Annotated in this window: 52 protein-coding genes and 2 tRNA genes (1 of these 54 running past the window's edge); 18 read left to right on the forward strand and 36 right to left on the reverse strand. The window is 41.8% G+C overall.

The features are described 5' to 3' along the window. Window positions 1-158: 158 nt before the first annotated feature. From DMB45_RS08705 to sufB, 8 genes are all read right to left on the reverse strand, one after another. Window positions 159-362, reverse strand: coding sequence for a hypothetical protein (locus DMB45_RS08705; protein WP_146216431.1), 204 nt, complete (start codon window positions 360-362; stop codon window positions 159-161). A 262-nt stretch (window positions 363-624) separates the two neighbouring features. Beyond that, on the reverse strand, window positions 625-1551 hold the full coding sequence (gene queG / locus DMB45_RS08710) for a tRNA epoxyqueuosine(34) reductase QueG (protein ID WP_041502235.1): 927 nt from the start codon (window positions 1549-1551) through the stop codon (window positions 625-627). A 62-nt stretch (window positions 1552-1613) separates the two neighbouring features. Then, window positions 1614-1928, reverse strand: coding sequence for a metal-sulfur cluster assembly factor (locus tag DMB45_RS08715; protein ID WP_041502236.1), 315 nt, complete (start codon window positions 1926-1928; stop codon window positions 1614-1616). A gap of 12 nt (window positions 1929-1940) precedes the next feature. After that, complete coding sequence (locus tag DMB45_RS08720) at window positions 1941-2357, reverse strand: SufE family protein (protein WP_041502237.1); 417 nt, start codon at window positions 2355-2357, stop codon at window positions 1941-1943. Window positions 2358-2420: 63 nt separating this feature from the next. Beyond that, window positions 2421-3641: an aminotransferase class V-fold PLP-dependent enzyme gene (locus DMB45_RS08725; protein WP_041502238.1), complete on the reverse strand. Its 1221-nt coding sequence runs from the start codon at window positions 3639-3641 to the stop codon at window positions 2421-2423. A gap of 7 nt (window positions 3642-3648) precedes the next feature. Further along, entirely contained in the window at window positions 3649-5010 is a 1362-nt protein-coding gene (gene sufD, locus DMB45_RS08730; protein WP_041502239.1) for a Fe-S cluster assembly protein SufD, read from the reverse strand. 56 nt (window positions 5011-5066) lie between these two features. Continuing rightward, a complete protein-coding gene (gene sufC, locus DMB45_RS08735) occupies window positions 5067-5834 on the reverse strand; it encodes a Fe-S cluster assembly ATPase SufC (RefSeq protein ID WP_041502240.1) in 768 nt (255 codons plus the stop codon). 92 nt (window positions 5835-5926) lie between these two features. Further along, a complete protein-coding gene (gene sufB, locus DMB45_RS08740) occupies window positions 5927-7372 on the reverse strand; it encodes a Fe-S cluster assembly protein SufB (RefSeq protein WP_041502241.1) in 1446 nt (481 codons plus the stop codon). 215 nt (window positions 7373-7587) lie between these two features. On the opposite strand from sufB, the gene thiL reads away from it, so the two are divergent. Both thiL and DMB45_RS08750 read left to right on the forward strand, forming a co-directional pair. Then, entirely contained in the window at window positions 7588-8637 is a 1050-nt protein-coding gene (gene thiL, locus DMB45_RS08745; RefSeq protein WP_041502242.1) for a thiamine-phosphate kinase, read from the forward strand. Between the two features lie 10 nt (window positions 8638-8647). Beyond that, window positions 8648-9256: a hypothetical protein gene (locus DMB45_RS08750; RefSeq protein WP_041504834.1), complete on the forward strand. Its 609-nt coding sequence runs from the start codon at window positions 8648-8650 to the stop codon at window positions 9254-9256. A 36-nt stretch (window positions 9257-9292) separates the two neighbouring features. Here the strand turns inward: DMB45_RS08750 and DMB45_RS08755 are convergent, their stop codons facing one another. Beyond that, a complete protein-coding gene (locus DMB45_RS08755) occupies window positions 9293-9589 on the reverse strand; it encodes an RNA recognition motif domain-containing protein (protein ID WP_110688678.1) in 297 nt (98 codons plus the stop codon). A 236-nt stretch (window positions 9590-9825) separates the two neighbouring features. Here DMB45_RS08755 and DMB45_RS08765 point away from each other — a divergent pair. The 5 genes from DMB45_RS08765 to DMB45_RS08790 all read left to right on the forward strand — a co-directional run bounded on the left by DMB45_RS08765 (window position 9826) and on the right by DMB45_RS08790 (window position 13827). After that, window positions 9826-9898, forward strand: a tRNA-Phe gene (locus DMB45_RS08765). 1030 nt (window positions 9899-10928) lie between these two features. Then, on the forward strand, window positions 10929-11312 hold the full coding sequence (locus DMB45_RS08775) for a helix-turn-helix transcriptional regulator (protein WP_160289613.1): 384 nt from the start codon (window positions 10929-10931) through the stop codon (window positions 11310-11312). After that, a complete protein-coding gene (locus DMB45_RS08780; protein WP_041504832.1) occupies window positions 11309-12343 on the forward strand; it encodes an AAA family ATPase in 1035 nt (344 codons plus the stop codon). Before DMB45_RS08775 ends, DMB45_RS08780 begins: the two co-directional genes overlap by 4 nt. Window positions 12344-12757: 414 nt before the next feature. Beyond that, the gene (locus DMB45_RS08785) at window positions 12758-13153 is read left to right on the forward strand and encodes a plasmid mobilization protein (protein WP_041504831.1); all 396 of its coding nucleotides are present in this window, start codon (window positions 12758-12760) and stop codon (window positions 13151-13153) included. Then, a complete protein-coding gene (locus DMB45_RS08790) occupies window positions 13150-13827 on the forward strand; it encodes a relaxase/mobilization nuclease domain-containing protein (RefSeq protein WP_110688681.1) in 678 nt (225 codons plus the stop codon). Before DMB45_RS08785 ends, DMB45_RS08790 begins: the two co-directional genes overlap by 4 nt. Window positions 13828-14095: 268 nt before the next feature. On the opposite strand, the gene DMB45_RS14645 is transcribed toward DMB45_RS08790, so the two are convergent. From DMB45_RS14645 to DMB45_RS08830, 6 genes are all read right to left on the reverse strand, one after another. Next, window positions 14096-14275: a hypothetical protein gene (locus tag DMB45_RS14645; protein ID WP_146216432.1), complete on the reverse strand. Its 180-nt coding sequence runs from the start codon at window positions 14273-14275 to the stop codon at window positions 14096-14098. Window positions 14276-14744: 469 nt separating this feature from the next. Then, window positions 14745-15386 (reverse strand): hypothetical protein, encoded by a 642-nt coding sequence (locus DMB45_RS08805; RefSeq protein WP_041504829.1) that lies wholly within the window; start codon window positions 15384-15386, stop codon window positions 14745-14747. Between the two features lie 489 nt (window positions 15387-15875). Next, window positions 15876-16229, reverse strand: a complete 354-nt coding sequence (locus DMB45_RS08815) for an STM3941 family protein (protein WP_146216433.1) — start codon at window positions 16227-16229, stop codon at window positions 15876-15878. A 230-nt stretch (window positions 16230-16459) separates the two neighbouring features. After that, entirely contained in the window at window positions 16460-17494 is a 1035-nt protein-coding gene (locus DMB45_RS08820; protein ID WP_160289612.1) for a DUF2971 domain-containing protein, read from the reverse strand. 10 nt (window positions 17495-17504) lie between these two features. Next, on the reverse strand, window positions 17505-18515 hold the full coding sequence (locus DMB45_RS08825) for a nucleotidyl transferase AbiEii/AbiGii toxin family protein (RefSeq protein ID WP_041504825.1): 1011 nt from the start codon (window positions 18513-18515) through the stop codon (window positions 17505-17507). Then, the gene (locus DMB45_RS08830; protein WP_041504824.1) at window positions 18508-19113 is read right to left on the reverse strand and encodes a DUF6088 family protein; all 606 of its coding nucleotides are present in this window, start codon (window positions 19111-19113) and stop codon (window positions 18508-18510) included. Before DMB45_RS08830 ends, DMB45_RS08825 begins: the two co-directional genes overlap by 8 nt. A 205-nt stretch (window positions 19114-19318) precedes the next feature. On the opposite strand from DMB45_RS08830, the gene DMB45_RS08835 reads away from it, so the two are divergent. After that, window positions 19319-19507, forward strand: coding sequence for a helix-turn-helix domain-containing protein (locus DMB45_RS08835; protein ID WP_082027454.1), 189 nt, complete (start codon window positions 19319-19321; stop codon window positions 19505-19507). On the opposite strand, the gene DMB45_RS08840 is transcribed toward DMB45_RS08835, so the two are convergent. Together DMB45_RS08840 and DMB45_RS08845 are read right to left on the reverse strand one after the other, a co-directional pair. Then, window positions 19477-21693, reverse strand: coding sequence for a tetratricopeptide repeat protein (locus tag DMB45_RS08840; RefSeq protein ID WP_041504823.1), 2217 nt, complete (start codon window positions 21691-21693; stop codon window positions 19477-19479). The two genes, DMB45_RS08835 and DMB45_RS08840, sit on opposite strands and share 31 nt — an antisense overlap. 205 nt (window positions 21694-21898) lie before the next feature. Then, window positions 21899-22447 (reverse strand): DJ-1 family glyoxalase III, encoded by a 549-nt coding sequence (locus tag DMB45_RS08845; protein WP_041502253.1) that lies wholly within the window; start codon window positions 22445-22447, stop codon window positions 21899-21901. Window positions 22448-22737: 290 nt separating this feature from the next. On the opposite strand from DMB45_RS08845, the gene DMB45_RS08850 reads away from it, so the two are divergent. From DMB45_RS08850 to DMB45_RS08870, 5 genes are all read left to right on the forward strand, one after another. Further along, the gene (locus tag DMB45_RS08850) at window positions 22738-23613 is read left to right on the forward strand and encodes a Cbp1 family collagen-binding glycoprotein adhesin (protein ID WP_041502254.1); all 876 of its coding nucleotides are present in this window, start codon (window positions 22738-22740) and stop codon (window positions 23611-23613) included. 229 nt (window positions 23614-23842) lie between these two features. Next, window positions 23843-24667 (forward strand): type I methionyl aminopeptidase, encoded by an 825-nt coding sequence (map, locus tag DMB45_RS08855; protein WP_041502481.1) that lies wholly within the window; start codon window positions 23843-23845, stop codon window positions 24665-24667. 244 nt (window positions 24668-24911) lie between these two features. Next, the gene (locus DMB45_RS08860; RefSeq protein ID WP_041502255.1) at window positions 24912-25784 is read left to right on the forward strand and encodes a helix-turn-helix domain-containing protein; all 873 of its coding nucleotides are present in this window, start codon (window positions 24912-24914) and stop codon (window positions 25782-25784) included. Between the two features lie 246 nt (window positions 25785-26030). Next, window positions 26031-27950 (forward strand): AAA domain-containing protein, encoded by a 1920-nt coding sequence (locus tag DMB45_RS08865; RefSeq protein WP_041502256.1) that lies wholly within the window; start codon window positions 26031-26033, stop codon window positions 27948-27950. A gap of 372 nt (window positions 27951-28322) precedes the next feature. After that, a complete protein-coding gene (locus DMB45_RS08870; protein ID WP_041502257.1) occupies window positions 28323-28832 on the forward strand; it encodes a bacterioferritin in 510 nt (169 codons plus the stop codon). 55 nt (window positions 28833-28887) lie between these two features. Here DMB45_RS08870 and DMB45_RS08875 read toward each other — a convergent pair whose 3' ends face one another. Together DMB45_RS08875 and DMB45_RS08880 are read right to left on the reverse strand one after the other, a co-directional pair. Further along, the gene (locus tag DMB45_RS08875) at window positions 28888-30186 is read right to left on the reverse strand and encodes an NAD(P)/FAD-dependent oxidoreductase (RefSeq protein ID WP_059025502.1); all 1299 of its coding nucleotides are present in this window, start codon (window positions 30184-30186) and stop codon (window positions 28888-28890) included. 287 nt (window positions 30187-30473) lie between these two features. After that, window positions 30474-31859 (reverse strand): OmpP1/FadL family transporter, encoded by a 1386-nt coding sequence (locus tag DMB45_RS08880; RefSeq protein WP_110688684.1) that lies wholly within the window; start codon window positions 31857-31859, stop codon window positions 30474-30476. Window positions 31860-32044: 185 nt separating this feature from the next. Between DMB45_RS08880 and DMB45_RS08885 the strand changes: the two genes are divergently transcribed. Further along, a complete protein-coding gene (locus DMB45_RS08885) occupies window positions 32045-32251 on the forward strand; it encodes an RNA-binding S4 domain-containing protein (RefSeq protein ID WP_041502260.1) in 207 nt (68 codons plus the stop codon). Window positions 32252-32683: 432 nt separating this feature from the next. Here the strand turns inward: DMB45_RS08885 and DMB45_RS08890 are convergent, their stop codons facing one another. From DMB45_RS08890 to DMB45_RS08915, 6 genes are all read right to left on the reverse strand, one after another. Continuing rightward, a complete protein-coding gene (locus DMB45_RS08890) occupies window positions 32684-33118 on the reverse strand; it encodes an OsmC family protein (protein ID WP_041502261.1) in 435 nt (144 codons plus the stop codon). A gap of 448 nt (window positions 33119-33566) precedes the next feature. Then, window positions 33567-33642: transfer RNA gene (locus DMB45_RS08895), tRNA-Lys, on the reverse strand. A gap of 117 nt (window positions 33643-33759) precedes the next feature. Further along, entirely contained in the window at window positions 33760-34365 is a 606-nt protein-coding gene (locus tag DMB45_RS08900; RefSeq protein ID WP_041502262.1) for an IMPACT family protein, read from the reverse strand. Between the two features lie 28 nt (window positions 34366-34393). Then, on the reverse strand, window positions 34394-35821 hold the full coding sequence (gene dnaA, locus DMB45_RS08905; RefSeq protein WP_041502263.1) for a chromosomal replication initiator protein DnaA: 1428 nt from the start codon (window positions 35819-35821) through the stop codon (window positions 34394-34396). A 368-nt stretch (window positions 35822-36189) separates the two neighbouring features. Continuing rightward, window positions 36190-37377, reverse strand: a complete 1188-nt coding sequence (locus DMB45_RS08910) for an MlaD family protein (protein WP_110688754.1) — start codon at window positions 37375-37377, stop codon at window positions 36190-36192. Window positions 37378-37387: 10 nt separating this feature from the next. Continuing rightward, window positions 37388-38476: an N-acetylmuramoyl-L-alanine amidase gene (locus tag DMB45_RS08915; RefSeq protein WP_041502264.1), complete on the reverse strand. Its 1089-nt coding sequence runs from the start codon at window positions 38474-38476 to the stop codon at window positions 37388-37390. 166 nt (window positions 38477-38642) lie between these two features. Here DMB45_RS08915 and DMB45_RS08920 point away from each other — a divergent pair, with 166 nt between their 5' ends. Next, a complete protein-coding gene (locus DMB45_RS08920) occupies window positions 38643-41207 on the forward strand; it encodes a putative LPS assembly protein LptD (protein WP_041502265.1) in 2565 nt (854 codons plus the stop codon). Between the two features lie 33 nt (window positions 41208-41240). Here DMB45_RS08920 and rlmB read toward each other — a convergent pair whose 3' ends face one another. Together rlmB and DMB45_RS08930 are read right to left on the reverse strand one after the other, a co-directional pair. Further along, on the reverse strand, window positions 41241-41984 hold the full coding sequence (rlmB, locus tag DMB45_RS08925; protein WP_041502266.1) for a 23S rRNA (guanosine(2251)-2'-O)-methyltransferase RlmB: 744 nt from the start codon (window positions 41982-41984) through the stop codon (window positions 41241-41243). A gap of 10 nt (window positions 41985-41994) precedes the next feature. Continuing rightward, window positions 41995-43953, reverse strand: a complete 1959-nt coding sequence (locus DMB45_RS08930) for an ABC-F family ATP-binding cassette domain-containing protein (protein WP_041502267.1) — start codon at window positions 43951-43953, stop codon at window positions 41995-41997. 294 nt (window positions 43954-44247) lie between these two features. On the opposite strand from DMB45_RS08930, the gene pruA reads away from it, so the two are divergent. Beyond that, entirely contained in the window at window positions 44248-45879 is a 1632-nt protein-coding gene (gene pruA, locus DMB45_RS08935) for an L-glutamate gamma-semialdehyde dehydrogenase (RefSeq protein WP_041502268.1), read from the forward strand. Between the two features lie 150 nt (window positions 45880-46029). Here the strand turns inward: pruA and DMB45_RS08940 are convergent, their stop codons facing one another. After that, complete coding sequence (locus DMB45_RS08940) at window positions 46030-46638, reverse strand: recombinase family protein (RefSeq protein ID WP_041504819.1); 609 nt, start codon at window positions 46636-46638, stop codon at window positions 46030-46032. A gap of 341 nt (window positions 46639-46979) precedes the next feature. On the opposite strand from DMB45_RS08940, the gene DMB45_RS08945 reads away from it, so the two are divergent. Beyond that, window positions 46980-47273 carry an HU family DNA-binding protein gene (locus tag DMB45_RS08945; RefSeq protein ID WP_041502270.1) on the forward strand — a complete coding sequence of 98 codons (294 nt, stop codon included), beginning with the start codon at window positions 46980-46982 and terminating at the stop codon, window positions 47271-47273. A gap of 103 nt (window positions 47274-47376) precedes the next feature. On the opposite strand, the gene pyrI is transcribed toward DMB45_RS08945, so the two are convergent. The 5 genes from pyrI to DMB45_RS08970 form a co-directional block, all read right to left on the reverse strand. Further along, entirely contained in the window at window positions 47377-47835 is a 459-nt protein-coding gene (pyrI, locus tag DMB45_RS08950; protein WP_041502483.1) for an aspartate carbamoyltransferase regulatory subunit, read from the reverse strand. 14 nt (window positions 47836-47849) lie between these two features. Further along, window positions 47850-48761, reverse strand: a complete 912-nt coding sequence (gene pyrB, locus DMB45_RS08955; protein ID WP_041502271.1) for an aspartate carbamoyltransferase — start codon at window positions 48759-48761, stop codon at window positions 47850-47852. 228 nt (window positions 48762-48989) lie between these two features. Continuing rightward, a complete protein-coding gene (coaBC, locus tag DMB45_RS08960; protein ID WP_041504848.1) occupies window positions 48990-50186 on the reverse strand; it encodes a bifunctional phosphopantothenoylcysteine decarboxylase/phosphopantothenate--cysteine ligase CoaBC in 1197 nt (398 codons plus the stop codon). A gap of 99 nt (window positions 50187-50285) precedes the next feature. After that, window positions 50286-50642, reverse strand: coding sequence for a DNA-directed RNA polymerase subunit omega (locus tag DMB45_RS08965; RefSeq protein WP_041502272.1), 357 nt, complete (start codon window positions 50640-50642; stop codon window positions 50286-50288). Window positions 50643-50659: 17 nt separating this feature from the next. Then, complete coding sequence (locus tag DMB45_RS08970; RefSeq protein ID WP_052634406.1) at window positions 50660-51535, reverse strand: outer membrane protein assembly factor BamD; 876 nt, start codon at window positions 51533-51535, stop codon at window positions 50660-50662. Between the two features lie 195 nt (window positions 51536-51730). Here DMB45_RS08970 and DMB45_RS08975 point away from each other — a divergent pair, with 195 nt between their 5' ends. Beyond that, entirely contained in the window at window positions 51731-52981 is a 1251-nt protein-coding gene (locus DMB45_RS08975) for an aminotransferase class I/II-fold pyridoxal phosphate-dependent enzyme (RefSeq protein ID WP_041502273.1), read from the forward strand. Window positions 52982-53016: 35 nt separating this feature from the next. On the opposite strand, the gene DMB45_RS08980 is transcribed toward DMB45_RS08975, so the two are convergent. The 3 genes from DMB45_RS08980 to DMB45_RS08990 all read right to left on the reverse strand — a co-directional run. Then, entirely contained in the window at window positions 53017-54411 is a 1395-nt protein-coding gene (locus tag DMB45_RS08980) for a DUF5723 family protein (RefSeq protein WP_041502274.1), read from the reverse strand. An 18-nt stretch (window positions 54412-54429) separates the two neighbouring features. Then, the gene (locus DMB45_RS08985) at window positions 54430-56010 is read right to left on the reverse strand and encodes a hypothetical protein (protein ID WP_041504817.1); all 1581 of its coding nucleotides are present in this window, start codon (window positions 56008-56010) and stop codon (window positions 54430-54432) included. An 85-nt stretch (window positions 56011-56095) separates the two neighbouring features. Next, a protein-coding gene (locus DMB45_RS08990) for a WD40 repeat domain-containing protein (protein ID WP_146216434.1) crosses the window boundary here: on the reverse strand, window positions 56096-57671 show its 3' portion. Its footprint extends 1154 nt past the window's final position; the window shows 1576 of its 2730 coding nt (coding positions 1155-2730); the start codon falls outside the window, past its right edge; it ends in the stop codon at window positions 56096-56098.

A 57671-nucleotide genomic window follows, 5' to 3' on the forward strand; every position in this document is an offset into this window, starting at 1 on the left:
TTCATCCTGAGCCAGGATCAAACTCTTCATGATAAAAAATCTTTACTTTTTTTGTTCTTCCTGTCCCGGTTTAATTCTCGCGCTAATGACAACGCGTGTCATCAAAAGCGCCGCTCGCTTTTTGTCACTTCAATATCTTTAAGAACTCGTCTGTCTATCTATCGGCTCCCGCCTTTTTTAGTGGCGAAAGCGGATGCAAAGATAACACCTTTTACCCATTCCCTCCAAATCTTTTTCCACTTTTTTTCAAACTTTTTTCCGGCTTTCCCGTTATATCTCTCTTCACCCGGTGTCAATCCATTTTCCTCTGAAAACGGCGACAAAGATATAATTTCATCCTCTTTTTTTCCAAATTTTTTCACCCCAATTTTTAATAAAAATTCACCTCCCAACGCATCGACCTGCTTTTCAATCGTTTGGAAATAAAAAATGGCCTTCCCCCACCTGACACGGGATATGGCAATGGTATCGCCCTGTTCTCCCTCCCCGGAAACATCTGAAATTTCAGACTGTAAATTAGAAGTATTCTATGATTTAGTGATTTATTGATTACGTGATTAAGAGATTGGGGAAAATTTACAATTCGGACTCTATACTTACGATTTAAAGGGACAAGCTCAAAACTCAGTCGTAAAATGACGTATCCACAAGGTTATCCCGCAACTTATTTAATCCCGCACGAGCTAAAGGCGAATCTTTAAATCGCGTTTCGAATGTTTTCTCATCCAATTGAAGCCATTGCTCCTTTGTCCATTCCATGATCTCTTTTCCGGGTTGAAACTCAGAAACCTCATTAAATATCCCTTTCCGGTTCCAAGGACAAACCTCCTGGCAAATGTCACACCCGAACACCCGCATCCCCATTCTTTGCCGAACGACATCCGGAATATTCCCTTTATTCTCTATGGTATTATAAGAAATACATCGTCGCGCATCCAAGGAATAGGCCGTTAATGCTCCCGTAGGACAAGCCTCCACGCAACGATTGCAATTCCCACAAAAACGACTTTCGAAAGAGGAAGAATAGGTATCAAACTCCAGATTCGAAATAATTACGCCGATAAAACAAAAAGAGCCCCACTTCCGGTGAATAAGCAAGGTATTCTTACCGATCCAACCTAACCCGGCCCTCCTGGCCCATTCATGTTCGAATACCGGAGCGGAATCGACAAACACGCGTCCATTCACGGACCTATTCGCCTCTTCTTTTAATAAAGCAAACAACCGATGCAATCGTTCCTTCAAAACAAAATGATAGTCTTTACCATAGGCATAACGGGCAAAGACCGGAGTCCCTTCAGCCTGTCGACGGCACGGATAATAATTGGTCAGCGTGACAATTACCGAACGGGCTCCTTCAACCAACAACCGCGGATCACCTCTCTTTTCAATATTATTTGCCATGTAGGACATCCCGCCATGCTTTCCTTCTCCAAGCCATTCAAGTAAACGTTCCTTTTCCCGCGGCAAGGCCCCTGCCAGAGCTACACCGCAAGCATCGAAACCGGTCTCTTTCGCGTATTTCTCCAATGTCGAAGAAGATAAAACCATATTACTACTTATTAAAACAAAGAGAGTGTTTAACCACCCTCTTTCCATATCTTTCGAATAAATCAGATTCCGAATCCCAACTCCAATTTAGCCACCTCACTCATTTTCTCCGGTCCCCAAGGCGGGTCGAATACCAAATTAACGGTAACCTCTTCTATACCGTCTATCGTCATAACGACATCATGTACCTCCTGAACGATTTGATCGGCAATAGGGCATCCCGGGGCCGTTAAAGTCATAGTTACGATCACTTCATCTTTTTTCGGAAATTCAATACCGTATACTAACCCTAACTCCCAAATATTTACCGGGACTTCCGGATCATATACGGTCATCAACTTCTCTATCACCAAATCTTCCATTAAACTTTTTCCCATAATCCCCCGATTTTACGCCTTCGAATAAGCTAAAGCATAATACTTAATCTGTTTGATCATAGACAACAATCCATTCGAACGGGTCGGTGAAAGATGCTGTGTCAAACCGATTTGATCGATAAAACTCAAGTCCGCATCCACAATATCCTTCGGACGCTGCCCGGAAAAAACCCGCACCAACAAACCTGCAATCCCCTTGGTTATGATCGCATCGCTATCGGCCACAAAGTAAAGCTTGTCCTCCTTCATTTCCGCGTGAAACCATACCCTCGATTGGCATCCCTTAATCAGGTTATCATCTGTTTTACAAGCCTCATTCATAGACTCCATTCCCGTGCCGATCTCAATCAGATAAGCATACTTATCCATCCAATCATCGTACATGGAAAACTCTTCTACGATCTGATGCTCTATCTCTTCTATTGTCATTTGATCCTCTTATTTACCTATTCTCTGTTTACATTACAAATGTATTAAAAAACGGAAAATATACTACATCCGGAAAAGTTTTTCCACCTTTTTCACTCCCTCGCACAGCCTATCGATCTCTTCCCTCGTATTATACATTCCGATAGAAGCCCTTACCATCCCGGTAACATCATAATGCTGCATCACCGGCTCGGCACATAGCTGTCCCGTCCGCACAGCAATTCCCATCTTATCTAACAAGGTTCCCATATCAAAATGATGAATCCCCTCGATTCCAAAAGAAATGACAGAAGATTTTTCAGGTGCTTCCCCGTATAATCTGATATTCGGAATTTCCCGCATACGCTCCATGGCATATCGCAATAATTCATGTTCATAAGGGGCAATCTGGGCCAAACCCACGGAATCCACATATTTAATAGCCTCTCCCAATCCTATTATTCCTATAAAATCAGGAGTTCCCGCCTCAAATTTAAAAGGAAGATCATTGTAGGTCGTTTTTTCAAAACGCACCTCCTTGATCATCTCTCCTCCCCCTTGCCAAGGTGGTAGTACTTCCAACAGATTCTTTTTCCCGTACAAAACACCGACTCCGGTCGGCCCGTATATCTTATGACCGGAAAATACAAAGAAATCGCAATCCAAGTCCTGCACATCAACCGGAATATGTTGTACGGCCTGTGCTCCGTCGATCAGCACGTAAGCACCGAAACCGCGAGCCGCTTCTATTATCCGCCGTACCGGATTTACCGTACCCAATACGTTTGAAACATAGGCTACCGCTACCAACTTCACCCGTTCACTCAACAGGGCCGAAAAAGCCTGCATATCCAGCTCTCCGTTATCCTTGAAAGGAACGACCTTCAACACGGCCTTTTTCCGGTCACACAACATCTGCCAAGGTACGATATTGGCATGATGCTCCATTTCCGTAACCAGTATCTCGTCACCTTCATGAATAAAAGCTTCTCCGAAAGAGTGAGCCACCAGATTAATACTCTCCGTTGTTCCCCGGGTAAAAATCACCTCTTCCACAAAAGCCGCATGGATAAACTCCCGAACGATCTCCCGCGCTTCCTCATTCGCATCCGTACATTTATTACTTAAAAAATGTACTCCCCGATGCACGTTCGAATTATAACGGAGATAGTACTCGGTCATCTTTTCCACGACACTACGAGGTCGCTGCGAAGTCGCACCGTTGTCTAAGTAGACCAGAGGTTTACCGTAAACTTTCTCTTCGAGTATCGGAAAGTCTTCTCTTATTTTACAGACATCCAACATAATCCCCCTATTTTTTACAATGCATCACGCAATTGTGACATTTTGTTAACTCTCCTCTTAATCTCTTTTCAACCAATTCATCTATCTTTTCTCTCAAAGGCTCCAGCTTCACTCGTCTTACAATCTCGTGAGCAAAACCGAACATCATCATCATGCGTGCCTCAGCCGCACCGATTCCCCGCGAGCGTAAATAAAACATAGCCTCTTCATCAATCTGCCCCACCGTAGCACCATGACTGCATTTCACATCGTCGGCATCAATTACCAACTGAGGTTTCGTATTTACTTGTGCCGTATCCGTCAACAACAGATTGTTATTAGCCTGGTAAGCTTCTGTTTGCTGCGCGTCGGGACGAACCGTAATTCTTCCCGCGAAATTAGCCACGGCAGCATCATCCAATACTCCTTTAAAATGCTCATTACTCGTACAACGAGGAGCCATATGATCAATCGACGTGAAATTATCCACATGCTGCTTTTTATCCGAAAGATACATCCCGTACAGATTACATTCACATCCCTCTTCGGTTAAAGCTGCAAACAAATTATTCCGGATAAAACCTCCGTATAAAGAAATAACATTTGCATCATAGCGGGAATTACGTTTTTGCGAAACAAAAACGCTATTGATCTGAGATGCTTCTATATGCTGATTCTGAACATGATAATACTCGAAAGCGGCGTTTTCCCCCACAACGACCTCGGTCGTATTATTGGAAAGAAAAGAATCATCCGACAAAGTATGATCGCAAACCAAAACCGTTGCCTTAGCCTCCTTACCGATGATCACCAAATTACGCTGGAACGACATCAGATCCGCATTAGCCCGCATCAGATTAACCACCTGCAAAGGCTTATCCATTATTACCCGATCCGGAACATAAACAAAGATTCCGTCCTGCGCGAAAGCCGTGTTCAACGAAATCAAACTATCGTTTTCGCCCGGTTTCGCGTATTGATTATAATGGGTTTCAAACAACTCTTTATACTTCCGACTCGCTTCCGCCAGACTGCAAACAACAACTCCTTCCGGTAGCTCCAGCTTACCGTTACCATCGAAGAACCAACCATTTATAGTCAAGACCAGATTCGTATTCAAGTCTGGAACATTACATTGAAAAATCTCTCCGAGATCCACTCCCTGCTTTATATTTTTCAACACGACTTTATAATCCCGGTCAAAAACAGGAAGCAAGTTCGAATAAAGGTAATCTTCTGTCTTATACGGAATCCCTCCGATGGTTTCGAAACGACGAAAAGCCTCTTCCCGGTACCGATTTATAATCTCTCCGCACCCTTCCCTCAACAAATTCCGTCCCTCCTGAAAAAGAGCCTTAAAATCATTATTTATTTTCTCTATTTTTTCCATTCCCAGTAATTTGCATTTATTTTAGTCCCCATTCCGGAAGACGTCGTGTCCCACGTCTATTTAGACTCTTCAATCTCTTTCTTTATCCAATCGTAACCGTGTTTTTCCAATTCCGCAACCAATTCCTTTCCGGCCGTTTTTACAATACGGCCGTCATACAACACGTGTACTACATCCGGTATGATATAATCCAATAAACGTTGATAATGTGTAATCACAATAGTCGAATTATCCGGTCGTTTCAATTTATTCACTCCGTTGGCTACAATTCTCAAGGCATCGATATCCAACCCGGAATCCGTCTCATCCAAAATCGCCAATTTGGGTTCTAAAACCGCCATTTGAAAAATCTCGTTTTTTTTCTTTTCGCCTCCCGAAAAACCTTCATTCAAAGAACGATTCAATAACTTACTATCAATTCCCACCAACGCCATCTTCTCTCGAATCATCTTTAAAAAATCCCCGGCAGGGTAAGGCGGAAGCCCTTCGTACTTGCGATGCTCGTTCACAGCTGTCTTCAAGAAATTCACCGTACTCACTCCAGGGATTTCCACCGGGTATTGAAAACTTAAAAATATACCTTCACGAGCCCGGTCCTCCGCCGGCAACTCCAACAAATTTTTCCCGTTGAACCAAACCTCTCCCTTGGTAACCTCGAAACACTCCCGTCCGGTCAACACGGCCGACAAGGTACTCTTTCCCGCCCCGTTAGGTCCCATGATAGCATGCACCTCTCCCTTCTTAACGTCCAAGTTGATTCCCTTCAATATCTCTTTTCCGTCTATAACGGCATGTAAATCTCTTATCTTTAATAATTCTTCCATAATCTTAGCTTTTTATCGATCCCGTAATTCCCGTTTTTAAATCTCTCAATCACTTAATCTCTCAATCACTTAATCTCTCAATTATTATATTCTTATCCGACGCTACCGGCTAAACTGATCTGCAACAACTTTTGTGCTTCCACCGCAAATTCCATGGGCATCTTGTTGATAACATCCCCCGCGTACCCCTTAATAATCAACCCGATCGCATCCTCGGTAGATATGCCGCGCTGATTACAGTAAAATATCTGATCTTCACCTATCTTGGATGTCGTCGCTTCATGTTCCACTTGCGCTGTCGGATTAGCGACCTCCAGGTACGGGAATGTATGTGCCCCGCACTTATCGCCCAACAACAAGGAATCGCATTGAGAAAAATTCCGGGCATTCTGACAACTCTTTACCACCTTCACCTTTCCCCGGTATGAATTAGAACTATACCCCGCGGATATACCTTTCGACACGATACGACTACGGGTATTATTTCCGATATGAATCATTTTAGTTCCGGTGTCTGCCTGTTGGTAATTATTGGTTACGGCCACGGAATAGAATTCACTCACGGAACCGTCCCCTTTCAGTATGGTACTCGGATATTTCCAGGTAATAGCCGATCCGGTTTCCACCTGCGCCCAAATCAACTTGGAATTATCACCCTTACAAATCCCCCGTTTCGTCACGAAATTATAAATTCCCCCTTTGCCGTTCTTGTCACCCGGATACCAGTTCTGCACCGTACTGTACTTTACCTCGGCATTCTTCTCCACAACAATCTCGACGATAGCGGCATGCAACTGATTCTCATCTCGTTGTGGCGCCGTACATCCCTCCAAATAACTCACGTAACTCTCTTCCTCCGCCACAATCAACGTACGTTCGAACTGTCCGGTTTTTGCCGCGTTGATCCGGAAGTAGGTAGATAACTCCATCGGACAACGTACCCCCTTGGGAATATAAACAAACGAACCGTCGCTAAAAACCGCCGAATTCAAAGCCGCAAAAAAATTGTCATTGTAAGGCACAACCGACCCCAAATAACGTTTGATCAGATCCGGATGATCTTTCACCGCTTCAGAAAACGAACTAAAGATCACCCCCCGTTCGGCCAACGCTTCCTTAAACGTCGTTTTGACGGAAACACTGTCCATAACGGCATCCACCGCTACTCCCGAAAGCGTTTTTTGTTCGTCCAACGGAATACCCAACTTGTCAAAAGTGGCTTTCAACTCCGGATCCACATCATCCCATGATTTCTTCTCCTCTTTCTTAGGAGCCGCGTAATAAACAATATCCTGATAATTTATAGAAGGTATATCCAATTTTGCCCAGGTCGGCATCTTCATTGTCAACCAATGGCGATAAGCTTTCAATCGGAATTCAAGTAACCAGTCCGGCTCCCCCTTCTTTTCCGATATCAACCGAATGACCTCCTCATTCAACCCTTTCCCGATCATTTCGGTTTCCACATCAGAAACAAAACCATATTTATATTCACCCTCGGTTACCTCATTCAATATCTCGTCTTGTTCTTTAGCCATAACTTTACATAATATGAAAAAATAAAAATGGAGAATTGAAAATCATCCACTTCACCAATCCGTGCAAAAGTACAAAAAAATCTCACCCGCCCAACCGGATCGGAGTAGATAATATCTATTACGTGATAAATGTATATTATGGTTCAAAATCGACTCTTTTGTTTATTGCGTCATTCATCATTTTAAACTACTTTTGTTGAAACAAAATTTATAACATGAGCGAGAAAAAGCCACTGACTCAGCTCTCCACTTTAGGGGAATTCGGGTTGATCCGACACTTGACAAAAGATATAAAATTAAACAATCCGTCTACTATAAAGGGAGTAGGAGACGATGCCGCTGTCTTAGATTACAAAGACAAAAAAGTTTTAGTGAGTACCGATATGCTGATCGAAGGTGTACACTTCGACCTCACCTATACCCCGCTCAAGCATCTGGGGTACAAATCAGTAGCAACGAACGCCAGCGACATATTCGCCATGAACGGTACTCCCCGACAAATCACGGTCTCACTGGCCCTTTCCAATCGTTTTTCTTTGGAAGCGGTCGAAGAGTTATACGCCGGTATATATTTAGCCTGTGAACATTACGGGATAGATTTGGTAGGTGGAGATACGACCTCCTCCAAGACAGGCATGTGCATCAGCATCACCGTCATCGGAGAGGCTGAAGAGAACGATATCGTTTACCGGAACACGGCCAAAGAAAACGATCTGATTTGCGTCAGCGGTGATTTAGGAGCAGCTTACATGGGACTCCAGTTATTGGAACGGGAAAAAACCGTATACAACGGGAATCCGGAAGCACAGCCCGATTTTACCGGTTACGAATACATACTGGAAAGACAGCTGAAGCCGGAAGCCAGAGGAGATATCATTCGCCTGCTAAAAGAAAAGAATATCAGACCTACCGCCATGATGGATATTTCCGACGGGCTCTCGTCGGAGATATTACATATCTGTCATGACTCAGGTGTCGGCTGCCGGATATACGAAGAGAAAATTCCCATCGACTACCAAACTTATAAAATGGCGGAAGAGTTAAATATGAATGCCACGGTCTGCGCCCTTTCCGGAGGAGAAGACTACGAACTCCTATTTACCGTACCGCTGAAATACCTGGACACATTAACCACGCTCGAAGACATCAGTATTATCGGGCACACTTGTAAAACCGAAGAGGGATATACCCTTGTCACCCGGGACAGGAACGAATTCGAGTTAAAGGCGCAAGGATGGACCAATTTCAATACAACAGAAAAATAATTGAATCGACATGTCCGAATTAAAAGATATTTTAAGCGAAATAGAGCAACACAGTAGAAACGGAAACCGGAAAGAGTTATCCGCTTTATTGAAAAGAAGCATTCCGGACAGACTGAATTACTACCATGAAAGCCAGAAGATCGCCCGTCAGGAAGCATTTGCGGACATGCTGTACAAAACGCTTCTGCTCGAACTGGACGAGGAAGAAGACGAGAGCATTGAGATGGCCGAATTGGCCTATTTAGGGATGAGCGAAGGCATCAGCGGTTTGCCGGAGTGTACTTACGAAAGCGTCAAAAAACGTATTATCCTTTTACACTATTTCGCCGACTATTTTACCGATAGCCTGATCGAACTTTTTTTAAAAAAATACAGAAAAGATAATCTTTTGATGGCCAGGAATCTGGCATTAGAGTCCATCGCCCGCATGCAACTCTCCGATCTGTTCTACATAGAACAACATTTCGGGGAGCGAATTGACAGAGATGAACAGTTAAACGATGTTTTCAATGCCATTGAAATCGCACCGAATCTTTCCGAAGAAGAATTAAAGGAAGCTGATCTGATGCACAAGGTCCTGTATGCCTATTTGAAAGTAAAATATAAAAAACAGAGTTAAAAAAAGCGCCGTTCGGGTTGAACAGCGCTTCATTCATCAATCTAATCTTCTTTCCCTGTGATATCTCTGGCCTCTTGAATCGCCTCCCTCTTCTTTGGGTCTGGCTTTTTTTACAACAATTTTTCTTCCTTTAAATTCTGTTTCATTGAGGGCATTGATAGCGTTGAAACCTTCCGTCTCATCCTCCATTTCAACAAATCCAAAACATTTAGAATTTCCAGTTTCTCGATCCGTAATTACTTTGGCTGAAGAAACAGTTCCGTGCTCTGAAAAAAGAGCTTGCAAGTCCTCTCCGGTGGTAGTGGAACTTAGCTTTGCAACAAAAATATTCACAATAAAAAAATTAAAATTAATAATACATGTAGAAGGTTACGTAGAGATATATCTTTGGTTTCAACGATACAAAACTATTTTCTTCTATCGGGACAAATATAACTAATTTATTAATAATCAAAAAGAATATTATATTTTGTTGCCTTATAAAAAAATATTTTTCCCGCTTTTTCCTTTTTTTCCACAAAACACTTGCAGATTCACGAATTTCCATTACTTTTGCACCCGTTAATGATGGTGCCATAGCTCAGTCGGTAGAGCAAAGGACTGAAAATCCTTGTGTCCCCGGTTCGATTCCTGGTGGCACCACTTTCAAAATCGCTAATAATCTAATTTACAGATTGTTAGCGTTTTTTTATTTAACCGAATTTCGCCGAGTTTCCTATAAAGTTACCTATGACCGCATTATTTTATGCGTACTGAATGACGCTGAACCCAACTCAATAAATCGAAATTAAATCTTTTAACATTCTTTAGTCAAATTACATCTTGCACCATCACATATTGCTTTCAAACGAAAGTGGAAAGGTAAGGAACACCACTACCACTCCCTCAATAAACTCCCCAATAAAGGCATTTATTTTGTGTATGATTAAATAAATCCCTATTTTTGCATTAGCTTCTAAAAGGCTGCAATCTATCTTTGTTCTTTTAGTGGGTTTTGATCTGCTACCTCCCTGGGCGAAATTAGTATCACTGCTGATTTCGATTAAAGACGTTATTTTAAACGTGGGTAAACAATTTATTAACTTCAAAAATAACAGGATGCATATGAAAACAAAAATAAGTCAATCTAAGGCTAACGCTAGAGGGGTGTGGAACACGGTGGGGTAATGGATTAAAACGGACACACCTTATAGAACAAGAGAACCTGAAATATGGAGCAGTTGTGTTCCACACCCCCACCACCAAATATATTTACATCTATATATAAGCCGAGTATTTAGCTCGGCTTTTTTCTTTAACGCAAATCTAATCTGAAAGTAACGCATAGTAGCGCAATCGTTACGCAGGGTAACGCAATCTTCAGTAAGTCAAAATCTATCGACCAATTAACGATGTTTCAATTACGAATTTTGTTCAACAAGAAAAATATTGTCGGGCAATCTTGGGAAACATTTCGGCAATGTTGGGAAACCGCTGACAATGTGTAATCTTGACATTGAGAATTATTGTTTTTCAATTGAATCAAACCTACGGATGGTATATTCCGACAATGTAAGCCTGACGGCTGAACCAACTCACTATAGGCAACCGCACCAATGCTTGAGGCGAATGGGAACCGCCATAGAGCCACCGGAGCCAGATGCGCAATGTGCGCCCAATCCCATCGGAAATATTGAAAGAAGTTGTCTCTGTGCAAAAGTTGCCAGCACAGGATAATATCAACAATCCGGCAACACCCCTGATTATTATGGTAGATATACTATCATTGATTAAAAGCGGTGCTACTGGTCTCACATTGAACCTCAGCATCGAAGACCTCTTGACATTTGCGAAAGGGCTTATTGAAGACACAAAAGCGCAGCTCCTCCCCCTTATGGTAAGCGCTGCGCAGGAAACGCTCCTCTCCAAGAAGGAGGTGATGGCGAAATTCGACGTGTGCGACACCACCCTCTGGAACTGGCAACGCAAGAAGTATCTCATTCCGGTGAAAATCGGACGCAAGGTACACTACCGCCAGAACGACATCGAGCGTCTTGTCATTGAACGGGGCAAATGATGGAGGCGACCGAACTTAACAGACTGTGGAAAACACACCAGCTCAAAATCACTGACGAGATTGCGAAAGCCCCGGAAGTTCTCTTCTGCAACGGTTCGGTAATAGGCACACTCGACAATTTCTCGGCATCGACCGGAAAGGCAAAGAGCAAAAAGACTTTCAACGTGAGTGCTATACTTGCCGCTGCACTTACCAACGGCGAGGTGCTCCGCTACATAGCCGAGTTTCCGGATGACAAACGCAACATCCTCTATTTCGACACCGAGCAAAGCCCACACCATTGCCAGCATGTGATGAAACGTACCTCGCAACTTGCCGGACTGTTTCTTGACAGCCACCCCGACAACCTCTTCTTTGCCCAGCTCCGGGCATTGACACCGGATGTGAGGCTTGAACTTATCGACAACGCCATTGCCACGACCCCGAATGTCGGGTTGGTAATCATTGACGGAATCAGAGACCTGATGTTCGACATCAACAACGCCATAGAATCATCAAGGCTCATCAACAAGCTGATGGAATGGACTGACAGATACCAAATCCATATCCACACGGTTCTCCATCTGAACAAGAGTGACGACAATGTGTGCGGTCATGTCAGTACGGAGCTTAACAACAAGGCTGAGACGGTGCTTCAGGTCAGCAAAAGTACGACAGACAGCGAGGTTTCCGAAGTATCGGCATCCTGCATACGCTCTATGGACTTCCCGCCATTTGCTTTCAGCGTCGATGAGTACGGTTTGCCGGAGGTAGCCGCCGACTACACCTTTGCCCGACAGCAGAAGATTCAGACATTCTCCTATACGGAGCTTACACCGGAACAGCACCGTCAGGCTCTTGAGATAGCGTTTGCCGACGGTGATATAAAAGGCTGTCAGAACTGCGAGGACAAAATCAAGGAGGCGTATGCCGCCTGTGGCTTTCCATACGGCGACGGCAAGGTGACTAAACTCAAGTCATTTCTAATGAACAAGCGCATGGTAGTGAGATCAAACGGTGCATATTCCTACAACCCCGATTTCTACTTCTGATTCCGGTTCGGTTCAGTCCGGGGTGTATATATGTGAGTTGAACCCGAACTGAAAAATCCGACATCAAAAAATTGGTGTTGCCTTCTCTCTGTCGGACGCTAAGTCTGGCGCAAACTCCGATTGCTTGATTGCAACTGCATACATTCACATATTCATTCATGTGTGTATTCACAAGTTAATTCAAATGTTTATACAAATATTCATTCAAATGACAAAACACATCGTCATACATATGAATCCTGCATGGATGATATCATTTTTAGCTGTTAAGGTTCTGTAGTTTTGCGCATCTCGAAACTATCTAAAGGATTCGGAATTGTAGGGAGCGAGTTTATGTTTTCGTATTACAAGTAATCCTCAAACGACTCGCTCCCCCTCCGCTCCCGATGGTCACAAATCTCAAACACACAAATCATGAAGAAAATCAACTCAAGACCCTCGAAGGGTCGCCCCAAACTTCCGGCTGATGAACGCAAGTCCATCATGGTGCCGGTAAAATTTGACATAGACCAATATCAGATTTTGGTGGATAAGGCATTTGTCGCAGGCCTTAACCGTTCGGAATATATACGTCAGTCAGCCTTGCACTGCAAGATTGTGGAAAGGCTTAAGCCCAATGATGTAAAAGTAATCCGCAATCTTCAGGGCATAGCCGAAAACCTCAACCGTAACGCTAAATTTGTAGCTGCTCTTATCCAGAGAGGCTCAACGGAAGAACAGTTTGTCCGTGCCTACCAAGAGTTGATCCTGTACAAGGATTTCGTTCTTTCGCTGATAAAAATCTACCGGAATACTCCCGACAGCGTATGATGGGCAAGATTACAAAAGGCAGCAGTTTCGGTGGATGTATTGATTATGTTACCCGTAAAAAGAAGGATAGACCGGACGGCTCTCCCTGTGACGAATGGCGTCTTATTGATTGTAAAGATGTTTCTATTATTGAGGGGCGTGAAGGAATTATCGAATCTTTCGAGGACAATCTCGAGCTTAATCCGGTTCTGAAAAATCCGGTCGGACACATTTCCCTGAACTTTCATGCCAACGACAAAGATAAAGTAGATGACAATACTATGATTGAGATTGCCTGGAAATATATGGAAAAAATGGGTATAGTAGATACGCCTTACATCGTAGTTCGCCATCTTGACAAAGATTATCCTCACTGCCATATTGTGTTCAGTCGCATAGACAATCACGCCGAAACCATCTCCGACAATAATGATTTTGACCGTAACAGGTCTGTATGCCTTGACCTGACGAAAGAATATGGACTTCATATTTCCGAGGGCAAGCGACAGACCAATGTCAACAAATTGCGAGGAACCGAGAAGATACGTTATGAGATTTTCAATGCCGTTGACGCAGTATGGAACGACAAATCAGTTTATACTTTCGAGCAGTATGTGGCTCAGTTAAAAGCTGCGGGCGTTGGCATCGAATACAAATATCGGCATGGCAGCAACGAGGTGCAGGGGCTTTGGTAAACAAGAAAAGGAAAACGATTTGCGGCATCGAAGATTGACCGTCGGTTCAGTTTTGGTAATATCAAGAATCATCTTGCCCAAAGCAAAACGCTGCATCCGCAGTCCCGATGGCTCTTTGCCGACGGCACGATTGTACCCTTCTACACATATCAAGGTGTGAAATTGTCTGCGTCGCAAATCCGAGATTACACTTCCGGCAAAACAATCCGTATTGACGGGTGTAAGGGTGAATATCCGACAATATTCGTCAAGTTCAATCTCCAAGAACTCAAACCGGAGTCGTTTTCTTCAAATCCCGACGCTCCAGCACAGTCGCACGAATACAACAATTTTGGACTTTATGGTGGAATATCCCAAGCTCCAACAGAAGAAGGTCCATGCACAGTATCGGGAGGCGACAGCGAAACGTGGCCGGAATTCCGTCGCCGGCATCCTGAAATGTCACCATCAGAAGCTCTCGCCGCTTTCAAAGCCAAGAAACGAGGCAAGAACCTTAACGGTGGCTTTTCAATGGGCGGATTACACTAATTTGTTGAAATCCCTGTGTCTATTTCTCAGACATGGGGATTTCGCTTTTACATCTAATTTTGGATTTATATCTAATGAAAATCACAACGAAATATATCAATAATCCGATTGAGTGGATACCGTTCAATATAAGGAGATAGAGCCACCATGTAAATCCGGCTCCGCCGTGACTATTGAAAATAAGGTTATACCCAAAGATGGCATTGTATACGAGCATCACCAAAAGATTGTCAAACGCTGTCTTTAGCCTGATTCGATGGCAAAGCCATGTTGATAGCAGCGACAACGCATAGGCAATGGCAAGAATTACCGTATCTTCATTCCAACTGCAACAAGCTATGACAATCACCATCAGCATCGACAATACTGCCCATGCTATCCAAAATCGTTTATCTGTCAGCTTCATCGTTGTTGAGGAGTTTACGGGTTGATGTTATGATAAGTTTTAATGAATCAATTTCTTGTCTGTGTTCATCAAATACCTTTTCATCAAGTGGGAGTATGTCGATTAAATATTCTGAATCATTGTCTTCTATTTTGAACGATTCTCCATATAATACCATCGCTCCCAAATCGGACAAGACTTTGCAGGAATCAACCGTGAAAAAACTGTCAAACTTAAAATCGTATCGCTCCAGTGTGCCATCTTTAATCCATAGCGCACAGTTCGGATAGTCAATCCACCCATAATAGCCCTGCCGAATTATATAATTGTCATCCTCATAATATTTTTTGTGCGGGATATAGATTTCTTCCAATAGCCCAGTCCATACACCTAAAGTCACCGGAATAGGTAAAACGATGGCAGCGAGCCAACCGAGGCTATATATCTTGGCTAAAATATTGAGCCATTTCTTACCGGTGCAGACAAAAAATATCGCAAACGCACTCAAGGTCGTAAACCAGACAATCAGATACCCCAATCCCCACCTCAAATGGTCATAATATCTGAAGCCGACAAGCAACCCGATGCAAAGAATCAACCCAATGCAATGCGCAATAACCAATATTTTCTGCCATTTTAAGTTCATCGCAATTCAACAAATCTTTTTATAAAATATATTCCCAAGAGTAATGGCAAGATGCTGAGAACCCACGATATACATGAAATCATGAAGTAATAAAGTCCTGTAAAGCCGTCATGTATCCTGATTCCAGCCCAGATGAAAGACAAAATGACAAGAAACGGACATGTTAACCCCCAACATATAAAGACACTGCGAGTCCAGCTATTATTCTGCGATTTACGATATGAAAGGAATCCTCCTAATAGGTAGGTTATTTCCCATATCAAAAATATTTCCAAATTTTTGTAATAAAATAATTCATACACAGGATCTACGCCAATTAGAAGCAATGCAGCGAAAACGCTCATCATAACCGGCATAAGTGCGACAATAACGCACCATATCCAAAATCGTTTATCTTTCAGCCGCATATTCATCCAATCTTTGATTTAACATATCGCACACTTCGCTCTTGTTTGCAATAAGACTGCTATTTAGCGATTTATCGGGATTCTACGCATTATCCAAGAAATGCACTTGAATAATTTTTACTCCGCCTACTTTTGCTTCCGTGAAAATTTCTACATCGCAAAAATATATGGCTTGCCACCCTTTGCTTAATGTGTAATTTTCTACTCGGTCTTTGTGGATTCTTATTATCGGTTTTCTCATCAAGGCTAAGCCTAAGACATATATACCCACGCCGACACCGATAATAAATGCCAATCCGCATATTCCTCCAAACATCATCCTATAGCTGTCCGCATTTATAAGCAAGACACATCCCGTAAGGACAAATGCAGAACAACCCAACGCCAACAACAGACTTTTGGGAATATTGGGATAAATATTTATTTGGCTGTCCATATGCAAAATTACAACAAAATCTCGTAACTTGGTGATAATCGGAAAAGAAAAATCCGTATCTTCATGGAATACCACGAAAATGCGGATGATATGGCTCAATCATATATTTTCCTCAGCTCTCATAGTTAGGTTTAGTTTGTCGGGCATATATATTGCCCGACAAACTAAACCTAACTATATATAGGGCAACGAAAAGATAAAAACGACCTATATTCCCCAAATACTGATATTTATTGAAAAACTGCTGGTTTTACTATCATCTGGTAATGATCCGAAGCATTGTCAATGCTCATATCAAATTCTGCGAGATTTCTATCAACAGCTATGCTATGAAGGAGCGCTTTATTTTCCTTAGAAATCCGAGTGCCATAATAAATCTCACTTGGGTGAATTGTTATTGGCGTTACTTTAGGTGATGAGCGTTCTTGTTGGGGAGCTGTGCAAATCAACCTCCATTCATTTTCATAACTCCAATCGGTAGATTTGTTGAGTCCGACTTTAATAGTCGCAAGCTTATCTGGTTCAATTATTTGCCATCCGAAAACATTGTATATCGCCCATGCAAACAAAGAACTTCCGTTGTACCGAGATTCAGAATAAATTACGGGAAATAATCCACATTTGAGCATATTCATCTGCTTAAAAGACAGTTCATCTTTAGAATACCCTAAAGCATAACCTTCATGGTAATTGGTATAATGGCTCCACATCGTAATTGAATCCACTCTCTCACTGAAACAAGCATATGTTACGGCATTCCTTATTTGCGTTTCTACCAATGGTGCAATGGCATTTATTAAAGCTATAATTCCAAAAGCCATATTTCCCAAACGATTATTTATTTCTTTTGAATTTGATAAATCTGTCTTACATAAGTTTTCTTTTACAACATTGAATTCACCATTGGGAAAATAGCGATTGATCTCAGAAATAAAACTATCTGTCTTTTGGAACATATCCTGCATTATACGCACAAATTCTACATTTGCCGTATTCCTTATTAAGCTTTCAATTTGATTAATATCATATTGGAATAATGAATCGTATGGATCATTAAACATATCGGCCGTGACGGTATATACATCGTCAGATTTTAACGAATTAATGTTGTTCTCATTTACAGTCCTGTATCTGAATAGTTTGTCAGGCTTAAGCTCTGTTATAGCCTTATTGATTGGAGCTAACAAGACTGGCAATGAAGCAATAGACGTATCGCCTGGAATAATGATTGAACTTAGGATATTTGAAAATTCAGCTCTATTCATAGTCATCAAGTCAATGTTCTCTGAAATTGCTTTCTATTTTTGCTACGCCTTCGAGGATGTCGGTAAAGGAAGGAATCCTATCCTCGTAAATCATATGAGAAACCATCGTTTCATAGTCGTTCTTCCATTCTTCGAGGACTTCTTCCGGTGGTACAAGACAAATGCGTTTACGAATGTCAGGGGTATAATCCACATCGCGCACTAATGTGAAAATCTCACGATGATGACGTATGGTTTCCCAAAGCTCATCATTGGCAACCGCTTTATCTGATATTCCAGCCTCTATCAACTTGCACAAGTCATACAAATGACGTGACTTACGGTTTGCATTGCGGCATCCATCGGTAGTGAAGAGTTCATGTAAAAGAAAAGCTTTTTCAAGGAATGTCTTTTCAGCGATAGCCGCTACCATTTGAACCTCGGCATCTCTTGATGTCAAGTGAGGAAATTCGGTTGCGACGAATGAATCAACCGAAGCTTTTGCCGTAGGCTCGAATAGGGAACGAGCGCCTACCTCCAGCAAAACTTCATCGCGCAAATATGTTTTAACCTCCGGTGGCAAAACAGAAGTATAGAAGATGTGGATCTGCCGAGGTTCGGGGTATGTCGCATCTCCTTCACCATCGCGGTCTGCTACCACTGTAACAAATTTGTTCAATCCGGCATTTTCTACCGCTGTCACCAAATCAGATGCAAGTGTGTCTCTCACAAACACTGAAGACGCTTTACGCAACTTCTTCAATTGTTTCTTGGTGACATCTCCCTCTATCCCGAACATACTTCGGTCTATTGCGATGTCTATATCTTCGGAAAAACGCTGTATTACACCCCATACCTTACTGAGCGATGTGCCGCCCTTGAACACCATTTTATCAGCGTAAGGCAACGAGAAAAGAATATTGAGTATCTCTGTCACCCAAAAATCTTTCTCGATGGCGGCTGCCGGCAAGTGAATCCTTGTCGCAGTTTCCATAAATACAGTCCGGTGCTGTGCTTCGCTAAGAGACAAAAATTTATTCATAGGCGGTGAGTATTATTTTCCGGATCCATGCGGGGATAAGCGGGAAATCCCTTTTAATGGATTCAAACGGTACGTTTTTTAATAGTTTTCGTATATGTGCAAGTTGGTTTTCCGTCAGCCTGTCCTCCCCGATTTCACGCAGGGCAAAGGTCAAGAGCATGGCAAAATCATTCTGAAATGCCAGATTCTTTTTTGCCGTGTGCTTGAATTGTATCCCCCTCTCCCCATGCAGCTTCACCTTACGGGGAGAACCATCGGTAAGATATACTACATTCATCGGCACTTGGGTTGACAGTCCCAGTTTATTCAATGCATATATTCCGGTGGGGACAATCCTTGCTTTATCCCTTCGGGCAATGGCAGCGGCGATTTCCTCAAAAGTCGGATGCAGTACCCCCAGCCCTAAAACTTTCTCAATCTTCGGATAGCAGTAGATCCCACGCGCGACCCTTATGAGTTTTTCAGCAATAGTCAACCGCTCAAAGGCTTTTTGGACTGCCTTTGAGTTTCCATAACTAGCATAGTCAAGGGGTGAAATTATTGCCCCCCTTCCGCGTTTGGCGATACTCGTAAGTATCCTATCTTCAATTGAATGCATCTGATTTATAAAGTTCTTTTGTCGCAAATTTACGATATTTTTGCGACAAAACCAAATTGATTTATCACATCAATAGGTGAATTTCATCATGTGGTTGCCTCCCCACCACCACAGCAAAGAGAGTCACAAAAGTGATTCTCTTTTTTTATTAACGATTGTAGATCAGGAATGAAAGTTTTTAATTTGCAATTTAACTTTATAATGATTGGAATTCGGTAAATGGGATGTTTTATGGCTGCTTGATAGCACTTTAACCCCGTCCCCAAGTGTTACCCAAAATTTATTTCTGCAGAAAGGCTACCTGAAAACCTCTACGCAGGAAATTGCAAAAAGGGCCGATGCCGGTTTGGGTGATATATACAACTATTTTTCCAATACCTTGCCTGCCCGGTAAAGATTCATGACATAAACAATCAAAGGATTATCCGAGTATTGCTGAGCTTCACGCAAAGCAAGGGACAAAAGAGCTTTCCCTTCCCGTTCCTCACCCGTCTTGATTTGATAGACACCATAATAAATATCCGAAACGATCCGATAAGGGACATAAATGGAAGAACGGATAACGCTATATTCCGAAGCCAGACGACGAGCTTCTTGCAGGTAAAAGAGAGACTCCGTCAAACGGCTCTCCGAGAAAACGAGCGAACTCAGATTCATTAAAACGGTGATTTTATAAGATGCATAACCAACGGAATCCACCAGAAACAATCGCTCGTAAATTTGTAACGCTTCTTTATAACACCTTTCAGCATCCTTCTTATCATTCATCTCTAAATTAACCGTTGCCAAATTTGCCCATATTTCGGCATGAACGGATTCATCCTCCGAACCATATTTTCTTTCTAAAATCTTTCCATTCAAAGCCGTTTCTAAATAATCCTTTGCCGTTTTCCACTCTTTCTTATACATATATATCCCTCCCAGCCGGGAAAGAATCCGCATATAATCTTCCGTTTTTAACGAAACATCCTCTCCTTGAAGCAAACACAGGTCTCCGGCCTCTTTATAATAAACAAGAGCATTCTCCGCATCTCCCATGACCAATGCCACCTCTGCTCCTAAAAAACAGACATCGGACAGAAGCGAAGTATAGCTCAACATATCAGACCCATACAATAATTTTCCATGCTGCAACAACTCCGGTATAATCTCTTGAACACCCTCCACATCCTTTTCTTTATATAAAAAAGACGCAAGATCCCGCTCACACGCAACAAGCACCCCGAAATAGCTTTCTTTACCGCATACCAACAACTTTTTCAAAACCTCTCCGATTTTCCGGTAATACTCGTCCGATTTGAGCCAATCGTTTTTCCCCGCGTACAACCTACCCATAAAACAAAGACTCTCCACGTAAAAGGCGGAATAACCGGAAGGATTTTTTTCATAAAGATTCCGGGCCACAATCTCCCATTGTTGAAATAAGGGTAAAGCTTTATCCCATTGACGGGATAAAGTGAACCACCGGATAGTATAGTCCATCGCTTTCCGTAAAGGTTCGTATCCGGATTCATCTTCTTCAGCCATCTTTCCCCGGATATTAATCAACTTATACACGTAGGAATTCATCTCCTCGTATGCTTTTTCCCGGATCAAGAGAGACATCAACATTTCATACAAATTTGACAATCCGGTTCGATAACATCCGGAAGTAAATTCCGGCAACTCCTCACCTATTCTGATCTCTTCCCGATACATTTGTACTCTTTCATCGTTCCCCCTCCCTTTTAAAAACATCTGGATATCAACAAGATCAGCCAATGCAGACGATTTCTCCGCATCATCCCGGATACGATACAAATCCCGTATCAACTTTTTCCGCAAAACAGCAGCTCTCTTTTTTTTCCCTACACTCTCATTCAAAAACATCTGTAATGCATATAATTTAACCGTTTCAACAGGTGTCCGAGCTAATTTCGATGCACGCTTAGCTTCCGCAAAAGCCTCTTCCATATTTTTTTGTTCAGCCAGGGCATAGGCATATTGAAAAGCATTCTCGTAACTTTTCTTATCGGAAAAAGCCAATATTCGGTAAATTGCTAAAGCCTTATCCCTATACTTTTTTTCTCCCGTAAAAAGACAGAGCATTGCATAACGATGTAATATTTTCACGTCCGAAAGTGCAAATTTTCCTTTTACCTCCTCGATTTTTTTTATAACCGGTTCTTTTTCATAAACACGAAGAGCATTCGGTATATCCCCTTTTATGAAAAGATCGTAGGCCTCCCGTTCTGTATCACTTAACTCTTTTATTTCCCGAGAAGCCCAAAAAGAAGAATACCTGCTCAATAAAAACCGACAACTTTCCATTTCACGCCCCAAAGCTATCAACCTTAACTGTCTCTCCTCTTCCGTGATCCGATGCAAAAGCGCCAAAGAATCAATTTTTCCTTTTTCTTCGGAATATCTCTTACTATTATACAGACTACCTACCCGATACAGTTTTTCTTTTAACAAAATGGCTTGCTCGGCCGGCACCACGTTACCTTCCAAGGTATCGGTAAAAATACCATTCTCCCCACACTCCCCTTCTTGAACACTTACGAATAATAACAACAAAAACAAAAAAAAGCTTCTCATAGCAATATTAAAGATACTGTAATATAACCGGTTATAATTATACCTTCACGAACCTTCCCATGATACAATAAATAGCCATTTCCACCGTAAATTTTAAGACACGATCTCAGGACCCTCCACTCCTACTGGAAAATCCAAACATGGAAAATGCAGGACGTTAACCATCCGTCCTGCAAACCAATCCACTATCGTTAAACTTAAAAAATCATCTTAACATACCCCGAGCAACCTCGTCAGCAGCCTTTTGAGACACGATTTCCCGCAACACCGTCAACCCGAAATCCAAGGCAAAAGCCGGTCCTTTACCTGTTACGATACGTCCGTCAACGACAACCCCGTCCGCAACAACATCCGCGTTGACCAGGTATTTTTCGAATCCCGGATAGGTCGTCATCCTATATTTTCTATCGGTTTTCAGCTTACTCAAAACCAAAGCCGGCGCTGCACAGATAGCCGCAACACGTCCGCCCCGGTCGAAATGATCTTGCAATAATTGAATCAACCGAGGGGAATCCGATAAGTTTTGCGCCCCGGGAAGACCTCCGGGAAAGATCAGGCATGCCGCATCTTCTTCCGCCACTTGACGCAATACGACATCCGCTTCCATCGACACGCCATGAGCACCTCTCACGTTCAATTGATCCGAGACGGATACAATCTTTATATCGACACCTCCTCGACGCAACACGTCGACAATTGCAATCGCTTCCATCTCCTCAAAACCTTCCGCCAAAAAAAGAAATGATCTTTTCATAATTCTCTTGTATTATAGTTCAACTTTTCAAATTTACAAAAAAAAGATGACTTTAATAGCATATTCCGTTTTTATACCGAATTTAATCTTTCGTCCTTCACTCCCCAACCAACGTGTAGAGAAATTCCACAGTGTGGAACGAGTATTCCTCACTTTTTTAATTATACGTACCAATACAAAAATATATAACAATATGTATATCAATATCATAATAAAAATATAGTATTTTGGCACACCCCTTGTGCTAAGAAAAACAGCACGAATAAATGTAAACTTAAAAATTAACAATCATGAAAAAGATTTTTTTATCAATCGGAATATTCTCTCTGTTATTCCTCGGCAGTTGTGTTGAGAGCTCGCAAAAATACAAAACCCTGGTCGCCAAATACGACTCGTTAAACACAGTTAACACGAATCAGAATGCAGAGATGGAGAATATACTCTCCGGCTTAAACGAGATCACGGCAGGAATGCAATCTATTCGCGAAGCAGAACATCTTTTGGCATTGGAATCGGCTAAAGACCAAAAAACAAACACGACCAAAGAGCAAATAACCAAATTAAAAGACGATATCAACGCTCTCTCTGGAGCAATCAGTACCTACAAGGATCAGATTGCCAAGTTGGAAAAACAAAATAAAAGTCAATCGGCCCAATTCAAGAAGCTAATTGCCGGCTTGAACGAAGAACTGGATCAAAGTAAAACTAAAGTACAGGAAATGACTCGTTTATTGGCAGAAAAAGAAAAGGAACTGGGCATAAAGAATCAACAAATTGCAGAGTTAAACCAAAATGTTTCCAATCTACAGGAAGAGTCTACCTCTCAAAAAGAAACCATTTCAAAACAAGATGCCGATATTCACACGGGACATTACCTGATAGGCAGCAGAAAAAACTTGAAAGCAGCTAACGTTATTTCACGTCAGGGAATCTTCTGTCCGCCGATCGTTTCCACTCAGGCTCAGAATGCAAGATTTGAGAACATCGACATCCGTGAAACGAAATCAATCGCACTGAACTCTAAAAAAGCAAAAATATTATCCGCTCATCCGGCCAAATCATACACTTTAGAAGCCGATGAAAACGGGATGCAAAAATTAAACATCAACGACGAAAACGCTTTCTGGAAACAAACGAAATATCTGGTTGTAATGATTTCAGAATAACACTTCACACATAATCAACACACACGACGGTAGATGTCCGGAAAATTTTTCCGGACATCTTTTTATTCTATTTTACCATTCAACACGGAATAATCTCTAACAAAAATCCGTACCTTAGCGACAAACTTTTAAGTAATCTCATTTTTGCCTCCAGAGTCTTTTTTTTCTCCGGGACAATTATTAAAACATTGCAAATATGATATTCAAAAAAAGCAACGGTTTACAACCTATGAAAGATTTCAAAAGCCTTTCATTCGAAGAAAAATTACAGGTATACAGACGTTTAGGTTGTACTGTTCCTCCCCGGAAAATCATAAAAAACGCGGAACAGATTCAAGGTATAAAAAAGAGTGCCGAAATAAATACGGCGGTATTGGATCATGTGTCACAACATATCAGAGCGGGAATTTCCACGGAAGAGATAAATTCCATGGTACACGATTTTACAGTTGCTCATGGAGCAGTTCCGGCACCCTTGAATTACGAGGGATTCCCCAAAAGTGTCTGTACCTCCATTAACGATGAAGTGTGTCACGGAATTCCCGATAAAGATATCATCTTGCAAGAGGGAGATATTATCAACGTAGATGTCTCCACTATCTTAAACGGTTATTTTTCGGATGCCTCCCGCATGTTCATGATCGGAAAGGTCGATAAGAAATTACAACGATTGGTAAAGGTGACCAAAGAGTGTTTGGAAATAGGCATAGCCGCTGCCAAGCCCTGGGGATTTTTAGGAGATATAGGAGCCGCCATTCAGGCACATGCCGAAGGCAACGGTTATTCCGTAGTTCGCGATTTTTGCGGACACGGGGTAGGTTTACAGTTTCATGAAAAACCGGAAGTGGAACATATCGGTAAACCCGGAACGGGCATGGTATTGGTTCCCGGAATGATATTTACCATCGAACCGATGATCAATATGGGTTCCCATGAAATCTTTATCGATGAAGACAACGGATGGACGGCTTTGACGGAAGACGGTTTAGCGTCAGCCCAATGGGAAAACACGATCCTAATAACAGAAACAGGAGTTGAAATTCTTACTTGGTAAGTAAAAATAACCGAATCCCCCACCGTTTCTATTTATTATTCGCACCGGACTCCTGAAGAGTTTCGGGAAAAGTTAAAGTATAGAATTTATTTAAATATAACTAATTAATAATAAGCAACATAAAAACAACTTTTTATTTCACTTATCACATTGAGCTTATTATGAGATCATTTGACCTCTTTTCATACATTTAAAACACTCAAAGCTGATACTTTTGTATAAATCAAAAGGTGCAAAATCGGTTATGAATACAAACCTATGTAATCAAAAGGATTGTTCATATTACAATTCTCAAATCGTTAATGGATTTGAATTATACAAAATTCCGGCTAATCAAACTATTCTCCGTAAAGGCAATCAGAACTCACATTCACTTTTTTTTATATTATCCGGAAATGTTTCTCTTTCGTTAAGTACCCATCCGACCCTCATTTTCGAAAAAGGAAATCTACAATTAATCCCCAAGGGATATTCCGTTACTTTCCAAACCGGAAACGAAGAGTGTGAAATTCTTATTCATCGCTTTACCGGTCTCGAAATATATTGCAAACAGATTAATCTGGCTTCAATAAATCAAAACAATCGTTTTGATTATAGGTTCCAACCTTTTCCGATAGAATCCCATCTGTTAAAATTCCTCGAATACATCCGCTATTCTTTGGACTCAGACGCCTTTTGTCAATTGGTGAATGAATCATCCAGAAAAGTTTTGATCTCCATATTCATCCAACATTATTCTAAAGAAGCTATTTATCAAATTTTCTATCCTATCATGGGAAGAAATGAAAATTTCAGGTCTTTAGTCATTCAAAACTATCACAAGGTAAATAGCATTCCTGACTTCGCCAAAGAAACAGGTTGCAGTTTATCTACTTTTAAACGAAAGTTCAAAACCACTTTCGGAGAATCTGCTTACAAATGGTTACAAACCCAAAGAGCCAAAGAGGTGGAGGCCTATTTACAAGATATAAGAATTGATTTCGCAGATATTATTGAAGAATTTCGATTTACTTCACACAAAGCATTATATCATTTTTGCAGGATGTATTTAGATGCGAGTCCCTCGGAGATCCGTAAAAAAGCTACGTCATTTTCGAAACAGGAACAAGTGAAATAGATCCTTTTGAAGAGACATTAAAAGTAAGCCAATCAGGGGTTGATTTATATTATTTTTAATGTAATCAGGTGTTGGGGTCGCAAGCAATTACCAGTAATGTTGCACCCCACGCCTGTTCAAAATAGAGATCCTCTTACGATCGATTTTTTTGAAAAAAATCTCCTCGATAACCATTCATTTACCTGATCTGCCATTCAGGTATGAGAATTATATATACTTTTGTGATTGAAATACTCCACAAAACGTATGAGGCCCGAAACCACTATTTCTCCTTTAGTCGACCTGTTACAACAATACAAATTATTGCAACAGGAATACGAGTACGAGAAAGAGCTATTTTTTCAACATACTCAGCATGCCGGAATAATAAAAAAAATCCGGCAAGGAGTGTGCTGGCATCCTGTAACTATCTGCAAAAGTCATTACAATCCACTGAATCAATTTATTATAGAAATCAAGCGAAAAGAGGGAGATGTGACCGAACACACTTTTGAATACGGTCGCCCCGTTTGTTTCTTTAAATCGGATCCCGTGACGGGACGACTTCATTACTTCGGCTTTACGGGAATCATCAGTTATGTGCAAGAAAACACCATGTCGGTCGTTATGCCTCATTCCAACGTACTTCTTGATCTGCAAGGCGACCATACGTTAGGGGTACAACTCTGCTTTGACGGGACTTCATATAAAACCATGTTCTCCGCCTTAAAGGAGGTTATGGAAGCTAAAAACAATCGCTTAGCTCACCTGAGAGAAGTCATTTTAGGAAATATTCCCTCTCAATACAAAGAGATAGCGGACACCCATTTTTTTTGGTTAAACCGATCTCAGGAAAAAGCTGTCAACCGGGTCATCCGCGCGAAAGAGATCGCGATCGTACACGGACCTCCCGGAACAGGAAAAACAACGACCTTGGTAGAAGCTATTTATGAAACGTTACGACGGGAAAATCAAGTTCTTGTATGTGCTCAAAGCAACACGGCAGTAGACTGGATATCCGAAAAATTATTGGACCGGGGAGTAAATGTCATGCGTATAGGGAATCCGACACGGGTAAACGAAAAGATGCTTTCCTTCACCTATGAACGGAGATTCGCATCACATCCTGCCTATCCTGCCCTGTATAATACACGAAAAAACATCCGGGATATCATTACACAAATAAAGAAGACCAAAGGGGATAAAAGAGGGACACTTCTATCCCGTCTACGCCAGTTAAAGGAAAAAGCCATTGAATTGGAGATTCGCATAGAAAAACAACTTTTCGGAGAAGCACGTGTCATAGCCTGTACTCTTGTAGGATCGGCCAATAAAACATTAAACGGAAAAAGATTCTCAACCCTCTTCATTGATGAGGCCGGTCAAGCATTAGAAGCCGCTTGCTGGATCGCCATCGCTAAAGCCGAAAGGGTCATTTTAGCGGGGGACCACTACCAACTTCCCCCCACGATAAAATGTTATGAAGCAGCTTGTCAAGGACTAAACAGAACTCTTCTACAAAAAATCATCCAACGAAAACCAGAGACCATCTCCATGTTGGAAATTCAATACCGTATGCACGAAGAGATCATGCGCTTTCCCTCTTTCTGGTTTTATCATAACCGTTTAAAAGCGGCTCCCGAGGTTTCACAACGAAATATCCTCGCGTGGGATACTCCTATCGTCTGGTACAATACGGCATCTTGTGCATTTACGGAAACTCCGGTCTCGGAGACTTTCGGACGCATCAATAAACCGGAAGCGGAACTATTGGTCAAAATACTTCAAAAGTACATAGAAGAGATCGGTATCGAACGGGTCATTGACGAACGTATCGATTTCGGACTTATATCACCCTACCGGGTACAAGTCCAATACCTGAGGCAACTTATCAAAAAAAATCGTTTTTTTATACCGATCCGAAAATTATTGACCATCCATACCGTGGACGGCTTCCAGGGACAAGAGAGAGATGTCATCCTGATTAGTCTCGTCCGAGCCAACGAAAGAGGTGAGATCGGATTCTTAAACGATCTCCGTCGAATGAATGTCGCCATCACGCGTGCCAGAATGAAGCTAATGATCATAGGAGACTCCTCCACCTTAACCTGTCATCCGTTTTACAAGGCGCTGTACAAATATATTGCAGAAACCGGAAAGGTAACCGAGATTTTGAAGCCGGAATAGCATTTTTCCTTTTCTGTTGAAAGAAACGATCACATTGCTGGCAAATAGCATATTCCAATAAAGTTCCGAGAATACCCCCCCTATTCCATCTCGGTCTTCATGACATTCAACCAAGACTCAATCCGCTGGTCCCGATTCCCCTTTTGTTCGTTCTCCTCAATACCTGTTCAATGCCGCAGGACAAAAATAAGAGACAAGGATGTTCCCGCAACTCCCCATCGGCAGTAAAAAACCGACTCTCCCCACGAATGGCGAACAGTTGTAAAAATAGATCCGTGAATACTCTTAAAATGCGGTAAGATTTTATGTTTATTTACTTTTTTTTTCTATCTTGCATCACAATAGATTGTATAACCACTTATTCAAAAAATTATGAGCAAAAAGGAAAAAAGCATTGAATTATTAAACAAAGCCGTTGCAGATGAATTAGTTGCCGTTCATCAATACATGTATTTTCATTTCCGTTGTGACGACATGGGGTATGATTTACTATCCGGCCTATTCAAACGCACGGCCATTCAAGAGATGATGCACGTAGAGCAATTAGCTGAACGTATTCTTTTTCTAAAAGGAGAAGTTGAAATGAAACCCGCCTCGGACATCAAGCATATTCACGATCCGAAAGAGATGTTGGAAACGGCAACGATGATGGAAGAAGGCAGCGTGAATGACTACAATAAATGGGCGAACGAATGTGCTGCCAACGCGGACTCCGTATCTAAAAAATTATTTGAAGCCTTGGTTGCGGAAGAAGAAGTACACCAGGATCAATACGAAACGGAATTAGATAATCTCGGTAAATTCGGGGCAAATTATCTGGCACTACAATCCATTGAACGCAGCAAGAGCGTAGCAACCGGAGCTCAACCTGCCGGAGAATAAAAACAGAAGACTTGGAGCACTGCCTGAACACAAAATTGGACAGTGCTTTTTGTTTTCAAGAAACTTTTTTTTGTTTTTCTTCCGGTCGAATCCATAAACGCAAGGCTTGATCATAGGTAACATAGCTCCACATCCAATTGATAAAAATAAACAAACGATTCTTCACGCCTACGATACTCATCAAATGAACGAACAACCATAACATCCAGGCCATTGCTCCGCTAAAACGTATTTTATTCAATTCCACCACGGCAGAATTACGCCCGATCGTTGCCATTGCCCCTTTATTCCTATACTTGAACTCCTGTAAAGGACGTCCGGCGAGAATACGATACAGGTTCTTAGCCAATAAACGGGCTTGTTGTATTGCCGGTTGAACAACCTGAGGATGTCCGTGGGGGTTGCCTGAAGTAATCATTATAGCCGTGTCTCCTATTGCAAAAATATCTCCCATTCCCTTTACCCGACTAAATTCGTCCACGATCAAACGATAGCCCTTTCCATACGTATCAGGGGAAAAACCTTTTAATCCGTTCGCTTTCACTCCGGCTACCCAAAATACATTGCACGTTTCAATCGCCTCCCCATTTACAAAAGTCAATGCCTTACCGTCATACTCCTTCACCAAAGCATTTAAACGTATTTCAACTCCCTTATCCTTCAAATACCGTTCCGCATAATCGGATGACCCGGGGGTAAAAGCTCCCAACAGGCGATCCGCCCCGTCAACTAAAATAATCCGCATCCTATTTACATCCAAATCCGGATAATCCGAAGGAAAAACGAACCTCTTCATTTCGGCCAAAGCTCCGGCCAACTCTACCCCGGTAGCTCCCCCTCCGACAATGACGAAAGTCAATAAACGCCCTTGTTCTCTCTCATCCTCACTATTCAAAGCCCTTTCAAAACTCTCAATGATTTTATTCCGATCGAACAATGCTTCGGAAGTATTTTTCAATTGCATGGTAAGATCTCCCAATTCCTGGTTTCCGAAAAAATTAGTCCGGCTCCCGGTAGCAATGACTAAATAATCGTAATCGATAAAACCGATCGAAGTCAATAAGCGATTTTCATCCGGAAGAACCTCCTCTGCCCGACATACTCGAATATGAAAATTTTTCCGGCGTTTAAAAATCCGGCGAAAAGGAAAAGAGATTTCACTCGGCTCAATAGCCGACGTGGCTACCTGATACAAAAGAGGTTGAAACAAATGGTAATTGTTTTGATCAATCAATATGATTTGAAATTTTTCATCATCCAACTCCCTGGCTAATTTCAAACCGCCGAACCCGCCACCGACAATCACCACTCTTTTTTTTGTTCCCTTTTCCGGAATATGACTCATTTTCTCCATACTTATCATTTTTATACAATATACGTATCGGAATAAAAAAAGTCACGGGTGCCCGAATATTTATTCTCTTCTCTTACAATCTCTTCTTCCCAAACGGGACATTACCACATGCCAGACTCATGAACAGAGATTGTTTCATACTTTCAAGTACAGCCGGAAGCGACAGGAAACATGTCATTCCATAAACAAAACGCCTGTAAGGTCGGATAATCCTTACAGGCGTTAACTATAATTATTAATTTCACTTATCGCACGACGAAAGAAATTTATACTTTCCGGTATTTTTATTAAAATCGGTACGCAATTCCCAAAGAAGGAGAGAACGCGGTGGATTTATACTTTCCGGAGAATACATCTTTCTGCCCGGGAATAACCACATTCTGAGAAGTATAATTTCCATGGCGGCAGAATCCCTGAATGTACAAAAAGGCAAAATCGATTTCCAGGTTTTTGTAAGGAGAAAAAGTCAATCCGGCAGAGAGGCCCAACTTATTCATTCCCGGAGTCTCCGGATTGTAGTGATTTTTCCGTATCGGGCTTTGATCGTAATAAATTCCGGCACGCAAATCCAAACGATCCGTTGTTTTATACTTAGCTCCTATCCGGTATATCATCGTGTTCTTGTAATTCTTTTGTGCTTTAATGGGTTTAATTCCCAGCTCCGCTTCGTTGAAATAGACATTCAGGGAGTCATAGGCCTGCCATCCCACATATTGTAAATCCAATGCCAACTCCCAACGATCGGTAGGACGATAGCTAACGCCTAAGGTCGTGTTGGAAGGCAAGGGAAGCTCGGCATGAAAAGTACCTTGATCGTATTTAGGAATAGACAGGTCCGGAACAATAGCTCCCAATTGTCCTAATAGATTTTCAATATTCTGGTTTGCATAAGTTAATTCGGCCTCACCCTCCTTTACTCTCATTTCAATTTTCGAGCGATAGGAGAACCCTATCGTCACTTTTTCACAAGGCTCATACATCACCCCTACATTAAAACCAACCCGCACATGAGCTTTTCCGTCCAAACGAGCATAAGCCGGCGGAACTTTAGTTCCCTTTATCAACTGTACAATCGTCTCTTTCTGTTCATCGGGAATAGGGAGAGGAGCACTCTCTATCATCTTTCCGACGGTCTGAAATTCATTAACACTCAATAAAGCACGCGAAAGATTTACCTCGCCAAAAGCTAACTGCAAGCCAAAACCCACACTTAAACCATCCATAATTTTATAAGACAAAGTAGGTTGAATTACATAAGCTTTTAAACTTATATCCTGAATCAAATTGGCACCTAACCAGTTTTTAGGCCACTTCAAAGAGTTTCCGTAAGGAGTATTGAAAGCGATACCCGCAGCTAAATTATCATAAATCCGGAATCCGGCATAAGCATATATCGGGGTACTGACAGGATTATCCGTTTTAACAGAATACCCATCCGATGAATATTTCGCTTGCGCCATGACAGCCGACATTCCAATCGATAGATCTACGGCCTGATTCATAAAAACCAACCCTGCCGGATTAAAATGCATACTTTCAGCCCCTAACTTCATCGCCACCCCCACGTGCCCCATTCCCGTCTGCTTAGTGCTTAACAAATTGACCTGAAAGCCTTCAGCAAAAGAAGACAAACTACATATACATACGAATACGAATACAAAAAAATTTTTCATGCTAATCTATTTTACATTAAAACTAACCGAAGGTCTCTTTCAACCTTCTCCCCCTTGAAAAGGAAAACATGTAAATCCTTTATCATTTTTAAGAGATCGCAAAAATAACAAGTCGAACTTCAAGTTGTTTCTACTTTACGGTATGCTGCAAAAAATAGTTACCTTTGCAATAAATTTGCAACATCATGATAACGTTCGAACTTACAACAGCATACATCGAGTTAATCAAATTACTAAAAATCACCCGTATCGCGGAAAGCGGCGGTATGGCAAAAGTATTAGTAGAAAATGGAGAAGTGCGCCGAAACGGAGAAATAGAAACACGAAAAAGAGCCAAAATAACCAAAGGAGAAACCATTACAGTATTAGGGAAAACCATCCAAATCGTCTGATCAGTCTACCCTAAAAACAGAAAGAGACCCGAAGGTCTCTCCGTTTTAGTTGGTAAACTAAGTGGTGTTAACAGGACAAATATAAAAAAAATCTTGTCAGAAAAAAATATACATTTAAGACATTTTTATGTCCGCTCCCTTATCCCGGTTCAACCTCAAGCCATTACAAAATAAAAAAATACTGATATTTAAATATTTCCGTAATTTTAACACTATCTCTTCAAGAGAACGATACCGGAACGAACAGATCCTCCTCTTTTCCTCGTCGGGTTCTTACCCCTCGGTCTGACCGCAAGAGCCGATGAACCGCACTCTTCCCCCCGCTTCTCGTCCCAACGATCGGGTTAATAAACGAGATCACCCGAAATCCGCACACGCGAGACCGAAAGCAACGTCAGGAATACAAGGTGTCTTGTAATAAGGCTCCTTGTATTATTTCAAAAGAATATCCACCGGGGTAATATGACTGATCGTATCACTCACCGGGCAACGTTCCTTAACCGTTTTTATCCACCTTTCCAATGTATCCGAATCGGCGTCCGTATCGGCTTTTATCACCACTTCTATTTGTTTGTAGCCGGCCCTGTCCTCACTCTTTTTTCCAAACAACTTATCCGGGTTCAGGCTACCTGACAACTTAATCTCGAGCTTTCTGAGCTCAAAGTTCATCTCTTGGGCCACCATGTGACACACGACATTTAAACAACCGGATAAAGCCGCCAGTAAGTATTCCACGGGATTAGCTCCCGCATTCGTCCCTCCCAATTCGGCGGGCTCATCAACCACTATCTCAAAATTCCGTACTTTCACGAAAGTCTTCGTGGGATTCTCGCTATGCGCTCTCGCACGAAAAGTCAAATCTGCCATAACTACTACATTTAAAAAAGTAAGATCTTTCCCATTTTCATCGTTTACAGTAATAAAATCTTCGCCTTATCATTCGACGGATATCTTACACGAAACAAATCTTTATTTCGTTTTAACGATATATAAAATAAAAGGTTTACGGTTTCCTTACCCTTCGCTACATCCGTATGGCCATGCAAGCAACTTTGTTGCCTCCCCGCCATGCTAAAAATCCGACTTTTCGCGGTAATAGATACGACAAAATGTATATATTTGGAAAAACAAACGGAATAACATTATAATGCCGGTATTCACGAGACGTCTTTCCCGTCATACGGATAAAAGAACTTACTAAAAACAATACTGACTTTTGAGGACACGATCAACGCTATAAATTACAATGGGAAAATTCGAAGATAAAAAGCAATGAAAAAACCCAAATCGTCTTCGTGTTGATTTGGGTTTCATTTGGTGATCCAGCTGGGATTCGAACCCAGGACCCCAACATTAAAAGTGTTGTGCTCTACCGGCTGAGCTACTGAATCGTCAATTGTTTTTTACAATTGCGGTGCAAAGATAGTGATTCCTATTGATTCTACAAGAATTTAGGCGGAAATTTTCAAAAAAGTTTGTCATAAAAGAGCGTCCGTACCGCATAAAAGTCAGGCTTCGGCTATTTCTATATGCAGGGATTCGATTTTCAATAAACGTTCCTGAAGGCGGGCAGCATCTTTTTTTCTAATACTCAACAACATATCGCAATCCATCTCAAAAGTTCGCTCCAAGACCTCCGCTTCTTCCTCTTTCAATACTTTCATTACATCATTCATCACCAAATAGCTGAATCTGATATGAAATATTTCATTCACGGTCTTTTCAATAATTACGGCATGGGCAATCGCGTCGGAGGCAGCTTCCCTATAGGCCTGAATCAACCCGGAAACCCCTAATTTTGTCCCTCCAAAATACCGGATCACGACAATCAGTACATTCGTCAGCTCGTGCGCATGAATCTGTCCAAGAATCGGTTTCCCGGCTGTGGAAGAAGGTTCTCCATCATCGTTAGCCCGAAATCTCAACTTGTCTGCCCCCAAGCAATAAGCATAGCAATGATGGCGGGCATCATAGTATCGGGTTTTTACTCCGGCTATAATTTCTTTGATCTCGTCCTCATCGGATACCGGATAAACATAAGAAATAAAACGACTGCCTTTCTCCTTATACAGGCCTTCGGCAATCGCTTCTATTGTCTTATAGGTATCTTCCATAAACAATTACAACATGCTATTGTTCAGGTTAATTATTACAATACAATTTTTTCTGCAACTCTTCCACTCGAGAACGGAATGCACGATCCGTTTCCATCTGGTCGGAAACGGCCTTACAAGCGTAAAGAACAGTCGTATGATCTTTTTTTCCGATCTGGTTACCGATATAGGAAAGGGAAGCATTGGTAAAATTTTTACTGAAATACATGGCTAACTGTCGAGCCTGCACCACTTCCCGCTTCCGGGTTTTCTCCTGCAAAAGTTGAGCCGGCATGTTGAAATACTCGCATACCACTTCCCGAATACGCTCTACGGTAAGCTCCGCCATTTGTCGTTTCACCATCTTACCCAATATCTCTTTCACGACTTCGACCGTCAGATCCTTTCGGTTAAAAGTGGACTGAGCCAACAGAGAGATCATAGCACCTTCCAATTCGCGCACGTTATTATTCACGTACTTACAAATGTATTCCAATATCTCATCCGAAAAGTCAATTCCGTCCTTCTTAGCTTTAAAACGGGCAATCTCCATACGAGTTTCGAAATCCGGCGCTTTGATCTCCGCGGACAAGCCCCATCTGAAACGAGAAAGCAAACGTTCTTCCAAACCACTCAACTCTGCCGGAGCTCGATCGGAAGTTAAGATCAATTGCTTACCGGATTGGTGAAGATGATTGAAAATATGGAAAAAAGTATTTTGAGTTGCGGTTTTTCCAGCCAACTCATGAATATCATCCAGTATCAAAACGTCTATCAGTTGATAAAAATGCAAGAAATCATTGATCTCGTTTTTACGAACGGCCTCGGTAAACTGCGTTTGAAAAACATTCGTCGTGACATACAGCACCACCTTTTCCGGAAAATTCTGTTTTACCTCCAATCCGACAGCCTGAGCCAAATGCGTTTTCCCCAAACCGGACCCCCCATAAATCAATAAAGGATTAAAAGCGGTTCCCCCGGGACTTTGAGCGATGGCGACACCTGCAGATTTCGCCAAACGGTTACAACTTCCCTCTATATAGCTTTCCAGCGTATAAGAAGGATTCAACTGAGAATCGATTTGCAAACGATTATTACAACGTTCAAACGGATTTTTCAAGGCTGTTCCGTTTGCCGTTTTATCGTAATAGGCGGTATTAGGTTCAATTTTTTTCGTATGGTTAGATGACATTTTTACCGATAAAGGTTCCGTACGACGACTCTCCTCGACGACAACAGAATATTCCAACTTCGCAGTCGGACCGATTACCGAACGAATGGCATTTCTCAATATCTCCACGAAATGCTCCTCCAAGCACTCGTAGACATATAAACTCGGAACTTGAATAATCAACACATCTTGCTGAAAACTCAAAGCATGTATCGGCTCAAACCACGTCTTAAAGGTCTTTGGCGGTACCTGCTCCCGGATCAAACTTAAACATTCTGCCCAAATACTATTACAATCCATTCTCATTTGTATATCTTTTAAATTTCACCTTATCGTGAAATGGAATGCTAAATTCGAAAAAAAAAATCAGAAAAAAAATGTCGGTTTTGTTTGTTTTTTATCAATTCCAGCTTACAAATTATATATCAGCCGTTTAGACACAATCACCTATCAACAAGAATGTTACACGAAAAACTTAACATAAAATCCTCTCTCCATTAATTCAATCCACTTAACATAATTGTAACACAATCGAAGGAGATTCAAAAAAGGTAAAGCTTTAAAACATAGAGAAGAGAAACAATTTATTTTATCTTCAAGATACAAAATAATACACATAATTATGTTAAGTAAACGAAATCCCCATTTTTATTATTTAGAACAATTCTATTTTGTCAAATGAAGTCGATTTTAACAATATACGCGTTATTATATCGTTTCATAACATTATCCAACTGACGTTGCGCTGACTTCAATTTTTTATACGTATTCCAAATGTATAAATACTTCCCTTTATATCTAACTTCCTTTAAATTAGGGTTTTGCTTATATATCTCAGCATCAGGCGATAAACGATCTTCCGATTCGTAAATCACAATACCATACTCCATATTATCTTTTTTACCGGAGGAAAAATCTATTAACGAAAGGTTAATAAACTTCTTGGGATTATACCTGAACTCGACTAAAAGCCTATTCAGATTCTCTGAAACCTGATTCAGATTGTAATAAAATTCATCATTATTAACAAATGCGCCTAAGGTACCTCTACCCTCATTCATTTTAATCAAGATGGAATCGACCTCAGACAAAGCATTTTGCAAAACGAGCAAGGTTTGCTTCAAATTTGCCTGCCGAATGGAATCGCTAATCGCGGCAAAATTGGATAAAGTCCTTGAAATCTCGCCGTTATTCTGTTCCAAATTGGCCGTTATGCTATTTATATGTTCCAATATCTGGCTGATACGCCCGGCCTCCCCTTCGATCAAGGTATCCAGATTCCCCGAAGCTCCTTCCAAATGATGTAGTGTCCGATCAATACTACGAAAACTATTAGCCAAATTTTGCTTCGTATCTTCATTAAATAGTCCTTGTACAATGGATAGAACAGAATCCAAAGATGAAAAAAGATGCTCGGCTTTCTGTTTTAAAGGTAACATCTGGTTGCTCACCTGCTCCATCAACCCCTGTTCCAACTGAGTTCTTAAGGTATCCCCGTTAACCGCCAATTGTTGAGCATTTCCCGGAATCAAATTAATGATCTTCGATCCCATTAAATCCGCACTTTGAATATAGGCGGAAGTATTCCGCGCCAATTCCAATCCCTTCTTGACTGAAAATTCCACTAACACCTTATCAAAACGTTCTCCGGTAAAAGAGATCGAGAGAACTTGTCCCACCTGATATCCCCGGTAAACCACACCGCTTGAAACCTTCAACCCGTCAACCCTATCATAAAGTCCGTAAAAGACATTTCTGGACTCAAACAAAGAACTTCCTTTCAGAAAATTTATTCCCCAAATCAAAATAATTACCGCCAACAATGCCGTTATCGCTAATTTAACCTCCCTTTTTATCTTCATAAGCTGCATTTTATTTCTTTTCCCATTTTTTCACTTCGGACAACGGTACGACCCGACCGTTCGATATCGCGATCACAAAACAGTCTTTTACGCTTTTACGCAGTCGCTTTTGTACTTTCTGAACCTCTTCATAAGAAGAAAATTTACCCACATAATATTTATACCGACCGTCACTCCGTATCTCCTCGATCTTATCTTTCAAACGTAAACGTTTCAGATCCGTAACCCTGGTAGCAGAAGAGAGCACTTGTACGGCGTAGAACCATTCTCTATCGGACGATACGGCTTTAGGCTCTTCCTTCAATACGATACTCTTCTTCTCCATCTTATTTTTGTATTCTCTAAATGCACTAAAAATCGCCTGAGCCATTTTTTGTTGTCCCGATTCACTTGTCAGGTATTGCAAATCTTTCGCGTTGGAAATAAAACCGGTTTCGACCAGTATGGCAGGCATGCCGACATCCATCAGCACGATAAAACCGGCTTGCCTTACTTCCCGATTGACCGATCCTAAACTTTTCACCAACTCCTGTTGAACCGGAGTAGCTAATTCCATGCTGTTGATCAGGTAGCTGTTCTTCATAAAATTGAACATGATATACGACTCTGTCTTTTGCGGATCAAATCCGTCGTATTTCACCGTATAATCCTCCTCGTAATGAATGGCTTCATTTTCCTTCATGGCAACCTGCAAGCTGGCCTCCGATTTATGCAACCCGAGCACGTATGTTTCCACCCCCCGGACCGTCGGATTCTTAAATTTATTCACATGGATCGAGATAAACAGCTGGGCTTTTTCCTTGTTGGCAATCTTTCCCCGTTCCCTCAAATCAACGGCCACATCTTTCTTGCGGGTATACACTATTTTCATATCAGGATAATTCTTGTGAATCAAATTCCCTAATTTCAGGGCAATAGCCAAAGTAATATCCTTCTCTTTTACCTTTCCATTTATCGCTCCCGGATCCTTTCCGCCATGCCCTGCATCTATACAAATACAGGAGATTTTTCCCAATTGATCCTGTGCCGACAGAGGGCCGAAAAAACCAAACAAGCAACAAATAAACATTAAAACAATAATCCCGTACCGATTTATCATGTTATTTAAAACTTTTTAAAAAGAAACATGAGTATTAACATCAATATTTTTTACTTTTGCAAAGCGAAAAGCTGTATCACGTCAGTAATATTAGTCACAAAAATAATATATTAAATTGCAAATTAGATTATATACAGGGCTTTTTATTAAGAAATGCATCATTTTTATGGCTATTGCCCTGCCTATTATACTCTCGTCGAATAGTTTTGCTGCCGAATATTTATTCGGGGGATCGCTATGGAATATGACGGCTGATACGACTGGACAACCGGGAGACAGTCTTCGGATCGTATATGATTCTATCGGAAACCCTGTCGACACCATCCGGAGAGACAGCACCCCGGAGGCAGAACCATTATTTGACGACCTAATAACTTACGAATCAGCCGATTCTGTCAGATTTTCCATTGCCGACAAAAAAGTTTTCTTTTACAAGGATGCTCTCATTAAATACATTAGAACGGAATTAAAAGCCGATTATATCGACTTGGACATGGAAAAAAAATTGGCTTTTGCTTCCGGAGTACCCGACACGGCAGGAACCCTGATCGGTAAACCGCACTTCAAAGACGGGGGACAGGAGTTTGACAGTAAAGAGTTACGGTATAATTTTGAAACCCGTAAAGGTTTCGTGAAAGAGATCATCACCCAAGAAGGAGAAGGATACCTGCAGGGAAAATTAACTAAAAAGCAAAGCGACTCGGTCTATTGCGTAAAAAACGGATGGTACACGACTTGCGACGAGCACGACCATCCTCATTTCTATTTCCGTATGAGCAAGGCCAAGATGATCAAGGACAAAAAAGTTTTCGCCGGTTTCACCAACTTGGTTTTGGAAGACGTACCTCTTCCGCTCTTTCTTCCATTCGCTTATTTTCCGATCACCAAAAAAGGAACATCCGGTATCATTATACCTACTTACGGAGAAGAAAGGATGAGAGGGTTTAACTTACGCAACGGGGGGTACTATTTCGCAATAAGCGATTACATGGATCTTACCATCACCGGAGACATATACACAAATGGCTCCTGGGGCGTGAGATTAGGGTCCACCTACAGAAAACGTTACAAATTCAACGGTAATTTCGATTTTTCGACGAGTAAAAACTACGTCAGCGAAAAAGGGATGCCCGATTATCAAGAGTCAAGCGATTGGTCCGTACGTTGGACCCACTCTCAGGATGGAAAAGCAAATCCTTATAGTACATTTTCCGCTTCCGTGGATATGTCTTCTGCCAACCAAAACTATTTTAACTCTACCAACATCAACGAAATAGCCAATCAGCGAAAGCAATCCAGTATCTCATGGAGCAAGAAATGGCCTGAAAAACCGTTTAGCTTAAGCGGTTCGTTCAATCATAATCAGAACAGTCAGGATTCATCCATATCCGTTACCCTGCCCAATCTGAGTTTCCGTATGAGCCAGATCTATCCTTTTCGCAAAAAAGGGAAAGTAGGAGAGATGAAATGGTATGACAATATCGGTATTTCTTATTCGGCCGATTTAAAGAATAACATTCAAACCAAAGAGGACAAGCTGTTCAAATCCTCCTTTACCAGAGACTGGAATAACGGATTCAGACACAATATTCCCCTCAGCCTGTCTTTTAAATTGGCAAAAGACATCACGCTCACACCTTCACTCAATTATAACGGCTATTTGAACCTGAAAACAATTGAAAGAGTATGGGTTCCGGACACCACTTCAAGCGGCGGACATTTCGTTCAGCGAGATATCCCGGGCGTCAACTATTCTCATGATTATTCCGCAAGTGCCTCCATCGGCTATACGCCGACCATATACGGTATGTTCCAGTTTAAACCGGGTTCTAAGGTCTATGCCATACGGCACGTGATACGTCCTTCACTCTCAGCGTCCTATACGCCACCGATCAGTCCGCTGGGGAACTACACGAAAACCTATACCGACGGGGTTACCGTTACGGAATATTCCATATACGAGGGTATGATTTACCGTCCTTCCACTCAAACCAGTAAACAGGCGGGAAGTGTCAGTTTCAGTTTGGACAACAACCTCGAGATGAAAGTGAGGAACGATCAGGATACGACCGGCGAGGAACAATTCCGGAAGATCAAATTATTAGAAAGTTTTAGGATACAAGTCAGTTACAATCCATTCGCCGAAAAATTCAAATTCAGTACTATCGGTTTAAGTGCCCGGACAAAATTATTCAATAGCAGAATCGACCTTAATTTCACGGGGACCATAGATCCTTATGCATTGGATGAAAAGGGTAATAAATTGAATAAATACCATGGAGGAATCGGGCGACTCACAAACGCATCTCTCAGCACCGGTATCAACTTTTCCGCAGACAACGGTAAAAACAAAGAGGAAAAAAACGAAATGGTCGGAGGGTACTACGAGCAATACTTAGACTTTGATGTTCCCTGGTCCATCAATATCGATTATACATTCAGCTACAGTAAACCCGCTTTCAAATCCACGGTAACACAAATGATGGGCATCAACGGAGACTTCTCCTTAACGCCTAAATGGAAAATCAGTTTCACCAGCGGTTATAACTTCGCCACCAAAGAAATTTCAGCAAGTAGTTTCCAGATCACACGCGATCTGCATTGTTGGGAAATGAGTTTCAACTGTATCCCGTTCGGTCAACACCAGTCTTATAATTTCCAGATCAACGTACGCTCCAGCATGCTAAAAGATTTAAAGTTAACCAAGAGAGCTTCCTGGTATGACCTATAAAAAAGCATCCCGCAAGGGGGGATGCCTTTTTTCTTATCCTCTTTGTCTGACGGCTTCATACAAAACGACGGCAGCAGCAGCAGACACGTTTAACGATTCAATATCTCCCTTCTGCGGTATTTTTATCTGCTCATGGGCATGTCTCAATAACTCTTCGTCGATCCCGGTATCCTCCGAACCCATAATGATAACGCACCCCTCTTTCATATCCACCTCCGTGTAATACTTCTCCCCTTTTTCACTGGCAGCATACACCATCATCCCCCGACGTTTCAACTCTTTGATCACCTTCTTCAAATTTTGCTCCCGGCATACCGGCAAATGATAGAGAGCACCCGCCGAAGTTTTAATGGCATCCGACGATATCTTCGCCGAATTCTTAGTCGGAATGACAAGAGCATGCACGCCGGCACATTCTGCCGTACGGGCGATTCCACCCAGGTTACGCACATCCGTGATGCGATCCAGTATCAGGATCAAGGGCATCTCTCCGGCCGCGAGCACCCGATCCACCACCTCATCGATATCCCGATAAGTGATAGGAGAAACTTCCGCCAATACCCCCTGATGATTTCGTCCTTCAAAAGGTTTGAATACCTCTTCGGGTACATACTGAAAAGGGATCCCCTTATCTCTCACCATAATGAACAGTTTCTGAAAGAGTTCTCCTTCCCTCAACCCCTTTTTAAACATCACCTTATCGATCTCCTTTTCCTGTTGAATAGCCTCGATCACGGCACGAAGTCCGAATATACACTCTTGTTTATATTTTGCCATACCTATTATTTTACGATTTATAATTATCAATTGTAGCCTTCAAATGCTCTAAATTTTCGTTCTCCTCGCTCCATTCACTCATAGCCTGATCCAATCTCGACTTTTTCTCCTCATACATTTTAAGCAGCTCTTCATTTACAACCCCTTCGGACATCTTCCCTTCGATATCCGCAATTTTCTGTTCCAAAGTCGCAATCTCCTCTTCCAACTTCCCGACCCGGACTTCAACACGCTTTATCTCCTTATTGAACTGCTTCCGTTCCAAAAATGCCTGCTTATTTTCCGAAACACTCTCCTCGTTTTCTTCTACGCTTACAACCTTGCCGCATCCCGGATGCATTCGCTCGTATTCCCGGAAACACTCCATTTTTTTTGTTTCCAGAAAACGAGTAACCCCACCCAGATGTTCCTTTATTTTTTTATCTGCAAATTCATATACCTTACCGGCCAGACCGGTCAGAAAATCCCGATCGTGCGAGACGACAATTACGGTTCCTTCAAATTTTTTCAACGCTTCCTTCAAGATATCCTTCGTGCGCATATCCAGATGATTGGTCGGCTCATCAAGGATCAACACGTTATAAGGCTCCAGTAACAGACGAACCATAGCCAAACGCGTCCGTTCTCCCCCGGAAAGCACCCTTACTTTTTTTTCCACCTCCTCCCCGGAGAAGAGGAATGCACCCAAGATGTCCCGGATTTTTTTCCTGATCTCACCGACTGCCACTTGATCCACCGTATCCAAAACACTCAAGGAGGAATCCAACAAGTCGGCTTGATTTTGCGCGAAATAACCGATATTCACGTTATGACCGATTTTCAGCGTTCCTTCATATGGAATCTGGTCCATAATCATCCGTACCAACGTCGTTTTCCCCTCTCCATTACGTCCCACGAAAGCCACTTTCTCTCCCCGCAATATATCGATATCAACATCTTTCAACACCAAATGATCTCCGTAAGCCTTAACCAAATCCCGGCCGTGAACGACCACGTCCCCGGAACGAACTGCAGGCTGGAAACGCACGCAGATCCGGGCCTTGTCCTCCGGCTCCACCTCTATCCGCTCTATCTTATCCAACTGTTTGATCCTGGATTGGACTTGCACCGATTTGGTCGCTTTATAACGAAAACGTTCAATAAAATCTTCCGTATCCTTGATCTGCTTCTGTTGGTTCTCGTAAGCTCTCATCTGCTGTTCAATACGCTCCTTTCTCAACTCCGTGAACCTCGTATAAGAGACCTTATAATCGTATATCTTCCCCAAAGAAATTTCTATTGTACGCGTCGTAATATTATCTAAAAACGCCCTATCATGCGATACCAACACAACAGCCCCCGGATAGCTTTGAAGAAAAGACTCCAACCAGGAAATAGATTCTATATCCAAATGATTGGTCGGCTCATCCAATAGAAAAACGTCAGGGCGTCCCAACAATATCTTGGCCAGCTCTATACGCATGCGCCATCCCCCGCTGAACTCTTCGCATCGACGATCCAAATCCTCCTGTCGAAACCCAAGGCCTTTCAAAACGACCTCGACCTCCCCATTCACATTCTCTCCGCCACGCATCCTTAATTGTTCGTCTTTCACATTCAATCTATCGATCAACTTCATATAATCGTCCGACTCGTAATCCGTCCGTTCGGCCAACTCCAGGTGCAAGCGTTCGATCTCCCCCCGCAAAGCCAACAGATCGTCAAATGCCGACTCCGCCTCTTTTCTGACGGTTTTTCCTTCGGCATACACTTTTGTTTGAGGTAAATACCCGATTTTCAAATCAGAAGGCATGGCAACATTTCCTTCCGAAGGCTCCTGTACGCCGGCCAGAATCTTTAATAAGGTAGATTTACCCGCTCCATTGCGCCCCGTCAAACCAATTCGATCTCTTTTGTTGACCAAAAAAGAAACAGATTCCAACAGCGAGAAACCTCCAAATAAAACGCTAACATTGTTGACAGATATCATATCCCTTCAAAAAATTAAATAAGATGCAAATATACGAAACTTATTTTATTGAATCACGCGAACAAGAGGTATCCCTTTAATTTGTCCGTAAATAGTCCATCTCCTAAATAAATGCAATCGTAAAAACAAGGCAGATTGCCTTAACAACGGATTCATTTTTATTTAACCCTATTTCAAAAACTGACATTTGTCTTGTTTTATACGTCAAATATTTTTTATATTTGAAAAATTCATCCTAAAACAAGGGGTACAAAATTGTAGAAACATAATATTAACTGCTAAAATTGATATAAAATGCCTAAAGGAGTTTACAGACTACCGAACATTACCAATGAGCCGATCAAAAGCTATGCTCCTGGTTCACCGGAAAGAAAAGAGTTAAAAGCACAAATTAGTGAAGTAAAAGCAACAACCGTAGACCTTCCCATGATTATCGGGGGGAAAGAGGTACGTACGGGAAAATTGGCTGACATTCGTCCTCCCCACGACCACAAGCATCTGTTAGGACATTATCATCAAGGCGATGCATCTCATGTACAAATGGCTATCGAGGCGGCATTAAAAGCCAAACCGGCATGGGAAAAAATGGGATGGGAAAGCCGGGCTGCCATTTTTTTAAAGGCCGCAGACCTGCTTACAGGTCCTTATCGCCAAAAAATGAACGCAGTCACCATGTTGGGACAATCCAAAAATGCTTTTCAGGCAGAGATCGATTGCGTGTGCGAGCTGGCGGATTTCTTTCGCTATAATGTAAAAAATATGTACGAGATCTACCATATGCAACCCAATTCCGCCCCCGGAATTTGGAACCGTACCGTATGGCGTCCGTTAGAAGGTTTTATTTTTGCCCTTACTCCATTCAACTTTACCTCCATCGCCGGAAACTTACCGGGAGCTCCCGCACTAATGGGAAACGTTTGCGTATGGAAACCGTCTAAAACCGCCGTGTATTCGGCACACCTGATCATGGAGATATTGAAAGAAGCCGGTCTTCCGGATGGAGTCATCAACCTGGTATATTGTTCCGGACCCACCGCTGCCGATGTTATTTTCAAACATAAAGATTTTGCCGGAGTACATTTTACCGGTTCGACAGCCGTCTTTAACGATATTTGGGCTAATATAGTAAATAACATAGACAAGTACCGCTCTTACCCTCGAATCGTAGGAGAAACCGGAGGCAAGGATTACATATTTGCCGATCCTACCGCTTCAGCAAAAGAAGTTGCGACGGCAATCGTAAGGGGGGCCTTTGAATATCAAGGACAAAAATGTTCCGCGGCTTCCAGAGCATACATCCCTTCTAATCTATGGCCGGAGATCGAAACATTGGTAAAAAAAGATCTGGCCGAAATTAAAGTCGGAGGAATAGAAGACTTCAGAAACTTTGTCAATGCGGTAATCGACGAAACCTCGTTCAACAAACTATCCGCGACCATCGACGCAGCCAAGACTTCCAAAGATGCAGAAATTGTGGCCGGCGGTACTTATGACAAATCCGTCGGATATTTTATACAACCCACGGTTATCCGTGCTCTAAAACCAGATTACATCACCATGCAAGAAGAATTATTCGGCCCGATCATTACCATTTACGTGTACGAGCCGGATAAGGTAGAAGAGACGTTGGATATACTCGACAAAGGTTCTGCTTACGCCCTTACGGGAGCCATTTTCTCCAATGATCGCAACCGTATAGAAAAACTAACAGAACGTTTGACACACACGGCAGGTAATTTCTATATCAACGATAAACCGACCGGTGCCGTTGTGGATCAACAACCATTCGGCGGAGGACGGGCTTCCGGAACCAATGACAAAGCAGGAACCGTATTCAATCTCTTAAGATGGGTATCGCCTCAGGCAATTAAAGAAACGTTCGTTCCCGCAACCAATTACATGTATCCGAATTTTCTGGAAGAATAAATCAACAGGTAAACGCAGATTTCGGTTTGTCGATCTTCAACCAGAGAATTTTCGCTTACAATCATGAAATGAAGTGAATTATAAGTATTTTATTAAAATATTTAGAACAAAATCACAAAAATAGAATAAAGGTGCTGCTCTTCAGCACCTTTATTTATTCTGTTCTATAAGATTGTAATTGCGATTGGCCGTATAAAATGTTTCTCTGGAAACCTTATAATGACGACAAATATAAGAAATCGACTTACCTGCCTGATACATTTTCTCGATCTCCTTTCGACGTTCAAGCAAGAAATCTTGTTTGGTGGTACCTCTCGGACGTCCTAATTTAACACCCTCCGCTTTTCTTACGGCCAAAGCTTCCCTGGTTCTCATCGATATCAGATTGTGTTCTATTTCCGCAACTAATGCAAAAGCAAACGCCAAAACTTTGCTGTTGATACTGTTGTCAAAAGCATAGCCGTCTTTGGTACTGTAAATAATAATCTCTTTTTCAAGACACCGATTCAGAATAGACATAATATCCAACAGCGTCCGACTCAAACGGGAGAGTTCGGTGACAATCAACACGTCACCTTTCTGCAACCCACCCATCAATTTCCCCAGTTTCCTCTCTTTCTCTTTCTTTTTTCCACTTACGATTTCTGTTACCCAACGTTCGATTTTTAAACCTTTTCGTGAAGCATACTTCACAATTTCTTCCCTTTGATTAGTTAAATGTTGTTTTCCCGTACTAACCCTCAAATAAGCGATTACCATAATTATCATATTAAAGTTCACAACACCTATACAAAGAATTGCAAACTTTCCCATATGTAAAGAGTTAAATATCAGTGACGAAAAAATAAGATAATTTGTCTTATAAAACGTTCGCTTTTTCGGACAGGAATTATGTAGTTTTTATAGATGGAATTTATACTCTCTTCATCTGATTAAGTTCTTTATATAGAATATTTTTAAATCGTGTTTTTTCTTTATTTTGAAATTTATTATATTTGTCCATCACAAGGAACGATTATTATGACAGAAGTGTGCAAGAAACAATCATAAATTATCTTAATAGAATCATATATAACGTTAATCATTATTTTTGGACCGTCATGAATAAAAAAGAACTTACCAAAAAAGTTGCCTTAAAAAGTGGGTTGACACAAACATTAACTGCCAACATCGTAAATACGGTCATTGAAACAATCCGAGAATCTCTTGCAACAGGAGAAAGCGTCACTATTCACGATTTTGGGACTTTAGCCGTAAAAAAACAAAAGCCGCGGGGACGTTTCAATCTGAGCACCCATGAAGTAGAAGATGCCGTGCCTAGGGAATTCATTAAGTTCATTACCAGCAAGTCCCTCAAACTACAACAAAAAAACAAAGCACAGGTTTCGAATTAGAAGATAATAGTCACGGAGTTCTAAAAAATAAGGGCAAGATTTTAATGTCTTGCCCTTGTAAGTCAAAACCGCCAACGCCGTTTTTTTTCTACTTATCCGTTAATTAAATAATCACGATATGCTCCTGATCCGTCAATTTTTCACAGTAATGACATTTTAACACGATAGGTTCGCTTCCCACCACAACGAATTTTGTCCGAACATGCTGATTATTCGTGATACATTTCGGATTCACGCATTTCACAATACCTTCCACGCGTTCCGGAACACTAACCGTCTTTTTTTCCGCCACTTCAAAATCTTTAATAATATTGATTTTTGCAGAAGGTGCTACCAAGGCCAACTTATTAATTTCATCGTCTCTCAAAAATTTATCGGAGATTTTAATAATCGCCTTTTTACCGAATTTGCTACTTGACAAATTATACCCGAAAGTAACGGTATTCTCCGTGTGCTCAATACCTAAAATATTAATCACATCAAACAATTTATCAGCAGGGATGTGGTCAATCACCGTACCGTTTTCCACGGCACTTACCTGTAACTCTTTTTTTGCTGCCATATCTTTTTTCTTTATTACCATTTCAAATCTAATGCCTTAAATATAATTGCCTGACGGGTATAAACACCATTCAATGCTTGTTGGAAATAGTAAGCCTTTTCGTTCTCATCCACATCTTCATCGATTTCGTTTACCCGGGGTAGCGGATGTAAAATACGCATATTCGGTTTCGTTCCGCTCAGCATGGCATTCTTTAAAATATAGACGTTCTTCACTTTTTCGTACTCTAACGGATCGGCAAATCTTTCTCGTTGCACCCGGGTCATATAAAGGATATCCGCCTCATTAATTACCTCATCCAATTCCGTATGTTCATAGTAGGGAATATGCAATTCATCCAGGAACAATTTATAAGCAGCCGGCATTTCCAACTCTTTGGGCGAGATAAAATGGAATGTCGGATTAAAATGACTCATAGCTTGCAATAAAGAATGTACCGTTCTCCCGTATTTTAAGTCTCCCACCATAAAAATATTCAGGTTCTCCAAAGTTCCCTGTGTCTTATAGATCGAATAAAGATCGAGCATTGTTTGGGTCGGATGCTGATTGGCCCCGTCCCCAGCATTAATTACAGGTACGGAAGCAACCTCACTTGCAAAACGGGCAGCTCCCTCCAAAGGATGGCGCATTACGATCAAATCGCAGTAATTATCCACCATTTTCGTCGTATCTTTCAAAGATTCTCCTTTTGTTGTACTGGAAGAAGAAGCATCGGAAAATCCCACAATCCTTCCCCCCATGCGACTAATTGCAGTCTCGAAACTCAACCTGGTACGTGTTGAAGGTTCGAAAAACAAGGAAGCAACTACCTTACCGGCCAATAAATTGCGGTTCGGATTTTTTTCAAATTCTGAAGCGATTTTCAAAACTTCCAGAATCTCCTCTTTCGAGTAATCGGTAATGGATACTAAACTACGTTTGTTCATATTGTTTATATATTAAAGATGTTTGCTTAAACGTTTATCCACAAAAAAAAACCAACAATGCTATCGAAACAATGTTGGTTTTTAATATCTTATCAAAACGGCTTCCCCTTTTCTGCCTAAACTGGAGGCAAGAATAAAACGTATGCCGAATATTTTGATGTTCAATCTTCATATCGGAATACAAATATAGATATATTTCTATCCCGAACAAACTATTTTCGCAATTTATTAAAAAAATTCCGCTATCCGATCCGCAATATCAATAGCCACTTCCGATTTTGTTTTCAAATCGTAAATCAATTTATTTTCCTCCTTATCGATCAATGTCACCTTATTGGTATCTCCCCCGAAACCGGCCCCTTCATCCCGCAAGCTATTCAACACGATTAAATCCAAATTTTTCCTCTTCATTTTCGAAACAGCATTATTCTCCTCGTCGTTAGATTCCAACGCGAACCCGATCAACCACTGCCCCGCTCTCTTCTTTCGCCCCAACTCAGCCGCGATATCTCTTGTCGGAGCCAACTCCAACTTCAAATCATCTTCTCCCCGTTTCAATTTTACAACAGCCCGTTCCATAGGGGTAAAATCCGCCACGGCAGCACTCAAAACAGCAATATCGCTCTCCGGAAACACCTCGATAGCCGCCTGATACATTTCGGACGCAGACTCCACATCTATTCTCCGGATCCGTTTATTGGATAATTTCAGATTTACCGGACCGGCAATAAGCGTAACTTCAGCCCCCCGGGCAGCCATCTCTTCGGCTATGGCAAATCCCATTTTCCCGGAAGAGTAGTTGCCGATAAAACGTACGGGATCTATTTTTTCATAGGTAGGTCCTGCCGTAACCAACACTTTTTTACCAACATAACGCTCGTCTGCAGCAAAAAAACGGCTCATAAAAGACACGATCTGATCGGGCTCCTCCATTCTTCCCTTCCCGATTAATCCGCTTGCCAGCTCTCCGTTTTCAGGTTCGATAATCAAATTCCCGTAAGATTTCAATATTCGTAGATTCCGTTGAGTCGCCGGATGAAGATACATATCCAGGTCCATGGCAGGAGCCACTACAACCGGACACTTAGCAGACAAATAGGTTGTCAACAACAAATTATCCGCTATGCCGGCGGCCATCTTACCGATTGTATTAGCGGTTGCCGGAGCGATCAGATAGGCATCCGCCCACAACCCCAAATCCACATGCGAATTCCAATCTCCATTTTCGGGATCATAAAAATCCACCAGAATAGGATTCTTCGACAACGTGGCTAAAGTCAAAGGGGTGATGAATTCCTTTGCCAAAGGCGTCATTATTACCTTAACGTTAGCCCCTTCTTTCACTAAACCTCGTATTAACGGAGCTGCCTTGTAGGCCGCAATACTTCCCGTTACTCCCAATATGATATTTTTTCCCTGTAACATAATTCTTTTTTTAATCACCTGAAAAAAAGAGGCTGTCCGAAAATTCATCCGACAGCCCTTTTATCTTCTCTGATAATCCTCCCGGTTATCCGTCTTACTCTATTCTTCCTCTTCCTCCGACTTTACCCCTCCTTTTTCCTTTGCCGGATTACGAAAATAAAGTTCGCCATCCTCAAACTCCTGAGTAGCGATCAACACCGGTTTAGGAATACGCTCGTAATACTTGGAAATCTCGATCTGTTCGCGATTTTCAAATATCTCCTCCAAATTATCCGCGTACGAGGCAAACTCTTGAAGTTTCCTGCTCAACTCTTCTTTCATTTCAACCGAAATCTGATTGGCACGTTTTCCAATGACAGCAACAGCTTCATAAATATTATCCGCCTTACCGGCTAACGCAGCCGTATTCCTTGTAATGGTATTATTCGGTGCCTTTACTTTCTTAAAATCTACCATGGTTAATTTGAATATAATTATTTATTCTGATTATTCTGACCTTCTTGATGCGCGGAATCCGTTTGACTGTTCAGCTCATCCTCCTTGTATTCGTCCGGATCGTCGTATTGTTTCAGGAAATCGTTCAATACTTCGTATTTCTTGGCCATCTCCTTCGCGTACACACTATTGGGATACTCATCCACGAAATAGTAATACTCTTCTTTCGCTGCCGTGTAACGTTCGTATTTTTTATCCTCCACGCTATTCACAGCCATCTCGTATTTGGAATTAAACAACATCCACATGATTCTCTCCCGGTATTTCGTTCCGGGGAAATCTTTCAGACAATTCTCCAGGCTGACGACAGCGGCCTTGTAATGTTCCCGCAAATAATAGTTTTCCGCTCCCAAATAAGCTTTGTAAGAGAGTTTATCTCTCATGTCATCCATGTATTTATTTATTAACTCCTTACGCGTAGAATTAGGATAACGACTCAGGTACAGTTGGAAATTACTCATGGCCTTTTCCGTTGTCGTCTGATCCAAACGCACTCTCGGCGAAGCCAAATAATTACAATACCCCATCATATACAGACACTCTTCCATGTAGGAACTTTCCGGAAACATCGCCACAAACTGCTTAAACAGTTCGGCCGCGTTTTCGTAATCTTTCTGGTTATAGGTACAAAAAGCCCGGTAGTATGCTATGGTTTGGGCTCTTGCGGTTCCCGCGAAGACAGTCCGAATACCGTCAAACAAATTCAAAGCCCTTGTATAATCTCCTTTATTATAATATTCCACCGCCTTTTTATACATAAGAGAATAATCCCCACTCTTCAAAAGTTTTTGGTACTCCCCACAGGAACTCATTAGTACGATAACAAGCAGAAAACCTAAAAAATTCTTCATCATAAGCGCTGTTTTTGCATCACGCAAAGATAATCTATAAATATCAATATGCAATAAGTTCATCCACATTTCTTTTTGGAAAAACAGAGTAAAAGACAAAAACAACTTTTCAAAAAGAAATCCTCCATTATAAGAATTTTTAGTTACCTTTGCTTCGTATTTGTATCAAAAATTTAAGAATTTCAAAATATTATCGACGTGGACATTTTTGAAAGAGTAAAAAATCAGAAAGGAAATATCGGACAATATGCCAAGCAAGCTCATGGCTATTTTTCATTTCCGAAATTAGAAGGAGAAATCGGTCCCAGGATGAAATTCCGCGGGAAAGAAATGTTAAACTGGAGTTTAAATAATTATATCGGTCTCGCTAACGATCCTGAAGTAAGAAAAGCGGATGCCGAAGCTGCGGCAAAATACGGCATGGCTTATCCTATGGGAGCCCGCATGATGAGTGGACAAACTTCCCGTCATGAATATTTGGAATCCCAATTAGCCGACTTCGTAGGTAAACCGGATGCATTTTTATTGAATTTCGGGTATCAGGGTATGGTCTCTATTATCGACGCTATGACTTGCCGTCATGACTGTATCGTTTACGATGCCGAAGACCATGCCTGCATTATGGACGGCCTGCGTTTATCTCCGGCAAAACGTTATGTATACCAACATAACGATATGGAGAGTCTGCGTAAACAACTCGAACGGGCTACCAAATGGGTAGAAGGAACCGGAGGGGGTATTCTCGTCATAACGGAAGGTCTTTTCGGAATGGCCGGAGACTTGGGAAAATTAGACGAGATCGTGGCCATGAAAAAAGATTTCAATTTCCGGCTGTTGGTCGATGACGCACACGGTTTCGGGACGATGGGACCGAACGGCGCGGGAACCGGAGATCATTTCGGGGTAATGGACCAAATAGACCTCTACTTTGCGACCTTCGCCAAAGCGATGGCAGGCATCGGGGCTTTTATTGCCTGTGAAGAAGATATATGCATGTACCTGAGATACAATATGCGTTCCCAAACGTTTGCCAAATCCTTACCCATGCCTATGGTGGAAGGAGCCATCAAAAGGCTGGAGTTGCTGAGAAGCAAGCCGGAATTAAGAGAAAAATTGTGGACGATCGTCCGGGCTTTACAGAGCGGATTGAAAGCAGACGGTTTAAACATCGGCAAAACGAACTCTCCGGTTACTCCCGTTTATCTATCCGGTAGTGTTGCCGAAGGAACTCAAGTAGCCATGGATTTAAGAGAAAATTACAATCTTTTCTGTTCTATCGTGGTTTATCCGGTGATTCCCAAAGGACAATTGCTGCTTCGCCTGATTCCAACTGCCATGCATACGATGGAGGATGTGGAATATACGGTACAAGCCTTTAAAGCCGTGGCCAAAAAATTAGCCAACGGAGAATACAATAAAGAGACGGTGGTCGATGCCAACGCTCTATAAAAAAAGCCCGCCAAACAGGCGGGCTTTTTTTTATTTCATCTTCTCTGGTAATGTCCGAAAAGCAGATTAAAGCCGAATCGCGCACTCGCCGTCCGAGTACTCGTATAATTGGCCGCCAAGACATTATCCGTCACCACGAAAAACTGGAACGGACCGAATTTAGCCGTTAATGCCGCTCCCACATTAGCAAAATCTCCATTTATCATAGAATAAGATACCGAAGCGCCGATATTCCGAATCGGGCGTAAATTAGCGGACAAGGTTATCGCGGGAAAGAAACGTCCATCCATGACCGAGGCTTTTAAGAGACCACCGAAATTAACCCACTCTTTCAACTGATAAGTTGCACCCGCGTATATTTTCGCGTTCAGCATCGTAGTATAGGCCGCCTGCTTATCCGTTAACCGGAAACGATTTTCCAATGAATCGGTCATCTCCTCAAAGGCATCGCCGAAATCCTTATAATTCGGATCATCCTTATTAAGACTATTGGAAAGATCGGCCCCTGTCCAATCAAAACTTGTGTTTTGTTTGAAATTATAAGTATTCTCTTCCCAACGGATAAAACCTAAATCCAACACACTCGCATACAGGGTCAGCTTGTCCAGCAATTTATACTGAGCACCCAAATCCACGCCAAATCCCAGATTACCTGTTCCGATAAGAAATTTGGCATCGACGGCATCCTCATCAAACTCAATATTATCCCACTCCACGTACTCCCCGTCTTTCGTGTACTTTATCGGAGCCGAGACGCGAATATTCTGACGGGAAGAGAGTCGGACCGTATCTCCGTCCGGCGAAGAGTAAACCCCCATCTTCGAATCGGTCATATCGGCATTGGCAATTCCGAATAAAACCTTAAAACGTCCTCCGACGGTCAACCGGTCATTTACTCTCTTGGATAATCCGAAACCTATTTCATTGTATGCCGTTACTTTTAACCCCAAACCACCCCAGTCAAACGTCTGACCAAGATAATTCGCATTACCTTCCTTGAAGAAAGTGATAATATCTTTATTAAAACTAAAGACAATATCATTCTTTTGGGTGATATCGAAAGTTGCATACCAGGAATTAATTCGAAAACCGATGGCTAAAATAGGTACTTCCGTGTTCAAAACGAGGGAATTCTTCTCCCGCAAAGCCTTATGCAAACGGTTCACGTCGTAGATTACGGAATCCGCCTTGTCTCCCGTTCCCCATCTTAACAGGTCGTCAACCTTAAAGGCATTGCTGAAATTCAAAGAAATACCGCTTAGTCCGGGTATTCCCACGTAAGTTTTATACTCCGGTTGATAAGCCGGGTTCAATTTCACCCGTTGAGGAGAATTGGATAAAAAATAAAGCGTATTGTTCCCGTCCTGAGCCATCACGAAACAAGGAAAGAGGACAAGAAAAAAAGATATAATAGTAATTATTTTTTTCATTTTGGATACATTTTAATCTTACTTGATACCGAGTTTGACCTTCACTAACACTTTCAATTCAAGTTTGGCGTCCGCTTTCACTTCTACCGGAATTTGTCCGTCACCGGCTGTCATCATGCTGGCGATCAATATCAGATGTTTCGTTCGTTCCAAATTATCTATATTGGTCTCGGACAGCTCCACGATATGTTCCCCCTCCTTTACGGCAATGACATTACCGTCGGCATCGATCTCCGGCACATCGATCAATTCATCCGCATTGATCCGGTCTACCTCCTGAAAATTCTCATCCACCATCAAGAACTCCTTTACCCCGATTTTCAAAGGAGTACCGTTCTTGGCCCTTAAAATCAAGGCCATCTTTTTAATCTGGTCCGGATTATCCAAATCTATATCTTTAATGGTATCCCGGAAAGTAAGATTCTCGGCGCTAAAGTAAAGCGGAATCTCCACTTTCACATCGGCCGATAGTTCCGCGTTTTCCTCAATGACACACGCTGTTTGTACCCCTCCTTCATTAATTATTATATTACCGCTATACGCAACGGAATCTTTAGGCGGTAGGGAAAGTAATTCGTCCACATTGGAATTATCCTTCGTATACCCCTTTTCGTTTACCGTTTCGCCCGTCTCATCAAACGTATCGAAGAGAAGCGGTCCTCCCGTGAAGTGTCTTGTTTCTCCTTCTTTATAAGCTATAAAAGCAGGATCCAGTTTAATCGGGATATCAATTCCCCGGCTCTTCAAAATCAATTTCAACGAGGGATCCGCAAAATAAAAATCACCCGTTATATCATTCCAAAAATCGATATTCATTTCAAAACATCCCGGATCAATAGGGATCATCGGAGGATTTATCTGCCCGATAACCTTATGGAACACGACGTCAGATAATAAAAATTCCAACTTCAAGGACTCCCCGGCCGCTATTTCAACCTCTTGATCTTTCGGAATAAAAAAGTCGATCCGATAACGAATCCGGTCGCTCTCCTCACTCATATCGAACTCCAACTCCCGATCTTCGAAAAAGATACCCGCTTGATTCGTGTTTACAACCCGTTCCATCCTAAAAGGATTACCTGCCTCATCTTTCACGTCGGGCAGGGTCAACGTTACGACATAACTAAAGGAACAAGCCGGAAGCTCCCCGGAAAACCTTACCTTGGCCGAAAGAAAGGAGAGTTTTCCGATTTCTCCGAAATCAAAATGGGCCTCACCCCCCTGACCGGGGATATGAATATCCCCGGGTAAATTCCCGGTAATTGGAGTTAAAGATAAAATAAGATTTGTGTTCAACGAAATTTGTTGTTCCGGCATATCCCAGAAATCTTTCGCTTCCAAACGCACGATCTCTTTTTCTTCGTAATTAATGATAATCCGGTTATCACGTTCGATCATCGACTCTTCCGGATCATAAGGATTCAATAAATCCCACATGGTATAATTCCCATGTCCTACCGGCAGTATAAAATCAGGCTCCCATCCGATAGATTCGGTCATTTTGTCCGAGTTAAAAAGCTCCGAATCGCCACAAGAAATAATACACATACCCAATAATCCGATTATCAGGTAGTGTTTCCACACACACACTTTTGTCATAAATTACAGTTATTATTATACTTATACTTCTTAGAAAACAAATATAAGTATAAAATCAAAAGAAATATCAAAGATGTTAAAAATATTATCTTATAAATCGGTATTTTAATAAACTATCTTTCTCGCTTCCTACATAGAGGTAAAAACCTACCTTTCCGGTATTTTGAAATACGATAGAAAAAGCAGACGTCCCGGTAATCGGAAAACCGTTCGACTGACTCCCTTTGTCCAACAAATACAATTCTGAATGAGATTCATCCAATGTTCCCACACGCGTATCACGGGCTGAAAAACGATACACGTAAGGAAAGCCCAACCGTCCCTCTTTCACTCCTGTTTCCCATAACACCTTACCGTTCCGGTCATACACGTATACATGCTCTCCGTTCGAAAATATGAAATCATCATTTCCGTCTCCATCCGTATCGGCTACATTAAACAAATAGCCGGCCGTAATTTTATCCGGTTTCAACGACCGGGATGCTCCATTAAAATCAACAAACTGCAATTCGCCTCCGGCACTTCCAAAAACCAAAGATTCATTCTGCTCCTTTCCCGTCAAGTAAATCACCGTTCCCTGAAGCAGATCGTATAAAGTTTGCACCTTTACCCGTTCCCGTCCTCTTCGATCCAAAATATAGATTCTATATCGATCGGCAAACACGATATAATCTTTATCCGCAACTCTGAAATAGTATACTTTAGAAACCGGATCGTTATCACTTTGAGGCTGACTCCACCCCTCAACGAGATCTCCGGATAACTCATACAAATATATTTTCCGGTCTGCACAGGGAGCGAACACCCGATAATTTCGGTCGTTATCGTAATCATAAACCGTTATACCGGAAGGGCATGAACTCTTAAATGCCAGAGGATAACGAGGTAAATAATTTCCATTCCGATCGATCAGGTAAAGTTTTTCGGAGGTAGAGAAAAGATATTGCAATTTCCCGTTTTTATAAAAATCAACTTGATACACCTCACTATTAATCTTTCCGTCTATCGGCAGTTTCCATAGAATCCTTCCCATATCGTTAATCAAATAGACGGTACGGGAGTCATCTTGTACAAACAATTCCCTCTCCCCATTATTATGATTAACGACAACCACAGGTTTCATCGTGAGTTTAGCGTCTAATTTCGTTTGCCAAACGACTTGTGCCGGCGGCTGCTCGACTTTTTCCGTATTCAGGAAAACGCTTTGATACAACATCTCGTCTTCACTGATCCACTGTAAACCGAACGAAGAAAACACATCTAAACGTTCTTTATTTTGAGTCAGAAAATCTTTCAAGCCATCATTCGCCATATCCCGATAGAAAGGATACATACTTCCCGTTTCCGCCAGATACATCCAGTTGTATTTGGCAGACATCTTCACCCGGGTCTTTTTGTACCAATCCATATCCTGAACATTCAGACGTCGCATATAGTTCTCTGCAAAGCGTCGTATGACCGATTCGGAAGAAGCCAATATCAAATAATTATCCTGAATCATGGCAAAGCGAGAAGGTACACCATCCCATATATATCCCCACAATACCCCGGCAAAATCCGTCACGGGCATTTTATAATACGCTACTTTTTTCTCCTGATCCAAAGCGGTCGTTCTCTCGAGAGAAGCTTCATTTATATTAACCTTAACGGCATAGTTCCCA

This window comes from Sanguibacteroides justesenii, from assembly GCF_003204205.1.
GTDB classification, from domain to species: domain Bacteria; phylum Bacteroidota; class Bacteroidia; order Bacteroidales; family Marinifilaceae; genus Gabonibacter; species Gabonibacter massiliensis.

Excerpts from the sequence above, each read along its gene's own strand:
- DMB45_RS08750 (WP_041504834.1), top strand. The coding sequence starts at position 8,648 with ATGTCCGAATTAAAAGATATTTTAAGCGAAATAGAGCAACACAGTAGA.
- DMB45_RS08885 (WP_041502260.1), top strand. The coding sequence starts at position 32,045 with ATGATAACGTTCGAACTTACAACAGCATACATCGAGTTAATCAAATTA.
- sufC (WP_041502240.1), bottom strand. The coding sequence starts at position 5,834 with ATGGAAGAATTATTAAAGATAAGAGATTTACATGCCGTTATAGACGGA.
- DMB45_RS08865 (WP_041502256.1), top strand. The coding sequence starts at position 26,031 with ATGAGGCCCGAAACCACTATTTCTCCTTTAGTCGACCTGTTACAACAA.
- DMB45_RS08870 (WP_041502257.1), top strand. The coding sequence starts at position 28,323 with ATGAGCAAAAAGGAAAAAAGCATTGAATTATTAAACAAAGCCGTTGCA.
- DMB45_RS08860 (WP_041502255.1), top strand. The coding sequence starts at position 24,912 with ATGAATACAAACCTATGTAATCAAAAGGATTGTTCATATTACAATTCT.
- DMB45_RS08875 (WP_059025502.1), bottom strand. The coding sequence starts at position 30,186 with ATGGAGAAAATGAGTCATATTCCGGAAAAGGGAACAAAAAAAAGAGTG.
- pyrI (WP_041502483.1), bottom strand. The coding sequence starts at position 47,835 with ATGGCAGCAAAAAAAGAGTTACAGGTAAGTGCCGTGGAAAACGGTACG.
- pruA (WP_041502268.1), top strand. The coding sequence starts at position 44,248 with ATGCCTAAAGGAGTTTACAGACTACCGAACATTACCAATGAGCCGATC.
- coaBC (WP_041504848.1), bottom strand. The coding sequence starts at position 50,186 with ATGTTACAGGGAAAAAATATCATATTGGGAGTAACGGGAAGTATTGCG.
- DMB45_RS08850 (WP_041502254.1), top strand. The coding sequence starts at position 22,738 with ATGAAAAAGATTTTTTTATCAATCGGAATATTCTCTCTGTTATTCCTC.
- DMB45_RS08915 (WP_041502264.1), bottom strand. The coding sequence starts at position 38,476 with ATGATAAATCGGTACGGGATTATTGTTTTAATGTTTATTTGTTGCTTG.
- DMB45_RS08785 (WP_041504831.1), top strand. The coding sequence starts at position 12,758 with ATGAAGAAAATCAACTCAAGACCCTCGAAGGGTCGCCCCAAACTTCCG.
- rlmB (WP_041502266.1), bottom strand. The coding sequence starts at position 41,984 with ATGGCAAAATATAAACAAGAGTGTATATTCGGACTTCGTGCCGTGATC.
- DMB45_RS08805 (WP_041504829.1), bottom strand. The coding sequence starts at position 15,386 with ATGAACTTAAAATGGCAGAAAATATTGGTTATTGCGCATTGCATTGGG.
- DMB45_RS08780 (WP_041504832.1), top strand. The coding sequence starts at position 11,309 with ATGATGGAGGCGACCGAACTTAACAGACTGTGGAAAACACACCAGCTC.
- DMB45_RS08945 (WP_041502270.1), top strand. The coding sequence starts at position 46,980 with ATGAATAAAAAAGAACTTACCAAAAAAGTTGCCTTAAAAAGTGGGTTG.
- dnaA (WP_041502263.1), bottom strand. The coding sequence starts at position 35,821 with ATGAGAATGGATTGTAATAGTATTTGGGCAGAATGTTTAAGTTTGATC.
- DMB45_RS08930 (WP_041502267.1), bottom strand. The coding sequence starts at position 43,953 with ATGATATCTGTCAACAATGTTAGCGTTTTATTTGGAGGTTTCTCGCTG.
- DMB45_RS08715 (WP_041502236.1), bottom strand. The coding sequence starts at position 1,928 with ATGGGAAAAAGTTTAATGGAAGATTTGGTGATAGAGAAGTTGATGACC.
- queG (WP_041502235.1), bottom strand. The coding sequence starts at position 1,551 with ATGGTTTTATCTTCTTCGACATTGGAGAAATACGCGAAAGAGACCGGT.
- DMB45_RS08825 (WP_041504825.1), bottom strand. The coding sequence starts at position 18,515 with ATGAATAAATTTTTGTCTCTTAGCGAAGCACAGCACCGGACTGTATTT.
- DMB45_RS08900 (WP_041502262.1), bottom strand. The coding sequence starts at position 34,365 with ATGGAAGATACCTATAAGACAATAGAAGCGATTGCCGAAGGCCTGTAT.
- DMB45_RS08880 (WP_110688684.1), bottom strand. The coding sequence starts at position 31,859 with ATGAAAAATTTTTTTGTATTCGTATTCGTATGTATATGTAGTTTGTCT.
- DMB45_RS08910 (WP_110688754.1), bottom strand. The coding sequence starts at position 37,377 with ATGAAGATAAAAAGGGAGGTTAAATTAGCGATAACGGCATTGTTGGCG.
- DMB45_RS08890 (WP_041502261.1), bottom strand. The coding sequence starts at position 33,118 with ATGGCAGATTTGACTTTTCGTGCGAGAGCGCATAGCGAGAATCCCACG.
- pyrB (WP_041502271.1), bottom strand. The coding sequence starts at position 48,761 with ATGAACAAACGTAGTTTAGTATCCATTACCGATTACTCGAAAGAGGAG.
- DMB45_RS08725 (WP_041502238.1), bottom strand. The coding sequence starts at position 3,641 with ATGTTGGATGTCTGTAAAATAAGAGAAGACTTTCCGATACTCGAAGAG.
- thiL (WP_041502242.1), top strand. The coding sequence starts at position 7,588 with ATGAGCGAGAAAAAGCCACTGACTCAGCTCTCCACTTTAGGGGAATTC.
- DMB45_RS08985 (WP_041504817.1), bottom strand. The coding sequence starts at position 56,010 with ATGACAAAAGTGTGTGTGTGGAAACACTACCTGATAATCGGATTATTG.
- DMB45_RS14645 (WP_146216432.1), bottom strand. The coding sequence starts at position 14,275 with ATGGTGACATTTCAGGATGCCGGCGACGGAATTCCGGCCACGTTTCGC.
- DMB45_RS08790 (WP_110688681.1), top strand. The coding sequence starts at position 13,150 with ATGATGGGCAAGATTACAAAAGGCAGCAGTTTCGGTGGATGTATTGAT.
- DMB45_RS08815 (WP_146216433.1), bottom strand. The coding sequence starts at position 16,229 with ATGGACAGCCAAATAAATATTTATCCCAATATTCCCAAAAGTCTGTTG.
- DMB45_RS08970 (WP_052634406.1), bottom strand. The coding sequence starts at position 51,535 with ATGATGAAGAATTTTTTAGGTTTTCTGCTTGTTATCGTACTAATGAGT.
- sufB (WP_041502241.1), bottom strand. The coding sequence starts at position 7,372 with ATGGCTAAAGAACAAGACGAGATATTGAATGAGGTAACCGAGGGTGAA.
- DMB45_RS08940 (WP_041504819.1), bottom strand. The coding sequence starts at position 46,638 with ATGGTAATCGCTTATTTGAGGGTTAGTACGGGAAAACAACATTTAACT.
- DMB45_RS08840 (WP_041504823.1), bottom strand. The coding sequence starts at position 21,693 with ATGAGAAGCTTTTTTTTGTTTTTGTTGTTATTATTCGTAAGTGTTCAA.
- DMB45_RS08720 (WP_041502237.1), bottom strand. The coding sequence starts at position 2,357 with ATGACAATAGAAGAGATAGAGCATCAGATCGTAGAAGAGTTTTCCATG.
- DMB45_RS08965 (WP_041502272.1), bottom strand. The coding sequence starts at position 50,642 with ATGGTAGATTTTAAGAAAGTAAAGGCACCGAATAATACCATTACAAGG.
- DMB45_RS08980 (WP_041502274.1), bottom strand. The coding sequence starts at position 54,411 with ATGAAAAAAATAATTACTATTATATCTTTTTTTCTTGTCCTCTTTCCT.
- DMB45_RS08830 (WP_041504824.1), bottom strand. The coding sequence starts at position 19,113 with ATGCATTCAATTGAAGATAGGATACTTACGAGTATCGCCAAACGCGGA.
- DMB45_RS08920 (WP_041502265.1), top strand. The coding sequence starts at position 38,643 with ATGGCTATTGCCCTGCCTATTATACTCTCGTCGAATAGTTTTGCTGCC.
- sufD (WP_041502239.1), bottom strand. The coding sequence starts at position 5,010 with ATGGAAAAAATAGAGAAAATAAATAATGATTTTAAGGCTCTTTTTCAG.
- map (WP_041502481.1), top strand. The coding sequence starts at position 23,843 with ATGAAAGATTTCAAAAGCCTTTCATTCGAAGAAAAATTACAGGTATAC.
- DMB45_RS08820 (WP_160289612.1), bottom strand. The coding sequence starts at position 17,494 with ATGAATAGAGCTGAATTTTCAAATATCCTAAGTTCAATCATTATTCCA.
- DMB45_RS08845 (WP_041502253.1), bottom strand. The coding sequence starts at position 22,447 with ATGAAAAGATCATTTCTTTTTTTGGCGGAAGGTTTTGAGGAGATGGAA.